Origin of the sequence: Guptibacillus spartinae, assembly GCF_028610625.1 — a bacterium.
Taxonomy (GTDB): Bacteria; Bacillota; Bacilli; order Bacillales; family Guptibacillaceae; genus Guptibacillus; species Guptibacillus spartinae.
The window spans coordinates 1-57671 of the sequence record NZ_JAQQWU010000013.1 but is presented as its reverse complement, the minus strand read 5'-3'; the positions used below and the strand labels follow the sequence as shown (position 1 = coordinate 57671).

The window sequence follows — 57671 nt, the reverse complement described above, 5'->3', positions numbered from 1 at the left end:
TTGTTGCTTAAGCTCTTCAGACTCTTCATCTAGAGGTGGCGTTTCGTCATTGCTGTACTGCTGGCTTTCTTTAAAAATCGCTTCCTTATCTTCAACGATCAGGAATGTGAGTAGATCGTCATTAATAGGGGAGAGGCGAACCATTTCCTTTGTATGAGGAAGCGGAATGGAAAGAAATTCTCCAGGCTTCACAGAAAATGTTTGATTTAAATAGGGGGCTAGTTCGTTCTCTTTTATCCTTAATATGCTTTCGTAAGACTGTATGAAATCCATCTGTTCATAAGATGAAAATCTAGAAATTGCGTATTCATTACGATGGACAATGCCGCCATTCCGATTAATGACGATGAGGGGCAAGGGAATCGCATCGTAATGAGCAAAAAAGGAAGCTGTCATCATAAAAGTACCCTCCAGATCTCCTGTACTATTTGTCTATTATAACAAACGAAAAGGAGAGGGGGGTCAGGTACGTACCTGACCCCCTCTCCTTTTTACAACTATTATAAAATCCACATTGCTGTTTCGCACATAATACTGTATGATACATAGTATAAATAGTGTACGACATACAGTATGAAGGTTGGTGAAGTTGTGACGCTGTTAAATTCATTGGTAACTGAGCTTAGAAGAGGGACGTTAACACTTGCGGTTCTCAGTCAGCTAAGGTCGCCTCAATATGGTTATTCTCTTGTTCAATCACTAGAGAAGTCAGGAATTTCCATTGAACAGAGCACGCTGTATCCCCTTCTACGTAGGCTAGAAAAGCAAGAGCTTGTTACGAGCAGTTGGGATACAACAGAAAACAGACCGCGAAAGTATTACGTTTTAAGCGAGTATGGCCGTGAGATCTTTGAACAGCTGAAAGCGGAGTGGGAGAAAACGACAAGCGAATTAGGTTCATTATTGAAAGGGGAGGAAGAGCGTGAATCTGATTGAGACATATATTGGGGAGGTAACAAGACGGCTTCCTGAATCCAATCGAGAGGATATCGCCCTCGAGTTAAGATCAACGATTGGGGATATGCTGCCAGAGAATCCATCCGAAGAGGACGTGAAAAGCGTACTTAATGAGCTAGGGAGTCCAGTACAGATGGCGAATGGCTTCCGAGATTGGCCGATGCACTTAATTGGGCCACAGTATTTTGAGCACTACGTGAAGTTATTGAAAATTGTCATGCCGATTGCCTTGACCGTCACCTTTATCCTGTTTATGACGGCTAACGTCATTGATTACACTGGCACAGAAACGATTGGAGCTGTCTTCTTTCATTTACTAGGGGATGCGATTAGCGGTTTGTGGAACACCTTCATCCAAACGCTATTCTGGATTACGCTTGTGTTTGCTGTCTTAGAGCGAACCAATTTGAAGGTAACGGAAAGTTGTTCTACGTGGTCAGCAGATGAATTATTGAAAATGACACCCCCGCCGAAGAAAAAGAAAATTTCCAAGTTTGAGCTGTTCAGCGATCTTCTCTTTGCGGCGGTATGGGCAACGCTTTATTATAATGCTGAGCATTTGCTTGGCATCATAAGAAATGGAACACTCGATGTGCCGTTTTTTAACAATGATGTGCTTCTTTCTTATTGGCCCCTTGTAAGTTTAGCTCTTCTAACTGCTGTATTGCTTGCACTGTATAAGATACTTGTCGGTTACTGGACGCAGCGGTTAGCTATCGCGAACGCAGTTCATCATGTATTCGCAACCGCTGTGGTTGTCATGATGCTTTTGAATGAACGCCTCATCCATGACGATTTCACGAAGTTCTTATCCCTCTCAGAAACGCTTCAAAATGCTCTATTAGCAGCGGTTGGACTCTTTTTTGTCATCAGTGCGGCGATCGATATTGGCAAAGGGTTTTGGAAAGCGAAATTGTAATAGAAGTGAAGGCTGCCCTAGTGGTAGTCTTTTTCTTTTGTTTAAAAATAGTTGAAAAACGACAATAGTGTCGTTATAATGAAGGTGACAAAACGACAGTGATGTCGATAAAGGAGTGAGCACTATGAACGCATTAGTGAAAAACAAAGGATACGTAACACTAATGATTGCTCAGACGATTTCAAGTATTGGGGATTGGTTAAGTATTGTGGCAGTGATTACGCTCGTCGGATTAAAATGGGACGCTTCCCCAATGGAAGTGTCATTGATCATCTTGTGCTTAGCCCTTCCGATGGCGTTATTTGGGCCAGTTGCTGGAACAGTAGCCGATCGCATGAGTCGAAAAGCACTCATGATTACCTCTGATCTTGTCCGGGCAGGGCTGATTCTCTTCCTAACGGTAGCCGATTCGCTTTTAATCGTATATGTGTGTTTATTTACTGTTGGTGCTTTTTCGGCTATCTTCATTCCAGCAAAGAACGGAAAGCTAAAAGAGCTTGTGACTGATTCGAATATGAAAAGTGCAATGGCTATCACATCGATGATCGATTCTAGTACGAAGGTAATTGGACCCTTACTTAGTGGTATCCTGGTTTCAATATTAGGATCACAATTAGTATTTATGATTGACTCTGGAACGTTTCTTCTGTCTGCCTTACTCATCGTTTTCCTGCCAAGTGCCCTTTCAACTACTAATCCAATGACTGGAGAAAATGATAAACCATCGTTTGTAAAAGAATTTTCGCAAGGTGTGACTTATGTTAAATCAAATGCCCAACTGCTCGTAGGGCTGTTTTTTCTAGGGATAAGTTTACTGATTGTCCAGCTCTCAGATTCGCAGCTCATTGTGCTGTTAAGGCAATTAACCGATGTTTCTCCAGATTTATTTGGTTATTTAGTAGCTTCATCCGGGATCGGGATGTTCTTATCGGGGATGATTTTAGCGAAAAAGACGAACTACCAGGCATTCTCATATATGATGTTAGGCGTTTGTGGAATTGGATTGAGCTTTGGTATGATGGCAGTACTTACGTATTATGATATTGGTTTTTCTATTGTTTGGGGTCCACTGTTCGGGGTTTTAGCTGGGTTTGCAGTAAGCTTTGTTTTTGTACCTTTTCAAGCTACTGTTCAGGTAGACACTCCTGTTCAAATGACGGGAAGAGTCTTCGGGGTGATCAATAGTGTGACAACTACGGCAACGATCATTGGCCCATTATTAGGAGGCTGGCTATCGACGATCATTGGAGTTATTCCAACGTTTATGATGACGGCATCACTGCTTGTTCTTTTATCAGTTGCCGGATTTTTGAAAAAAAGCAAAAGGAAGTGGAGGAAGAGAGATGTCTCCAAAAGTCAGCAAGGAACACATGGAGAAACGACGAGCGAACATACTTGAAGCAGCGAAACAGGTTTTTATCGAGATGGGTTATGAACGAACAACGATGAAACATGTGATGGAGGCAGCAGGGGTTAGTCGTGGTGGTTTGTATCAATACTTTTTAAACAAGGAAGATTTGTATGAAGCGATCCTTGAAGAAGGTTTGGAAAAAGCGGTGGATGATAATGGCCTGTTGCTTGAGAAAGAAGTTGATTCCTACTGGCCACTCTTGATGAAGCGAATGTTTGGGGAAAGCATGGAGCCTGATGATCGATTGGATCCGTTAGCACCTAGTAACCTGGAGTTTTTTATTACTGGTCGTCATGATGAACGCAGACGTCAGTATGGATTGAACCGATACCAACTTGGGTTGCAAGTGTATGAGGAATTAATCAAAGCAGGACAGGAATGCGGAGAATTTAGTAAGACGTATGACAGTAAGACGATGGCTAGGTCGATTGTCTCTTTTATAGATGGACTCGCTCTTGATCATGCTATTTTGCCTGAAGAGGAAATTCAAGTGAAAAAACAGTCGTTGTTATTTGTCGAATATTTGAAAATGGCCCTTGAAGTGGAAAGGGGAAATAGACTGAAAAAATAAATTTTAAAATAATATCAGATTTTGTGATTATTTTTTTCAATAGATAATTCCTTTCACATCAAGGGTTCTGGCATTTTCATGTTTGCTAGTTTACTAAGTTGACAATTATTCAGAAAATTTTTTTAAACGTTTTCATTGATTTATGAAATAATAATTCCTATAATAAAGGAAGTTGGAAGGGTTTTCAGTGATTCATTGAAAATCTCCTTTATTTTAGAAGAGGTGGGAGTTCACATGGAAATATATCTTTTAGCAATCACAGTCATTTCGATTGCCATTGTCATTGTCGGCGTTTCCGTATTTCAATGGCATGCGTTTATCGGTTTAACGGTAGCGGCTTTATTCCTCGCCGTCATGTCTGGCATGGAATGGGTCGATATTATAGGATCATATGAAACCGGTGTTGGTGGCGTACTCGGTCACTTAGTCGGGATTTTAGCACTTGGAACCATTCTTGGTAAACTATTGTCTGAATCCGGGGCAGGATTACAGATTGCCAATTTCTTTATTCGGGTCTTTGGCGAGAAGAAGTTGCCATGGGCGATGTTCTTCTCAGGATTCATTATCGGTATTCCGGTATTCTTTGAAGTTGGTATTTTAATCTTATTACCACTTGTTATTTCGATTCAAAAAGCAACGAAGAAAAACATCTTATTAATTGCGCTACCGGCAGTCGCTGGTTTGTCGATTGTGCACGGCTTGATTCCGCCACATCCAGGTGCGGTTGCAGCAATTGGGATTTATGAAGCAGATCTTGGTAAAGTTCTTTTATACTCCCTCATAATAGCGCTTCCAGCCGGTATTCTCGGTGGTCCGGTATTTGCAAAGTGGATTAACAAACGCGTTGTACCTGTAGGCGAGCCGGATTTGATTAAAGTCGAAGATCAGCAGGATCCATCGACGTTACCAGGAACAGGCATTTCGTTTACAACAATCATTATGCCGGTTTTCCTTCTTGTATTAGGAACGTTTGCACCGTTTCTACCTTTACCAGGTGGGGCTGAAGGTGTTCTAGAATTTATCGGTAGTCCACTTGTGGCATTGTTACTTTCTTGTTTCTTTGCTTTCTATTTCCTTGGTTTCCGTCAGGGCCTCGATAAAAAGCAAATTAAGAAGTACGTTGAAGAATGTATTCTACCTGTAGGATCAATCATCTTGATCATCGGTGCAGGTGGTGGGTTTAAACAAATCCTGATTGATAGCGGAATTGGTACAATCATTGGTAACCTTTCACAGGATCTTTCTTTATCCCCGCTCGTGCTAGCCTTTATGATCGCAGGTTTGATCCGAATCGCGACAGGTTCTGCAACGGTTGCCTTAACAACTGCGGCAGGAATTGTGTCACCGATTATCGCAACGATGTCAGGAGTTAACCTAGAATTGCTTGTTATTGTAACAGGTGCAGGTTCACTGATGTTCTCACATGTTAACGATGCTGGGTTCTGGATGGTGAAAGAATATCTAGGTTTAACGGTGAAGGAAACGTTCAAAACGTGGACTGTGCTTGAAACGGTACTTTCCTTTACAGCGTTTGCCGGAGCTTTAATTTTGAATATGTTTGTATAGAAAAAAAGAAAGGGGGTCAGGCACGTGCCTGACCCCCTTTCTTTTTTTAATTGCAGTTCTTTTCTTGATGCTTGATTTCGGATGTGTCACATTCCATTTGGACGGTGGTGTGACTTAGATCGAACTGGTCATGTAGTTTTTGATTTAAGAGTTGAAGGAGTTCATCACGGTCACAACCTTGTTTGACAACAAGATGACACGTGAATGCAGGGAAGTCAGAAGTGATGTTCCAAATATGAACGTCATGGATTGACTTTACACCATCTAAACCGGTTACCATTTCCTTCACTTCTTCTAGATCAATATTTGAAGGTGTTCCTTCCATTAAGACATGAAAGGAATCTTTTGTAACTCGAATCCCACTGAGTAAAACAAGAACAGCTACGATTGAGCTTGCGATCGGATCTGCATAATTCCAGCCGACGAACATGATGAGCAGGGCGGCGATAATAGCACCAATTGAACCTAATAAATCGCCAAGAACATGTAAAAAAGCGCTTCGTAAGTTTAAGTTCTCTGAAGTATCACCTTTCATTAAGATCCAAGCCACTAGAACGTTTACGATAAAACCAATCGTCGCAATAATCAACATGCCTGTACTAGCTACATCAGGAGGATCGATAAAGCGATTAACAGATTCCCATAGGATATAGAAAGAAATAGCAATAAGAGCAATACCGTTTAAGAAAGCAGCTAGAATTTCAAACCGTTTGTACCCATAGGTCTTGTCCTTATCGGATGCTTTCTCGCCAAGCTTAAATGCAAGCAAACTCATGCCTAGGGCTACCGTGTCGCTCAGCATATGTCCCGCATCGGATAAAAGCGCAAGACTATTTGTAACAAATCCCCCTATTACCTCAAGGATCATAAAAGAAGCGATAAGTAGAAAGCTAATGAAGAGCGCTTTTTTATTAGCTGAATGGTGATGATCATGATCGTGAGAATGATTGTGTGCCATGGTAATACCTCCAGTTAGTGTTCCTTGTGTGTATAATATGATTATGTGTTCATATATTGATTGTACCACATATTTGTGTGGTTTAAACAGGGTGGGGTCAAGTGGGGTCAGGCTCGAGCCTGACCCCTAATAAAGACAATTATCCATCTCCTGCGGACCCATCACATAAAAGGAATTGAATGATGTTACAAACGAATGTATTACAGTGCTATTTTCGGAAACAGTAATAGAATAGAGGAGGTGTGAGAATTGTCGAAGGATCGAGGTATCCTGTATGGTATCTGGCTAATCACTGCTGTATTGCTCGTTCGTTTTGTTCCGAAAAACAAAATAAGACATGTTATTGTCGTAATGTTTTTCAAACAATTTCTCACCTGGTTTTTAGGTTTGTGGGTGGTAGAGAAAGGATTAATCAAATATCCTGTAAGGTTTATGAGAAAATCGAATAAAAGTAGTTTTACATTTGAATATTTCATATATCCGTCTTTTTGTGCCATTTTCAATTTAAATTATCCAGAGAAACGAAATAAGGTCATTCAGTTCCTTTACTATCTTTTTCACGTCGGGTTAATCACGGGTGGAGAAGTATTAGCGGAACGTTATACGAACCTGATTAAGTATGTGAAATGGAAGTGGTATTATAGTTTCCTTTCATTAGGAATCACCAATTTTATTTCAAGACTTTTTTACAAATGGTTTTATAAAAATGAATTTGAGAACAGTGAAACAGAAGGGAACTAGCTTCCCTTCTCGGATTGTACACACTTATCTTCTAAATAACAGTCTACAATTCCCTTTCAGTGTTATGGTATTGTTCTACTGATGAGAGAACAAAGCGAAGGGTGTTTGGATGAGTCAAAAAGTGAAGGTCGATCGACCTAAAATTCCAAGAGTATTAGAAGAAGGAAGCTTTCGAGCGATTTTTAATGATGAAGATTACACCTTAATGAATTGTGAGATTACGGGAGAAACAGTCGAGGATGTGGAACTTGAAAGAGCCATTCTTTCAAATGTTGTTTTTCGAAATGTGACGTTTACGAATACGACGTTACCTCGAATTGATCTCACAGATGTGATTTTTGAGAATTGTAACCTTTCAAATGTGAATTTCAGTGAAGGGATTATCCACCGTGTAAAATTCCAGGACTGCAAACTAATGGGGACAGACTTTACTGAAGTGAATCTTGGTCATGTGACATTTGAAAATGGGATGGCCCATTTCAGTAGTTTTGTGGATGCGCGTTTGAAGCAAGTTCGGTTTCATGGCACTTCGTTACAAAATGCCAACTATCACGGGAGTCAGTTTATCAAAACAGTTTACGCTTTTTGTGATTTAAATGAAGCGAACTTTGTGCAAACCCGCTTAAAGGGAGTGGACATTAGCACGTGTACCTTTGAACGTCTTCATGTAGATTTTGAAACGTTAGAAGGATGTGAAGTTTCACCTAATCAGGCGATTGGGTTTGCCAAACTGCTAGGATTAACGGTAGTGGAATAAAAAAGGGAGGGGCCGGTATGTACCGGAACCCTCCTTTTTTTAGGCCTTATCATTAAGAAAATCACTTTTGCGAATGAGCAGTAAACTTAAAATCGCTCCAATCGCTAAAATAATTCCTGCAGCAATAAAGACTTGATCAAGACTGTTCACAAATGCAGTCTTTGCGATGTTCTGAATTTCAGAAAATCCAGGCATATTTTGATATTGCTCAGACCCGGGGCCTTGTAAACCTTGACTCCCTGCAATTGGACCGGCTGCTGAGACGCCGTCAATGATCTCTTGCCTGGCGTTCTCTGGAATCGCCTTGAGACCACTAATTTTATTTTGGATCGCATCAACGTATTGATTAGAAAGGATTGCTCCAAGAAAAGCCGTCCCAAAGGCAATGCCAATTTGTCGTGATACGTTGTTCACACCTGATGCCATCCCGACAATACGGTTTGGTACGGTGTCGACAGCTGTCGTGGAAATGGGTGGATTAACAAGGCCATTCCCGATTCCTGCTAGTAAGAACGCAGCAATTAATGCTGTCCAGGTGCTTTGCTCACTCGATACGACAGTCATCATGAATACCGCGACAGAAAGGATCGCGAGCGCTCCGCTAATGAGTGGCTTCGTGCCAATTTTATTGGAAAGGATGCCGGAGACGGGTCCGAGTATTAAAGCAAAGCCACTAATCGTTATAAATCGGATCCCGGTTTCGAGAGCCGTGTAGCCAAAATAGTTTTGAAGCAACAATGTTAAATAGAAAAATAAAGCATACACGCCTGCACTAAGACAGAATGCCGCAATACACGCACCTGAATAGCTTAGATTCTTAAAGATCCTTGGATTAACCATTGGAGATTTTAATCTTAGTTCAACTAGGATGAAAACAATAAAGCTCACAAGTGATCCACCGAGTAATGCTAGAATACGTGGTGATGTCCAATCAAGCTGTGGCTGGTTGACCTCGATGAGTCCAAACACTAAACAAAAAACGGCGGTGGTAATGAGAAGCACGCCCCACAAGTCGATGGATTTAGAAGCCTGGTTATCTTTCGATTCTTTGATAAAAAAGTAGGCCATTCCGAGAGCGATTAATCCGATGGGAAGGTTAATATAGAAGATGGATTCCCAATTGATTTTTTCGACTAGAATCCCGCCAACGAGCGGGCCAATCGCTGTTGCGAGTCCACTGACACTCCCCCAAACACCAAAAGCGATTCCGCGTTCTTTTCCTGTAAACGTTGTAGAAATGATCGCCATGGAAAGGGACATCATGGCGGATGCACCTAGGCCTTGAATGCCGCGAAAAATGTTCAGTGACATAATGTCTGGTGCAAGAGCACAAAGAAGCGAGCCAATGCTAAATACGATCAGTCCCAGCATAAAGAACAATTTTCTTCCGTAAATATCCCCTAGTCTGGCGACGGTAATAAGTGCCACAGCGAAAACAAGAGTGTATGCGTTTAGTACCCATTCTAGTTCACTGAAGTCTGACTGAAACTCTTCCTGGATTGTGGGTAAAGCGACGTTCACGATGGTGACGTCCAGTAATGCCATGAATAATCCGAAACAAACAGCTGCTAAAGCAAACCATCTTTTCGGATCTGGATGTTGGTTATGTAATGTCTGATTCATGATTGAGATCCTCCTTGATATGTTGTAATTCATCGTGAACCCAGTTCAATTCAGCATCCAGTTTCTTTCTTCGACGCTGAAGCACGCGTTGAATGCTTTGCTTTTCTTGCTTAGAAATGGAGGCATTATCCGTAATAATCGTATCGTTATCATCAATGTGCTTAAGAAGAAAATAAAGATAACCTTCAAACTGGTCGAGGATAACGAGCTGAACTTCCTTTCTGACATGGTGAAAATTACTTACCTTAATATCAAAGGTATCCTCTGCCGTTTGATCGTAGGGAATCGATTCTTCCATAAGCTGGTGAAAACGAAATCGACCTTTATCGGTGAGGCTAATCATTTTTTTAGGACGCCCGCGGCCGCCTTCTTCATCAATGGTTTGTTTGACATACCCTTCATCCGTCAATCGTTGGATCAGTGGATAAAGCACGCCCCAGCTTAATTTTCGATTAGGGCCAATCACTTTATCTAATACATACTGAAGGAGGTAGCCGTGCGTTGGTTTGTCCATTAGCTCACCAAGTATAAACAATTCGTACATTTCTTGACCGCTCTCCTTTAGTTTGGATTTTTATATCTTTAAGATATAAAACCTGACTGTCTTATCATATAGTTGGTAACTGGAATAGTCAATTGATGTGGAGTGGGGGTCAGGTACGTACCTGACCCCCTGTTGAAAGAAGTGATTGAGGAATAAGGAATAATTTGAAATAATTGTGAGTAAGACGAAAGTGGATACATACAGTACGAGTTACAATTTCAAACTTACACAAGGTCCGATTGGAGGGTTTTATGAACATACGTTACGTGAAGCAGTCAGACTACTATTCGATCTCTCCTCTTATTAATGAGTGGTGGGATGGGAGGCAGATGAGAGATATGCTCCCGAAGTTATTTTTTGATCATTTTTCGAATACAAGCTTTGTGGCAGAGGAGAATGGGCAGATTATCGGCTTTTTAATTGGGTTTCTTTCACAATCCCATCTTCACGAAGGGTATATCCATTTTGTTGGGGTTCATCCCTTACATAGAGGCAATCATATTGGTCGTCAACTCTATGAATCTTTCTTTCATACGATGAAGCTATACGGCAGAAGCCTGGTGCGCTGCGTGACCTCCCCAGTTAATAAAAATTCCATTGCCTACCACATTCGGATGGGATTTGAAATAGAAGGCGGTAATCGCGTTGTGAATGGCATTGCGGTTCACTCAAATTATGACGGTCCGGGGAAAGAGCGAGTCGTGTTCGTGAAGCGAATATAAATGTCCACTTTATGACAGACGAAGTAATCCAGCTGACAGATATTCTTAATCGCTACGCCTAATTCGTACTACGCTAATCGCACTGACCAAGTGCGATTTCTTTATTTTGAAACGTTTTCTCCTTTGGTTCGTAAGTTCTATTATAACCCCGGTTCATTTAGGGTACCTAGCGGAGGTGAGGGAGTTGGAGGAAGGATTTTTTTTACTCTTGATCGTCATCACTACCATTATCATCATTCGTAGAAAGAAAAGGTAATTCTTCGTCGTAAAAGGGAAACGACGCTGAAGGAATTTATTCCCTTTTATTGAAATGTATAGTGATACGTCACTATTTGAAATGGGGAATATGGATGCTTGAAAAAAATTGTTTTTTCTGTAAGAAGAAGTTCCAGGTGAAGCCGTCTGATCCACAGTTTCGAAAACTAAAGCAAAATCCAGAATCAAGCTACGTTTGTCAGGCATGCAATCAGTCCATGCAGCGTGAAGCCCAGCAAAGCACTGGCATTCATCCTGACCAAATCGACCAGTATGATAAATTTTTACGTTAAAAGGACTGGAGGAGATGAAACGGCTTGAGAAACTGGTTGAAAATCGTGCCATTGCTCTTCATTCTTTTAACTGGCTGCAGTGACGAGGAAAATGCGGGAGCTAAGCAGGTTGTTCAGAAGGAATCTGAATTAGCGGTTAGTGACACCTTTACATCAGGATCCTATACGATGATTGGAGAAAAAGGAAAACTTGGCTTTATTTACGATGATGCAACAACGTTTGAAGCAGGAGAGCCAAACAAGTACATGTGGCATTTATGGGGAGAAGAGAGTGAACTGGACGGGCCGTTTAAAGTCATCGGTCACAATCAGGAGACAAATGAAGAAATCGTTGCTTTCGAATCTAGCGAATTAGGTGGGCCGAACAATGGAGCAGATGCTCATACCCCTTCTTCCATGCAACTCCCTTCAAAGGGAAGATGGGAGCTGGATGCTTATGTGGACGGTGAATTATTTGGAACGGTCGTGGTGGAGGTAGAATAAGTGGCACAATCATTGAAAAGCAAAGATATTCACGAACTAATAGAAGCACTCGAGCGCATTCTAGCACTGAATCGTGCGATACCACATGCGCTCGAAGTGTTACAAAAGGAATTTGATCACGCTTATCTTGGAGCAGGATGCATTGTCCAAACGGTCTGGAATAATCAAACGAATCGTCCGATTGAATATGGCATTCATGACTTAGATATTGTGTATTACGATAAGATGAATCTAAGTGAAGAGAAAGAAATCGTCATTGAGAAGCGGATGCAGCGCTTGCTATCTCCCTTTAAAATTGATGCCAAAAATGAAGCGCGTGTTCACCTTTGGTATGAGAAGAAGTTTGGAAAGCGGATTGAACCTTATTCTTCACTTGAAGACGCCATTAACAGTTGGCCAACGACAGCAACGGCCATCGGTGCGAAAATCGACCAAAAAGGTGCCTTTAAGGTCTATGCGCCATATGGTTTGCATGATTTGTTCGGGTTAATCGTGCGTCCAAACAAGCGATTGATTTCACGAGAGGTATATGAAGCGAAAGTAGCAAAATGGTTAGCGCACTGGCCAGAGCTTAAAATTATTCCATGGGAGGAGAGAGAATGAAGCAAAAAAGCAAGCGGTATCCATACGTCGTGTTGTTTGCCGGAGCGCTCATTCTCCTTTGTATGCTCGATTTTTTTCAGAAGGGTGAACTTCAACTTGCTGACAATCTTCTATACGCCGTGATTCTCGTTATTGTACATAAATTCTTTTCTAGGTGCTGGGACTCAAAGGTTTATAAAAGAAAAATCTAAAAGATTAAACGAAAAAGTCGAGGGCATCGTGTTTATAGTTCTCGTTGTCCCAGCCTATTTTGGTGGTGTGACGATGTATGACAAGTTCATTGATAGCAGGCGATAAAATGAAAAGTGTTTGGAAAAAGAGTAGACTCGCGTTTTATTTGCTTAGCACGATTTATGTCCTCTTACGCTTAGTTATGTTATTCAGTAGCATCGATAACCACACGGTGTACTTCTATAAAGAGCCCCTTGCCCCATCCTTTTTCTATTGGGATCTTCTTTTTCTAATCATCTGGTCAGTGAGGATCCTTCGTTTACCAAAGCAACGCCTCTTCAAATTCTTCTTATTCATCGGTATCATGCTCACTCTAGCATTCTATGGAGCGCTTACGATCGTGAATAGTGTTTCGACTGGCGGAGAAGTAAAAGCTATTCAAACTGATCAAATGAGCGACGACTATTTGATTCGCCTTGGGAACTTACCAGGCATTCACCCGGGGAATGACAGCCATCGGGATCTTTTTGTGTACAAAAAGAACTTTCCCATGGTATATACGAAAATCTATGAAACGAATCTTTCATTTACTTGGGATGAGGTTGAAGCCTATCGAAAAGGCGAGGCACGACTAAGAATGCGAGATGGCAATAAAGTTCTTGTGCTAGCAAATAAAGAGATAATGATTTTGAAGGGAGAGTGATGAACATCGAAGCGACCCGATTCAGCTTGTCGGAGTTTGATCTAACTAAGTTATTACCGAAAAGCCCAATTATCCCCCCTTTTGTGTTAGGTGTAGATGGGTTAAGTCGTTCTGGGAAAACGACCTTTGTCTCCAAACTAGAGCATTTTTTTAAGTCATCAGGGTATTGTACGGTTATTTATCATTTGGATGATTACGTTGAACCACGAAATCGAAGGTACAACACGGGGCATCAAGAGTGGATGGAATATTACTTTTTACAGTGGGATCTCGAGAAGGTGAAGAAAGAGCTTTTGGAGCAAAAGAGTGATGCTGACGTGATCGTGATTGAAGGAGTCTTTCTGCAAAGAAGTGAGTGGCGACAGGCGTTTGATCAGGTTGTCTACCTGGATTGTGCACAAGAAGTACGGTTTCAGCGAGAATCAACAGCTACTCAGCAAAACGTAAAGAAATTTGAGGAACGGTATTGGAAGGCTGAGAGGTTTTATTTGGAGCAGGTTCGGCCAGTAGAGAAGGCGGATTATGTGATTGAGACATGACTACAAACAAAGGTGCTAGCAACATTCTTCCATTCATAGGCTTATCGTTGCAAGTTATCCTCCTCCTATTCGTTACTGTTCTAAACGGTATTCGAACTTCATGGATGATACATGGTTCGCTACTTCCGGTCGCAATAGGAGAATTCGCTATTGGAGTTTGTAGCTTCGTATTTGGAATTCTCGGTTACTATCAAACGAAGCATACTACTCTATCCATACTCGTTGTGTTGATAGGGCTATTCATAAGTTTATTATTTGTGTTTGTTTATTTGCTTCCAGAGGCAGGTGATCCTCCGATTATTCAATGACTTGCTTAATAATGCCCTAACGAAAGGAGTGATGGATAGGATGACAATCGTTCATTGGGGTCAAGATAAAGTAAAACTGCATTGGAATAGTAAAGCACTATTGCCTTCTGACGGGGTGGTTACGAGCGTTCATGGGTTTTGCTTTTATCAAAATCAGCTTCTTTTAGTTGATTTAAAGAAGAGAGGATGGGACTTTCCAGGCGGACACGTGGAAAAAGGAGAGTTACCAAAAGATTGTTTCGCACGTGAAGTAATGGAAGAAGGGTATGTAAAAGGTGCTAGTCAATTCATTGGTTCGTTAACAGTTGATCATCGAGATAATCCGAATTGGAGTCAACATCGTTCCTATCCGGAAGTAGGTTATCAACTTTTTTATCATATGAAAATTACTGAGGTGCTCCCCTTCAAAGCGAGACACGAATCAGGAGATCGTAGGTTTGTTAATCCTGCCCATGTAAAGCTCTATTACAAAGAGTGGAATGAGGTCTATCAGGCGATTCTTGATGCAGCGCTTAAATTGGAGGAGAAGAAGTGAGGAAAAGATGGACCCTTTTCGTTGTCATGGCGACCCTTTTGCTAGCAGGCTGTGCGAATCAAAATCCAGCGGCTGAAATTGAACCTGTACCAGAATCCGATTATGTGAAAACATTTGAGGATCTCTCTTTGGGAAGGTTGTTTGATTTTCAATTCGAACTGAAACAAGCAGATAAGAGAAGGGTAAAGCTTTGGGTGGAGCATTATCAAAATGGAAAGAAAGAAGGCGAACCAGTCGATTTAATTTATGGTGAAGATCCAAACAATGGAACAGTGGAAGGCCATTTAGGATTTGGGATGATGACACCAACGAATCAAGAACCTTTGTATTTCCTTTATGCTCCAGGTGTGAGTCTAGAGCCGCAAAACCAGAGTGGGGTCCCAATGCTCGAAAGTTCGATGGCAACCTGGGACTACGCCTTCAAAGATAAAAAAGTCGACATCTCTTTAGATGAAGAAAAAGTACTGGCAGTCTATCGGAGTACAACATCGAACGAGATGGGGCAGTTTGATTTGAATCATCCGGATGATGTAGAGAAAATGATTCAAGAGGACAGCGATGTTTTACTATTAAAGATCCTTATCACTGAAAAGAAAAAAGAGATGCAGTAAATGCTAGCTTAGTAAGGCGTTTATTGGCCAAAATCTCAGGATATTGGCTAAAAATGAAATATATTGTCCAAAATCAACATATATTGGCCAAAACGAAAAGCTGCCGGAAATCCGGTGGCTTTTTCTCCGTGCAGCGCACTTTTTATTTTCCAAATTGTAGTTGCTTTATATATCATTACCTGATATATTACATTTATTGATATATCATTAAACGATATAAAGTAGGAGGAACCAAATGCCAAGAAATGATTCTCTTGATGTAGGGGAGTTAACGGATACGTCTTACTATATTCTCCTCTCCCTTATGGAGCCGAAACACGGCTATTTAATTATGAAAACGATTGAAGAATTAACAAATCAAGCGATAACCATCGGGCCAGCATCTATGTATACGACGATTAAAAAGCTTCTTGGAGCAGATTTAATTGAGCTTCACGATAAGAGCGATAAGAAAAAAGTATACGTAACGACCGAAAAAGGGATACAGCTTGTAAAAAATGAAATTCAACGAAAGCGGATGATGATTCAGCATGGAGAAGAGATCCTGACGAATAAAGGAGAGTGGGAGAATTGAAGCAGAAAAAGTATCTCATGAGTAGTGGGCTCGCATTCTCCGAAAAGAAAGAGATGGAGAAACTCAGTGACCATGCTCAAAAAGGCTGGATGTTAGAAAAGTTTGCCTTCCTCGGTTTTGTTTTACGGAAAAGAGAGCCCGAAAGTGTAATCTACTCACTAGACTATCAAAAGGAAGCAGATGAAGAGTATTTTAGCTATTTTCAAGAAGCGGGATGGACTCACGTTTGTTCCGCAGGAGAAATGCATATCTTTAAAGCTGCCCCGGGCACAAATCCGATCTATTCTGACAAGCAATCTGAGATGGAGAAATATGAGCGAGAAAGTAAATCGATGAAAAAAGTTGCCGTCTCCGCCCTTCTTGTTGCCCTATTTTTAATAGTAGTCTCGGTCAGTAGTAAAAATGGACTTCTTCCTAATGGAATAGGCGTCATTAGTGAAGCGATTAGTTATCCTACTATTATTGTGTTGATTTTTACTGGAATGCCTTATCTCGCTTATCGTTATAAATTAAAAAAGTTAGAGAAACACAATTTTTAATAGTGGAAGGTGAAAAGAGATGGCAGTCGTGTTAGAGGTTAAAGGACTTGGCAAGCGCTTTAAACAAGAGACGATCGTTGATAATCTTTCCTTTCAAGTGAAAAAGGGAGAGATTATGGCCATTCTCGGACCGAATGGGGCTGGGAAGTCAACGACGATTCGATCGATTCTAGGAATTTTTTATCCTGATGAAGGAGAAGTGCTTTATCAGGGTAAGCGTGTACAAAAAGTCCCGCCGGAACGAATTGGTTATTTGCCTGAAGAACGTGGTCTTTATAAAAATATGAAAGTGATGGATGTTCTCTTATACTTTGCCGATTTAAGGAATTATCCCATCCATAACGCAAAAAAGCGGGCGAAGGTACTACTAAAAAGATTTGGTTTAGCAGGCAAAGAAAAAGCAAAAATGGAAGAATTGTCAAAAGGAATGGGGCAGAAAGTTCAATTTATTGCTTCCATCATTCATGAACCAGAAATTCTTATTCTCGACGAACCATTTTCAGGTCTGGATCCGGTTAGTCAGGAACTTTTCCATCGAGAGATTAAAGCTTTGGCAACACAAGGTACTGCGATTTTACTTTCGTCTCACCAGATGAATCTTGTTGAAACGCTAGGAGATCGACTCTTATTAATTCATAAGGGAAAAGAAGTTGTGACGGGAAACATCCATGACGTGAAAGCCCGGTTTTCAAATTATAAATGCACCATCCGAGGGGAAAATAGCTGTGCACAGCTTAAAAAGATTCCAATGGTGGAGCGGGTTGAGCAAGATGACAATACGTCTATTCTATATCTAGCAAAGGATATAAACGTTGCTAGTTGGTTGAAAATACTTCCCAATCAACTCGATATTCAAGCGCTTCGTCTTGACCGAAATTCTCTCCATGACATTTTTGTTAGCATTGCAAGTGACAGAAAGGAACTGTCTTATGAAAAATAGTTTGAAAGTTGCGAAATGGGAATTGAAGCAAAACATGACCAATCAGTCTTTTCTTATTTCTGTTTTCATGACCCCGGCTCTTCTTATTGGATTTAGCTTGTTACCTCCAATCATTTCAGGAGATTGGGACAGTAGTGGAGTACTGTCATTGTTAAATGCCGGTTTGTTGCCGGGTATTGTTTCTGGGAGTATCTTTCTGTCTGTTCTATTAACGGGGATGTTGATTTTTCAGAGTGCTTCTAAGGAGAAGAAAGAAAAAGTTGCCGAAATGATTTTATCTTCCATGGATCCACACGAATTAATGCATGGGAAAATTATCGGCTATTTTGCCCTTGGCGTAACACAGGTCTTCATTTGGCTTTTCTGTGCTCTTCCACTTGTTGTGTGGAAATTTGGGTTGGGGAGCTTAAAGTATTTGTTTGTACCGAAAACATTCGTATTGGTTTTCATCGCTCTTCTCGGTTACTTTTTATTTGCTGCCTTACTAGTTGGTCTTGGGGCAACGGTGGAAGATGTGACCACATCAAGTAACTTTCAAGGAATGATTATGATGCTACCTTTCTCCTTTTCACTCTTTATTCTTCCTGTCTTGGAAAATCCGAATGGAGTTGTCGCAACGATCGGTTCTTATCTACCATTTACCGCATCAGGAACTTTGATTTTCCGTCTCTCTTTACTGGAAGTATGGCCCTGGAGCGAGATCATCGTATCAATCGGTCTGTTGCTACTAACTTCCTGGGTCTGTATGAAGATGGCAGGTAAAATTTTTAAAGTTGGCATATTGATGTATGGAAAAAACGCCAGCCCTCGAGAGATTTGGAAGTGGATGTGGGCTTAATTGGGAAGGGGTCTGAGGTTTATTGGCCAAAATCTCAGGATATTGGCTATAAATGAAAGATATTGTCCAAATTCAACATATATTGGCCAAATCTCAATTTTATTGGCCAAAACGAAAAGCTGCCGGAAATCAGGCAGCTTTTTTACACTACAGTCCACGTGAGAAGGACAGCTGTTTGTAAAGGGGGTCAGGTACGAACCTGACCCCCTCCCTTCTTACTTATCAACCGCGACACCTGCGCCATCGTAAAAGGAAGTGAGGATTTCTTTCGATAGGCGAGGTATTTGCGTTCCCATGTGTGAGCGTATTTTCCTTTGAACTTCCGTAAGCCCTGGAAGTGGTAGAAGATGTGGCCATGTAGAAAGATTTGAGCCGCAATTCGTTCACTAAGGAAAGAGAATTTTGATTGACCCACATTTGCGAGTGGTGCCATGCCAAGGTTAAAAGATTGATAGCCTTCTGCTTTTGCCCATTCAAATAACGAAAGAAACATCACGTCCATAGTGCCTGAGGGGGCTTCGTTTCTAAAGCGCATTAAATCGACAGAAATGGTTTTCTGCCCGTCGTAGACTGGCATAAGACTGGTAAAAGCGATCATCGTATCCTTTTCTCGCAAAATAGCGATCTCTGATTTATTCAAATAATCCACGTCAAAGAATCCTAACGAGAACCCCTTTTCATTCCTCCCATGTAGCCATTCATCTGACACTTCCTTTAACTGATTCAGCAGCGCATCGCTGTGAGGGGGTGATGCAATTTCAAGCAAGTAATTTTCACGTGCAAATTTGTTTTTCACTGCCCGCAGCGCTTTCATCTTTTTACCGGATAAGGTGAATTGATCCAACTCAACAAATGCTTCTTCACCAAGCTTGAAAAAGCCAAACCCTTTTTCGTGTAATAGGGGAAGCATGCCATTGCTTACTTCATAAAAGACCGGTGTAAAGCCTTGAATATCTGCCAGCTGTTGAAATTCATCGATCGTATCTGAAAAATCCTTTTCCTCTCCAACGGGATCCCCGAGAACGACGAGTTTATCAGATGATTTCTGAAAGCAAAGGAAGACCGTGCGTTTGGAATTCCAAAAGAGTGCTTTATCATGAAGAAATACCAAATGTGTTAGCGTGTTCCCATGATACGTGTTCAAATGCTCCAATATGGTTGGATCATCTTTTTGATTTGTATTTTGAATCGGTTCTTTTGGTTTAATGACAGCATTCCCAATCACAAAAACGAGTAGCGCGATGATTAACCCGATCAGTGCACTGTAAAATAAAGTATGGTAATCCGTGATGAGATAAGGCAAGACCTGCGGTGGTATCGTTTTTGTGGAAGTCGGCAAACTGAAGTATCCGATTAACACATACATCGACGTTATCAACACGATGACAAATCCATCAATCAGGGTTTTGCTCCATGTTAGAACATAACTTTCACGATAAAACCGTGTTCTTGACAGGTAAAGAATCAGGGCAACAACGATTAGAAAAATGGCTTCCTCATAATCGATTCCTTTTGAAAAGGTAAAGGCGGCTGCACAGAAGAGAACGACAATCGTCAGGTAGTAGGCGCGTTTTACTTTGTATTCAATTCCTCGAGATAACCCCAGTAAAGCAAAGCCAGCTCCGACGGATAGCTGGTGGGAGAGGTTGACGAAAAATGGGATGGAGTGCATTTCTTCTAAAATTTTTAGTCGATCAATAATTCCTGGTAAAGCAGCAGATAAAAGCAAGATTAAACCTGAGATGAAAACCAGCAACGTGATGATGGCGTGACTGAGTCTCTGCATCAATGCAAGCGGGAGGTTATCCCAGTTGGCATTCCACTTTTCCCAATAGTCTCTTATGAATAGAATCAGAGCTAGTAAAAATGGAAAAAAGAAATAGCCGATTCGAAACAAGATCAGTAGAAAAAGCACTTTTTCACTTTGTAAACCAATGAGCTGGCTGCCCCAAATAAAGGTGAGATCGAATGAACCGATTCCACCAGGTATCATACTTACAACCCCAACGCATGAAGCGATCACAAAAAGGGGGAGAAGCTCATGGAATGAAATATTTATGTTAAGGATGGTTGCGACAAGCCAGATTGCTAAAAACGCAGAAGTCCACTCAAGAAATGATACGGCTATGAGCTGAAGCCTGGTTTTGGAGGCAAAAGATCGCCCTTTGTTGTTCCACATAAAAGAAAAAATGAGGACGGGTAAATAAAGAGCAACCGCGATCACCACGATATAAAGTAAGGGGATTTCCATTAGTAAGAAACGCTCTCTGTAAACGATCAATGTGATCACTGCAAGGAAAGAGAGACCCGTAATATAAAAGTAGGCCATGTTTCCAAGGCGATCCGATAGTTGACGCTGGTCGTCATGCTTTGTTTGGTAAAAATATTTGCGAAGCATGCTGCTAATAATGCCGCCAAATCCCATAGCGTTTGAAAAAGCATTGACGATAAATGACTGCTTTAATCGTTGCTTGATCGGAAACGTTCTTTGTACGGATTTCAAAATGAGTGTGTCATATAAAAACATTGGGCTGACCGCTGCCATTGTGATGAGTAAGACAAGGATTAGTTTACCGATGTTAAATCGTTTTATTTCTATCAGTAGAAGATTTGCATCGATCGTTGATAAAAATAACGGGATTTCCATTACTGAGAGTATGAAGACAACAACTGGTAAAATGATTTTTAAATAGCGAAGTACGTTTTTGTGAATCATTGGTTTCAACCATCACTCCTTTCATATGATTTTACAATAATCTTTGTGTGATCATGAGATAAAATTTAAAAGATAAATGAACGGGTTTATATTAAGAGAGTGTGTGGTGAAACAATTATGAGTCAAATAACATCTTGCCATTAAAAAAGCGTTCAGAGAATTACATCTCTGAACGCTTTTTGATTTACATGTCTTCTTGTGTTTTCTTCTTCCCTCTAAATCGGTAGAAAACAAGGTACAGCATTGGTACCATGATCAGCGTTAAGACAGCTGAGAAGAGGATACCGGAAATGATCGTAACCGCAAGTGGAGTGAAGAGCGCATCGCCACTTACAGCTACTGGAATTAAGGCAACGATTGATGTGATGGCTGTTAAGATGATTGGGCGTAATCGGACACGTCCAGATTCAATCACAGCTTCTTTTACATCCATGCCTTTCTTCAGTGCCTGCTCAATAAATTCAATGAGCACGACCGAGTTCCGTACAACAATACCTGTGAGGGATACCATACCCATTACACCAAGGAAGCTGATTGGTGTTTGTGTGACGAATAGGCCAAGGATCGCACCTGCAATCGCGAGGTATACCGCAACGAGTACAAGGAATGGTAGAGATAGTGAATTAAATTGTAGCGCGATTAATAGATACACTAAGAACAGGACGATAATGAAGAGAACGGTAATTTCTGCAAAGAAATCATTTTGTGCTTCATTTTCACCACCGATTGTAATGCTGTAATCGGGATCGTCTAGCTGGTCACGCTGGTCTTCCACAATCTTTGTTACATCTTCTTTATAATTTTCCTCATCTTTCGGGAATGCTCGTAGTGTGATGGAACGTTCTCCGTCGATATGAGGAATTTTTTGGATTTGCTCGCTTTCTTCTGTCGTGACAAGCTGATCTAATGAGATTAGTTCAGGCGGTCCCGGTTGTCCACCAGTAGATGCTGCTGGAAGCTCAAGGCTTGAAAGATCAACTTCATCTTCGCTTCCTTCGAGAACGATGTTCATGTCACGTTTGACAACACCGTTATCAAATGCTTTTAATGGAATGCCTTCTGTGGCGAGACGAATTTGCTGACTAATTTGGTTGACGGTAATGCCGTTTTCTTCAAGTGCATCGCGATCAGGGACGTATTCAACAGAAGGTTCAAAGTCACCAACATCATCAACAACGAGATCTGTTTTAAGTCCTTCAATGTCACTTTTCAGCGTATCACGAAGATCGATTAATTGATCAATTTCAGGACCTGAGATGGTGACGGTCACAGGTGCTCCTGCTGGCGGTCCCTGTTGGATGGTTTCCATAAAGATTTCTGCATCCGGGTATTCGTTTCTTAATTTATCGGTCCAATCATCAATTAACCCTTGTGTTGTTTGATTTTCTCGATCAACGCGAGCGACAATTTGGCCAGTATTTTCTCCAGTACTTGTTAGAGAGCTATTGAATAGCCCAGGAGTTCCTGTTCCGGTAAAGACGCTCGTTTCATAAACGCCATCATCAGTTTTTAATCGATCTTCAATTTCTTGAAGCGTATCGTGTGTTTCTTCAATCGGCGTTCCAATTGGTAATGTTACATCCACTGTTACTTCTTCCTTATCTGCTGCTGGGAAGAACTCAAATGGTGTTAACACGACTAAGCCAAAAATCGCAGTCGTCAGAACAAGTCCAAGAATGGAAACAAGAATCGGTTTCTTTGAAAAATTCTTTAGGAGCTTATCTGCGTATACATCAGCAAGCTTGTTTAACGGTTTTCCTAATAAACCTGGTGCATCGGACATTGGCTTCTTCGAGCGTTTGCTGAAGAAATAGCGCAAAATAGGTACAAAAATTAAAGCAACGAGCGTGGATGCAATAATGGTTGTAATAAGAACCGTAGGCAATGCGCGAATAAAGGCGCCGTTTCCACCTGATAAGAAAATAAGTGGCAGGAACGTAAACACAATCGCAAGAGAAGAGGTGACGATCGAAACCCAAATCTCTTTAACGCCATTGACTGCTCCCATCATACCTTTGTCACCAAGCTTGTATCTACGCTGAATGTTATCGTTAATGACAATCGAGTCATCGACGATAATACCGAGTGCGATGATTAATCCGATGACGGAAATTTGGTTAAGATCAACATCTGCGAAAGGTAGTGGAATAAAGCCCATTAGGACGGAAATTGGAACCGCTAGTGCAACAACAAGGGCACCAGATCCAGAAAGTCCAAGCGACGTAGCTACAATAACCGCAATCACCGAAATAGCTAGTGATAAGAATAAGCCATCAAAAATATCCGTTACGATGGAAGCTTGGGAATAGTAAGGCTCGAGTTCCACGTTAGAAGGGAGTCCTTCTGAGAGCTCATCTATTTTGTCACTCACACGTTCGTCTACGGTTGGGATATCTTCTCCTGATTTTACATAAGCCGTGAAGGAAACGGAGGGTTTGCCTTCAAATGTAATGATATCTTTCAATTCTTTTGGTTGAACTTCGACTGTAGCGATGTCTTTTAAATAAACGGCATCGCCTTCAGGGTTTTTCCCAACAAATAACTCTTCCATCTCATCTAGAGAATCGTAGTTTTCAACAGAAAGCTGAACGACTTCATCGTCCATTTCCTGTTTACCTAGCGGAGTTGGATAGTATTCATTGTTAATCGCACCTTGTACATCTGTTACATTTAGTCCAGAATCTTTTAATTCATCCTGCTTTAATTCAATTAAAATTTGTTCTTCAGGTAGTCCTTTGATCGTTACGCCTGACACACCTGATAATTCTTCAACTTCATCACTCCAGCGATTTAATTCTTCCTGAAGAGATAAGAGGTCTTCTCGGTTGTCACTCGTAAGATGATAGGAAACAATCGGCATTTTCGCCGTTGATTCGTTTACATCTGGTTCAAAGGCCTCATCTGGGAATGAAGTAGTGGCATCTGATACAGCCTGGCGAACATCGCCAAAGACTTCTTTTTTGCTTTCACCTTCCGCGACTTCCACAACAATATTGGAAAAGCCGGCGGCAGAGGATGAGGTTACTTCAGCAATTCCATCAATCGAACTTAGTGATGACTCGATTGGGTTCGTGATCGATCGTTCAACGGTATCCACCGTGGCGCCAGGGTAAACGGTACTGATTGTTCCGATATTTACCGTTGTTTCTGGAATCTCACGTTGTGGAAGTTGAATAAAAGTAAACACTCCAACAATGACAAATAATAGAATAAAGATCATGAACAGCTTGGAGCGTTGTAGAATCCATTTCAGCATAGAAGAGCCTCCTCGGTTTGTTTTCGACTGGTCGGTCATTCTGATGTCATTTATACCCCAAATCTATTGAAATATAAAGTTTGAATGTGCTTGACTCAATAGTCATTTTTACGGACTTCGGTCAGGATGTCAAGAAATGAGTGTGCCCATAGGAATTATTTGTGTGACGAAAATTTGTCAGAGGAGTGAATGGTGAGGGCTGGTCCATGTTTCACACACTAGAACTATCATTTTAATGATGATCTAGTGTATTCTGATGAAAGAAGACATCGAGGTGATCGTTATGGATAAACGAAAGGCAATATTAGAAGCGGCTGTTGAGCTAATCGCAGAAAAAGGCTACACGCATACGTCGATGCAACAAATTGCAGATAGTGTGGGTGTGTCGAAAGGTTCGCTCTACACATTCTTCCCATCAAAAGAAGATCTCATTATATCGATCTACGAGCATTACCAACAGCTCGTGTTTGAACGAGCTTTTGTCGTAGGGCTAGATGGAAATCTTCCACCGTACGAGCGGTTTGCGAAACAATTCCAAGTCCAATTTGAGGGGATATTAGAATACAAATCATATATGAAAATGCATATGCGCGGAGAATCTGCCCAAAGTAGCGAAAAGCTTGAAGGAATGGGGCACAGGATGAGAGGGCGATTGTTTAGCTGGCTTGAGCGGAATTTAATCGGTTTATATGGTGAAGAGATCACGCCTTATAAATGGGATTTAATGTGGATGACCCAATCCATTTACACCTCTTATACTGGCTTGATGATTACTTCTGAAAGTGACCTTGCACCTGATCAGTTAGGCAAACATCTTGTTAGGCAAATCGATATTTTAGCAAAAGATTATCTATCTGGGAATAGCTCTCCTCTTTTGGACGATGAGATGATGCGTCCTTTTTCGGTTGGCATGGATCGAGAAGGCGCATTCACTTCGTTTGCAAAAAGAGAAAATGCATGGAAGAGCCTTTATGAAAGCATACATCAACATAAGCAGTCGAACTACTATCTAGAAGTGACAGACCGCATTTCAGAAGAGTCGCGAAAGTCAACCCCCGATGAAATCGTGATGCGCGGTCTCTTTCACCTATTAAAATCAGAAGAAACGTTAAGCGAAAAAGCACAGTTATTGGAAGAACAGCTTCTTCCCCCATCAAACTAGTCGAATGGATTATCTCTTGAGGATTTCGGGTAAATACTGGTTATTCGTTATCACCAAAGGAGAGAGACATCATGACAAAACAACCGACATCGATGAATGGTAGCAGTACCTTTATTTCGATTGTTTCTATTGCAGCAGGATGCCTTGCGGCGATTATTGCAGGAAGCTTCCTCTCATTTTTCCAGTTTTCTTTCCAATTCTTATCTGTGCTGTTGGTCTATTACTAGGTGTTGTCGCCTATCGCTTTTCGAAGAGAAAATTAGCGGTAGCCGGTATTGTCGTAAATGCTGTTGTGCTATTGTTGCCAATCACATTTATTGTGGTGGAATGGTAAAAGTAGACTAAATGTGAGAGAAAAATAGATATGTAGCATGAACCCATCAAATTTATCTTTTGTTGGGTTTTTGATTTTTTTTGCTGGAAATTTAAGGTTTGAAAAGTCTATACTAAGACAATCATCATGAAGAGTGGGAGACTTTTATGAATATCAAAAGTGGTAAATTCGTTTTTTCGATCAGTCTTTTCATTGTGATTGGGCTCCTTTTCGTAGTCTATTTGTGGCTTCAAGGAATGTTTATTCCCAATGACGGTCGTGCAGAGCAGTATCCAATAAAAGGGGTGGATGTCTCCTCTTATCAAGGAAAAATTGACTGGCCAATACTTCAAAAAGAACTTCAGTTTGCGTTTATAAAAGCAACTGAAGGAAGTGGATTTGTTGATCCGTATTTTAAAGAGAATTGGAATGAGGCGAATGAAACAAAGTTGCGCGTAGGTGCCTACCATTTTTTTAGCTTTGATAGTAGTGGAGCTACCCAGGCAGACAACTTTATCAAAGCAGTGCCTGTTAAAAATACGTCTTTACCTCCAGTGATTGATGTTGAATTTTATGCTGATAAGGAAAAGAATCCTCCCGATCCCGCAAACGTAAAAAAAGAGCTTCAAGCAATGATAGGGAAACTTAAAGCACACTATGGAAAACGCGTTATTTTGTATACAACGTTAGAAGCGTATGAGTTATACTTACAGAACGATTTTGAACAGTGTGATATTTGGATTCGTGATGTTTTTTCAAAACCGAACTTGCCTGATCAAAGAGAATGGACGTTTTGGCAGTATACCGATCGCGAGACGTTAGAGGGATACCTTGGAGAAGAAAAGTTTATTGATGTAAATGTGTTTCAGGGTAGTAAACGAGAATTTGAGTTATATGGAAAGTAATCGTCCCCCTCAAGCAGCTTTTGTATGACGGTAACTTTTCCGTAAGTCATCTCGTCTAGTAAGAAAAGGGTGTAAAAATGAAAGGGGAAGACTCCATGAAATTTGAGAAGCTCTTGTTCATTCTTTTCCTAAGTATGTGTCTATCCGGATGTGGGAATTCAGAAGAAAAAGGTGAACCAACAAACCAAAATGTGGAGCCAGAAACATCTGAAACTGACCTTTCACCTCAAGCAGAAATGATGGCCAATGATGAAAAAATCATTGAAATGCTAAAGGAAACGGGTAAAATTCCAGAGGATGCTAGTCCAACTGAAATTCAGAACGCATTAGAAAATTATTTGCAGAAGAAAGCGAAAAATGTCAAAGAAAATGAGAAGTCTAGTCAGAAATATATGGAGGATTTGAAAAAGGAAATTCAGAAAGATCTCCAAAATAAGAATGAATAATATACCTCAATAATAAATCCAAAAACCAGCCTCAGAGAAAATATCTGAGGCTGGTTTTTGTGTATTTAACGTGTTGAAGCGTTATTGCAGGTTAATGTTCATCTTCACGCCTTGATAGACTTTAGTCCTAAGTCATTTAGTTGATTATTGGCATTTTACTAGTTAATTTTATTTATTTTTTCGTTAATTGCCGAACATTGTGACTTTCGGATCATTCAAATTTTTCTGAAAAAAGATTATAGTGAGATCGTTGTAAAACTATTGTAAAAAACATTTTTAGGGGGACTGAGAAAGTGAAGGGGAAAAATGTATTGTCGATGGCGATGGTTGCGGCATTAGCACTAAGCGCCTTTTCGGCTCCAAGTGCAAGCGCAGCAGTTCAATCAGACATCACTCCAGTTAAGCAAGAAGTGAAGAAAGAATCAGTACATAAGAAAGGACCGTTTGATCTCGCGATTGCGAATGAAGAGAAGCTGATCGAGATGCTGAAAGAATCTGGGAAGATCTCCAAGAATGCTTCAGCTGAAGAGGCAGAAGCCACGTTAGAAGATTTCTTGAAAGAAAAATCGGAATCCCTTCAAGAAAAGGATTCTAGCGGTGAATTAGAGGATGAAAAGCTAGAAGTGGAAGAAAGCGTGAAAAAGAAGCTAAAGAATGATCATCACAAAGGAAATGATAAAGGAAAAAAAGGCGGTAAAAAGTTAGATAAAGTCGTAGAAGAAGACTATCATGGCAGCGTCCGTTCTGATAATGTTCTCGTTCTTCTTGTAGAATTCCCGGATTTTCCTCATAACAGCATTCAACCAGGAGAATCGGATATGTACTATGAGGATTATGTGAAAGAACACTATCAAAATATGATTTTCGGTGAGGATGGTTACAAAGGTCCAAACGGTGAGAACCTTGTATCCATGAAGCAGTTCTATGAAGAGCAAACAGATGGCGCCTATACAGTGAATGGTAAGGTTGCTGGATGGTATATGGCTTCGAAGAATGCAGCTGAATACGGTGGGAATTATCCTACAGAAGATGATAGTGATGTGAATGCACGTGGACTCGTGAAGGAAGCTCTAAATGCGGCAGCTGCCGATCCTACCATTAATCTTGCAGACTATGATCAGGAAGATCGCTACGATCTTGATGGAGACGGAAACTTCCGTGAGCCAGATGGTCTCGTTGATCACCTTATGGTTGTTCACTCAGCTGTGGGGGAAGAAGCTGGTGGTGGCCAACTTGGAACAGATGCAATCTGGTCTCATCGCTGGAACCTTGGTAGTATCTTCCCAATCAAAGGGTCACCTGAGCCTGAAAAGGATTACTTCGGTGCAGGATCAATGTATGCTTATGACTATACAATCGAGCCAGCTGATGGTGCAGCGGGAGTGTTTGCACATGAATATGGTCATGATTTAGGTTTACCAGATGAGTACGATACCCAATATTCTGGTGCTGGTGAAGCAGTATCTTATTGGTCCATCATGGCGAGTGGAAGCTGGGCAGGTAAGATTCCCGGAACAGAACCAACTGGTTTTAGTGCCTGGTCAAAAGAGTTTCTTCAAGCCGCTCATGGAGGAAACTGGTTACGCTACAATGAAGTGGATTTAGATGAAATTGATAAAAAAGGTCTAGAGGTTTTACTTGATCAAGCGAACACTAAAGGGACAAATCTAGATGCCCTTCGCATTAACTTGCCAGATAAAGAAACAGAAATTAACAAGCCATTTAGTGGCGACTATGAGTACTTCAGTGGAAGTGACAATGATCTCGACAATTCAGCTGTCATGAACGTTGACCTTTCAAATGCAGCTTCTGCAGAACTAACGTTTAAAACATGGTACGACATTGAAGAAGACTGGGATTATGGTTCCGTTCAAGTTAGTGAAGATGGAAAAGAATGGACCTCCATTCCTGGTAATATCACAACAGATACAGATCCACATGATGGTAACCCAGGTCACGGAATTACCGGTAAATCGGATGGATGGGTTGATGGAACTTTTGATTTAAGCGCATATGCTGGTAAGGATGTGCAAGTGAAAATCAACTACTGGACAGACGGTGGAGCGATTAACCCTGGTTTCTATGTAGACGATATTCGCGTAACAGCGGACGGCAATGAGCTTTTCTTTGATAATGCTGAAGGAGAGCCAAAAGTTGATCTACAAGGATTTACGGTAGAGAATGGGATTAAAGTATCCGAACACTACTACCTTCTTGAATGGAGAAACCACCAGGGTGTTGACAAAGGGTTGGATCACATTTCTCGCGGTGCAAGTCTGATGTCTTATGATCCAGGTTTAATTGTTTGGTATGCAGATAATAAATACTCGGATAACTGGACAGGCATTCACCCGGGAGAAGGCTACCTTGGCGTAGTTGATGCTGACCAACATGAATTGTTCTGGAGCGATGGCACTGTCGCGCAAACGCGTTACCAAATCCATGATGCAGCGTTCAGTCTGCGTAAAGATGAAAAAATGTTCATTGATTACAAAGAGCTTCTTGGTCGCACTCTAACAGACAAGAAGAACCAATTTGTGAAAGAATTCAATGATAAGAAGAGCTATTTAAACGAAGCGATTCCAGATGCTGGCCGTAATGTGCCACAGTATGGATTGAAGTTTAAAGTAACAGGTGAAGCAAAGGATCGTTCTGTAGGACGAGTTCTTATTACGCAAAAATAATAGGAAAGAAGGAGTGCAAAATTGCGCTCCTTCTTTTTTAGTTAAACCTAGGATTATCAAGGAATATATTTACACTGTCGACAGCTAGATTTCTTCTTCTGACACTTCTTACAACGCCCGATATAGTTCACTGGTACATTTGGAATCGGCGGAATCGGTGATTGAACGAGGACGTCCACTTGATTACTAATACTAACCCCTTGAAACACTGGCCCTCCGGGAGTGCTCTCAAATTGGAAAAACAGTTCAGTTGCATCGGATAAGAGGGAAGCCTCTGGTTGAGAGGTCACTTGAATTTGAAATGAAATGTCGACTGATTGACCGGGTTCGATGGTACCCAGTGATATAGGGGATACCGTCGGATCGCCTGGATTTGGTTCGCCATCAACTATGAGCGTGCCCGGGACAAACGTTCCCCCCGGTGTAATGAACACATCATCAAATAACACGACTTCTGCAGGAACTAGTCCTGTATTCACAATACCGACAGTGTACGTAATGATATCGCCAATATTTGCAGTAGTAGGAGTTGCTGTTTTAACAGATTCAAAAACCGGTGCATTTACATCAAATTGAACACCTAAAGCATTTACGGCATAACCATCTCCTGCGGTTCTTAATTGCACAACAGCAGAATTTTGGTTATTGATGAGGGCAAAAGAGACATCAACATTCGTAATATCCCATCCTTGTCGACCTGCATTGATGTTGGTTGCAGTAAAAGGATTGGCGTTCCGATCGCCAAACGTTCCTGAAGTGTCTAAGTTACCGGCATCATTATTAATTTGAGACCCAAAAAAGTTGTTTACAGGGTTATTCGGTCCAGAAATTGTCGTTAATGTAGGAACAGTTGGACCAAACAGTAGCTGATCACCCGTAATGGAAGCATCTCCTTCACCAGCACTGACTAACAGTCGGCCGCTAAGGGGACCGGAAACTGGCGTGTTAAAGCCTGTAATCGTAATGTTTACAGGAGTACCGGTAGAAATAATCGCTTCAAGGCCAACATAAAGAGTCATAAATCTTGGGGGCTGTGTCGGGTCTTCATAAATGACAGCAAGCGTCCAGCCAGCATGATTCGAGTTCGAAGCGGGATCTAATAATGCGGGCACTGCTCCTGCAGAATAAGTGCCTTCTAATTGAGCAGCCACAATACTCGTGACTTCACGAGACCTTACATAATAACCTACTGTTTCAGAGCCATTATTAAAGACTTGCTCAAACGAGGTCGCAGGATCAGGGGGAATGCTGTAAACATTGCCGGAAGGATCGATGAATTGAATGGGGTTATCAATCAACCCAGAGATGTCCTGGCTATTTGTGAGATACTGTCCCTCCCATATTAATTCCGCATAGAGAACTTTACTTAATCCTCCAACGTTGTTTATATGCAACATGGCAGACGATAAACTCTCTAAATAATTTTGTGTCGTCCCAGGAGGGGGAGTAGGATAAGTAGGGACACCTGTGTTTTGCAAGGTAATATAAGAACCAATTGAGCCTTGTGTTCCTGCAGCTAATGTATTATTCTGCTTACTTAACCCTAGTGTGTTTCCAGTAAATGTAATAGCGCCGTCGGTTGTCGTTGTAAAACGTTGTAGATAGGGCATTACACATTTCCTTTCTATAGACTTTATTTCTAGGCAGCTTGTACATAAATTGTTCAAAGCTTTGTTTGTACTAATGTATGCTACACGATTATTTTTGTGAGAAATCAATCGGTTGTTTTTTAAAAGAAACATTGCGGGGAGCTTATCGATAGATAGAATTAGAAAAACCGTCCCAGGAATTGGACGGTTTTTCTAATAACATATAGAGTCTTCTATTGTTTTATTGAAACGTTAGGTAGATTACACGCTTCTGCCACTCGCGCAAAATAATCCTTAATTAGTTCATCAAGTGAAGCAACGGTTTGTTGATCTAGATTCTTGTCAGCCTTTAACGAACAAAGGACGCTCTCAATCAAAAACTCCCTTGATTTCTTGGAATGAAGAAATTCATCCTGAATGAAATCTAGAAGTTCAATCGATCTAATCTCGGATTCGTTCAGTCCGTTCTTTAACATGGCGATTGATTGGTAGAGCTTTTCCTTGAAAATTTCTTCGGTTTGCGAAACATCCGGTAGCCAGGTTTTCATCTGTTCCGGTTTGTTCAGTTGCTCGCCGGTATTAGCTGCGTCATTCACGAGCGTTACGATGCGATGAACGCTATAGTGAACAACAGGTGAGATGTCGACGCTTGACCCATTCGCAATGGAATAGTACTTCACGTTATGATGGAGAATCCCAAGAAACATTATGGCTCCATCAAGCAAGTATGGTCGCTTTTCCTCTCCAAACAGCTCCAGGAAACGAGTGAAGACCCACTGAATCATCCTCTTCTGTCCTTGTTTAAGAAATTGCTTCAGATCCTCATCATTGGAAACAAAAACTTCTTCAAAAAGGGTAATCAGTTTATTTTTCTTATTCGTATTCATTTGCAGTTCAATTTGTTTAATAAAAATCGTGAGATCAGCGCGATCCTGACCAATCAGCAGTTCATCTCGGCTTGTTTCCATTGATCCATATAAGGCTTTGAAAAGAGCGATTAACAATTCGTTCTTTGAGGAGAAGTAGTTATAAAACGTTCCTTTTGAGATACCGCTATATTCTAAAATGTCTTGGATGGAAGTCGCTTGAAAGCCTCTTTCTATAAAAAGCTGATGCGCCATTTTAATAACATGCTGCTTGCGATCGTTCATCGTATCACCTTTTACTTCTTTATAGTTATGACTACTTTTGTACTGCCGGTATAAAACTGATCATACCTTAATTTTATCATTGAAACAAATCCTTTTAAATTGGGAAGAAATAATGATTGCAAAAGTTGAACTCATGGTATATGATATGAGAGATTTGAACCGATGGTATAAATAATTGAACTAAAGGTATATGGGGGTATAACGATGAGTCAATCAGGTAAAGAGACGCCTCGTCCAAAGTATGGAATTCTTGCGATTTTGATTGTTGGTGCGTTTATTGCGTTTCTTAATAATACACTACTAAATATTGCACTACCGTCCATAATGGCGGATTTACAAATTGAAACGGCGACAGTTCAGTGGCTTACGACAGGGTTTATGTTAGTGAACGGAATTATGATTCCGGCAACAGCATTTCTTATTGAGAAATATTCCGTCCGTCGCTTGTTCCTTGTGGCGATCGGGCTATTTACATTAGGTACCGTTATCGCTGGAATGGCAGAGATTTTTCCGGTGCTACTAGGAGGACGGATGCTACAAGCTTCAGGTTCGGCTATTATGATGCCGCTCTTAATGAACGTGATGCTTATTAGTTTTCCAATTGAAAAAAGAGGAGCAGCGATGGGCGTTTTTGGGCTCATTCTTATGGCAGCTCCGGCGATTGGTCCAACGTTATCTGGTTGGATTATCGAGCACTATGATTGGCGCATGCTTTTCCACTTCGTTACGCCAATCGCGATTACCATCTTCTTACTTGGGTTCTTCTTACTGAAAGATAAGAAAGAAAAAGTGAATATTCGACTTGATTTGTTTTCACTTATTTTATCAAGCGTGGGATTTGGCGGTATTCTTTACGGCTTTAGTTCTGCGGGAAATAAAGGGTGGGATAGCCCACATGTTTATTTAACGATCGGGGTTGGGGTTATTTCACTCATCTCCTTCATTATTCGCCAGTCCAAACAAGAGCGACCAATGTTAAACTTTACGATCTTTAAGTACCCCATGTTCGCTCTTTCTTCTTCGATTACGATGGTTGTGAACATGGCGATGTTTTCAGGGATGCTATTGCTCCCAATCTACGTACAAACGATTCGCGGTATCTCACCTCTTGATGCCGGTTTGATGATGCTGCCAGGTGCACTTGTGATGGCATTTATGTCACCGATCACAGGTCGTTTGTTTGATAAAATTGGTGGGCGTATTCTTGCCACAACTGGTCTTGCGATTACGGTCGTGACAACGTATCTGTTCAGTACACTGTCGATGGAGACAACGTATAACTACATTATGATTCTTCATGCTGTACGTATGTTTGGGATGTCGATGGTAATGATGCCTGTTTCAACAAATGGATTAAATCAACTGCCAGCTCGTTTTTATCCGCACGGAACAGCGATGAACAATACGCTAAACCAGGTAGCTGGTGCGATTGGAACAGCGCTTCTCGTAACGATTATGTCTAACCGAACAGAATCTGCTGCAACCGATCTTGCGAAGGAAGCGGTGGCGGGTGGCGTTGATCCGGCTACGCTGCAACAGCAAATTATGATGCAGGCGATGCTGGAAGGCATAAACTTCGCATTCTTCATCGCTACCTTTATCGCAGGTTTAGCCTTTGTGCTTGCCTTCTTCATTAAGCGAGCTGGACGCGAAGAAGAAGTGAAGAAGCCGATTGTCCCAGAGTCGAAGCCTGTTGATCTTGTCACTAATGCATAGCATGAGAAAAAGGATGAAGCCATGTGCTTTCATCCTTTTTTCTTCTTTTGCACTTAATTGATATCTTGTGTTCCATAACCCGTTAACGTGAAATCGACATCAATTGTTACGGGCAATTGCGAGAAAATTCGTTCCCATTCTTTGTGGTGTTTTTTCCAATAGGCCGGTTGTTTAATGCTTGTCCACGTACTAAATTCTAAGTAATCAAGTTGTTGTTCCTGAGCGATCGTGATGACGTGCTCGATTTCTTCTTTGACAACTTTTTCACCCTGTTTTTTTAGATCCTCTTCCCAGCCTTCACTAAAAACGTCTCGCTTGATTTCCCAGTCTTCTGCAAGTCTAAGAGCGCTTTTCACTTTTAAGTGAACCGTCAGCTGACCGTCCTTCATTTCCGGTTCAATCGTGGTGCTTGCTTTCATAATCTCAAGTACCGCTTGATCTTCTTCGGAATTTTTTTCTTTAATGGCGACTAGTCCACCACTCACTTCATCTGTTACCCATTTTAATCCAGCAATTTCCTCAGGCGTGAGCCAACCGACGATTTTCTCCGTTTTATTCGAAATGATGCCAGCTCCAAGCAGACGAATGCGTCCGTTATTAATTCCGATTTCAGGGATAACGAAGCTTGCTCCTTCCGTAATTTTTTTCGACACTTCTCCAAACTTAAGCGTATCTTGAACGTAAAGGCTTCGATTATGGTTTTGGGTGAGCTCTTTCATCTGAACAGCCGGAAACATTTCTTTCGTCGGTTCAATGGCAAGAATCTCAGCTGCGGACTCTTTCGTGATAAAAATCGCTACCGTTCTCCTAAATTCATGATCGCGAAGAAAGAAGCTAATTAACTGTTTCAAAGGCTCCTGTTGTAATAGACGTTCTGTAAAAACGACGGATTTTAAGTGAGTATAATTTGGTGGGCGATCCGTTTCAAGCGAGTTCTCACGGATAATTTGAAAGAAATTGCTCCCGTTTAATGTAATGTTCTGATAAGGAATTCCTCCTGAACTTCCAGTCTGTGTGCCTTCAATGTTATTTGGAACAACGTACTGGTTTGTCATGGAAAAGACGTCTTTCTCTTCTCCATTGTAATCCAAGCCAATTCCCATAATCATTCCAAGATCTTCGATTTCATTGCTATCCCAGCATGATGTTAGAAAGAGGAGTTGAAGAGAAAGGAAAACAAGCAAACCTTTCTTCATTTCACCGCCCCCTTTTTAAATGAAAAAAGGAATAGCAAGAGAGGAATGGCAATTAGCGCCACATAAGACAAATAATTTAAGTACGTTCCATAAGAAAATAGCTCTGTAATTCCTGAGGGTAGCAATGAAAGCATCAGGATCAGCAAACCGATTAACGCATTCATAAAGAACGTTTTTTTACAGTTAACGGTTTTACAAACCCCGAGCATTGCAGAATAATAATAGGCGGTTAGGGTGGTGAAAATGGTAATGATCCATCCAAACAAAAAAAGAAGCTCAAATCTCTCGAAGAAAAATCCCTGAAATTCAATCGCTTTCGCCATTTCAATTGTAGGGAAAGTGATGACCTTTAACTCTTCAATACTTAGAACGCCAATGTTTAAGATGAAGAACAGAACGTAGATGACGCATACACTTCCAATGCTAATTCCTAGAATGAAGGTAACAGGTTTCCAACGTGTAAGACGGTGTTCTCCTGATAGAACCATTAGAAGCTCGTATCCAACAAACGAGAAAAAGGTGGAATTGACTCCTTTTAGTAAATCACTTCCATCAAGATATAAAATCGGTCGTAAGTGAGTCGGTTCAATATTCTTAATGCTAAGTAAGGTTAGGAGAAGAAACATTAACAAAATAATTGGAAAGTACAGTTGAAGAAAAAGCAGGATATTCGGAAGTCCGGTTGAGACAAGGTACATACAAGAGAGTACGAGAACAAGTAAGACAACGAATTTTGGCGTTTTATCTAGTAGATAATAATTCACAATTTCAGCCATTGTTCGAATGATAAAGGCAGAAATCGCAATCGTATAGCAAACGAAAATCAGATTAAGTAGCTTTCCAATCCATTTGCCCACTAATTCTGGCGCAATATCATAAACGGTTTTAAGCGGATATTTCTTCATTAGCATAAAAATGAATAGCGCATTGATGAAGGCGACGAATGCGCCGAGAATCACGCTAATCCACATATTGGGCTGTCCAACGATTGTCGCTGTTTCACGTGGTAGCGTCACGATTCCAACACCTATAATGGTTGAAATAAAGAAGATGATAATGGGAAGAGAGTGCTGGTTAGTTTGCAATTAAATCCCCGTCCTTTTTCCCACACGGTAATAGAGCCGTATAAAGGAGTCTTTCCATCGTTTGATATGAATGGGGGCAAATGGTTCCATATACGGTGTCGAGAAGCTTCTTAGCTTAATGAGATGCGTTGTAACAATAAAGATCGCAATGAGCATCCCGTATACCCCGAGAAGTGCGGCTGAAAATAAAATAAAAAAACGGATCGTTCTGAGCGCAAGGCTTAGCTGGTAATTCGGTATAGCAAAAGAACAGATGGCGGTAAATGAGATCACCATTACCATCATAGGACTGACAATTCCAGAACTTACGGCTGTTTCTCCGATCACAATGGCTCCGACGATACTTACGGTTGAACCTATTGGTTTTGGTAGTCGTACGCCAGCTTCACGAAGAATTTCAATCGTTAGCTCCATGATAAATGCTTCAATAACGGAGGGGAACGGGACGCCTTCCCTTGTTTTTGATAGAGAAACCGCAAGACTCGTCGGGATCAGTCCATGATGAAAGGATATGAGTGAAATATAAGCTCCGGGCAAAAGAACTGAGATCAGTGCTGTGAAATAGCTCAACAGTCGAATAAGTGAAGCGGGAATCCATTTGAAATAGTAGTCGTCAGGTGTTTGAAGAAGCATATTGAGCGTTGTTGGTGCAATTAATACTGTTGGTGAGCCATCGGTCATCAGAGCAACGCGCCCTTCAAGCAGCGCATTCGCAACTTTCGTTGGATGTTGGGTTGAGGTTAATTCAGGAAAGACAGAGAGAGGATTGCGTTCAAGCAGCTGCTCGAGTACTCCTGCATCTGTAATATAATCGGCCTCAATTTGATTGACTCGCTCTCGCACTTCATTTATTAATGTCTCGCTCGCTTTTCCGTGTAAATAAGTAATGGAAATCGATGTTACGACATCTTTTCCAATAAGATGTTGTTCAAATAAAAGATCGCTTGATTTTAAGTGGGCACGCAATAATGCTTTGTTATCTTGAATGCACTCAATAAATCCGTCTCTTGGTCCACTGATCGTCGGTTCATTTACCGGTTCATCTGGGGATCTCTTAACGGAATAGGTTGTTTTAATAGAGTAAACGTGATGATCGTTCGATTCTCTTGCAATTAGTACTGTACACCCTTCCATGAGATGTCTGGAAATAGTGCTGTGATCCTCTATGTTATTGACCGCTGCCAATGGTATAAGGTCAGGAATATCACTTGGACTAATCACCGTGTCTTCATTTGCGATCGTAAGAAGGGGACTAAGAATGGTCTTTTGAATCACCATGCGATCCGAAATGTCATCGAGATACAATAGGGTAAGGGTGAGGCCATCCAGTTTGATGGTTTTGTGTTTTAAGTCTTCACTATTATGGAATTCTAGTTTTATTTGTTCTTCTAATAAGGAAGAAGTACGGACAAATCGTCTTCTATTCATATCATCATCACTCCGAAAATGATCTCTCATTATCATTTGCTGAAATCATAAAACTATCCAAATGGGGATCATGATTTCGAAACCCTGTTAGGATTTATAACCAATTTGTTATTTTAAATTTTCAAACATGGTACGATTTTGCATAATATATAGCCCAGAAAGAAGGGGATTCTGTGAAACGCCTTGTGGTAATTGGAAACGGAGTTGCCGGCATTCAATTTATTGAACGCTTGCTTTCGATGAATTCTTCTCGCTTTGATATAACGATTATTGGAAATGAACCTGCCTACAAACGATATCTGCTTTCCCGAATTCTGCAACATGATATGGCTGTTGAAAAAGCAAAAGTAGAGGATGACGATTGGTATAATCAGCGAGGGATTCGACTCATTGAGAATGAGACGGCGGTGATGATTGATTCACTCAGTCGTCAAGTGAAAACAGATAGGGGACGAAAGATCGCTTATGACACACTGGTTCTTGCGACAGGTGCTAACCCGCACATTCTTCCAGTAAAAGGAGCTGGAAAGACAGGTGTTATGACGTTTCGATCTATGGAGGATTGCAAAGCCTTAATGGAGGCATCAAAACGTTATCGAAAAGCAGCTGTGATAGGGGCGGGCATTCTGGGTTTAGAGACAGCGATGGGTCTTGTTCAACAAGGGATTGATACAACAGTCGTTCATCATCAACCAAATGTGATGAATCGACAGCTTGATCGACTGGCATCTGAAATGCTTCAAGAAGATTTAGAAACATTAGGTGTGAAATTCGCTTTATGCAAACGGACGAAAGAAATTAACGGGGAAGCTAACGTCCAGTCGCTTACTTTTTCAGATGGGACATTGCTCGAAATCGATTTGGTTCTTATGGCTGTTGGAGTGAAGCCAAATGTGGAGTTAGCGAAAAAGAGTGGATTGGAGGTTCATCGTGGCATCCTTGTGGATGACTATTTGCAAACAAGTGATCCATCTATTTATGCGATCGGTGAATGTGCCGAGCATCGCGGCGTAACGTACGGTGTCATCGATCCGATTCTTGATCAAGCGGAACATTTAGCTCAAACACTTGCAGGGTCTCCGAAGCAATACCATGGGTCCACACCCTCCACTACGTTAAATATATCAGGAATCAGTTTGTTCTCTGCGGGACAAGTGCTTGAAACAGAAGATACGAGAACGTACCAATGGATTGATCCCATTCGTCACATTTACAAAAAAATAGTCACTTTACATGGTTATGTGATTGGGGCCATTCTTTACGGAGATACTTCAGAAGCTGTCATCTTAGCGAAGCTCGTCAGTCGTTTGGCACCGGTTTCAGACATTCCTTCTAATCAACTTTTTCCTGAGGAACGAAAACGAAAAACCAATTTAACGCTTGTTCCAAGAAGTGATCAAGTCAATCGAACGGCACAAAGCTAGTGAATAGACTATAGGAGTTTTTAGGAGGATTGATAGGATGCCGGTTCAAGCAGTCAAAATCAATGTCGGTAGAACACGTGATCATGTTCCTGGTTCTGGTCGTGCCATTGATTTACTCCAGCTATCCATTGCGATTTTTTGTCTTCCAGATGGCACGTTTCGAGCGCTTCATAACCGATGTCCAAAAGGCGGGGCGATCGTCCATGGGAAAATGTCTGGGCGATTAATTACGTGCCTAGACCATCAGTGTTGCATTGATCTCTTTACGGGGAGTGTCCATTCAATTTTGAACAGCAAGGTCGAAACGTTTCCTGTGGAGGTCGAGGATGGCTTTATTTACGTCACACTAGAATAACGTTTAGTTGAACAAATGAAGATGGTGCTGTACCCTCTATTTAAGATGAGGCTTAAGGAGATGGTAGAGACATGGGACTACAAGGGAAAAGGATTGCTGTAACAGGGGGGCGAAAAGGAGAAGAGATTCGGACCCTTATTGAAAAGCAGGGGGGAACCGCGTTGATTCGCCCTGCTCAAGGAACGGTCTTTACGAATGAAGAACAGGTTGTTCAATCAATACAAGAAATTATTGAAAATCCTCCACAATTACTAATCTTCACGACAGGTATGGGGGAAAAGAGAATGGCTGAACTAGCGGAAGTAAACGGTCTAGGAAAGCCCTATGAACAATTGCTTCGAAGCGTTCCGATTGCTGTTCGAGGAACGAAAACCCTCCAGCATTTTATGAAAAAAGGCATCACCCCAGCAACAGTAGCCGATCGTGGAACGATGAATCAACTGGAGCATTCGCTTACGATCGAGAATCAGTCCATTGCTCTCCAAATGCATGGGGAAAACGTGCCAGCGTTTATTGAGACGCTTGAACGAGCGAATAATGTTGTTCAAACGATTTATCCTTACGAGCATACTCCGCCAGAAGAAGAAGTGCTCGAACGATTGATTGAGGAGATTGCAAGTGGGCTTTTTGATGCGGTAGCATTTACAAGCGCCATCCAGGTACGGTATTTTTTTGACTATGTTGAAAGAGTAGGAAAGAAAAACGTGATTTTAGAAGCGTTTACTAAAGACATTCTTCCCGTAGCGGTGGGGGAAGTTACGGAGGAAAAATTGAAAGAACAAGGGATTAAGCGAGTATTAACGCCAGCCACACCACGTATGGGCGCGATGGTGATCGAGATGGCTAATTATTATCGTGCATAAAGTGAAGCAGAAAGCCGTCTTCCCCCTTTGGATGACGGCTTTTTGCTTCACTTTAATTTGTTTGTCCTGCCAGTTTTACAAGGACGTGAGCCATATGTTGACGCTCTTCTTCGTTCGCAGCGTTCCATAATTCATTTAAAACCTTTTCTTCACGATTTCGCGGTTCTTCATGCTTCGCTAGATAGTCTGCAACGCGCTTCGCACCTTTTGAAAGACCTTCTTCCCCAAGACCAAGTTTCTCACCTTTGTGGACCTGATCCCCAAGATAATCTTTAAATGATTTGAAGTTGTTCATGATGTCATCTTTCTTATCTTCACTCATATGGGCAACTGCCTGTTTTGGATCTTTCTCTGCCATTTTCATTCATCTCCTTTGCTAGTGTTCATTCGCTTGCCTTTTCGAAATTATGCTTTTTTCCAATAAGCTGATTCTTTGCTTGATCGAAGAGGAGGAAAGGTTTCTCCGCTTTGAAGGCTAATGTGCTTCTCGTCTTCGGTGGGGTTGCTGTTGCTTCCATTTGTTAAACCATCAAATTCATACTTGCCGTTTTCTGGAGCTTTTTCACCTGTTTTGTAACGATCTTCCATTTCACTCATCTCCTTTAGTTTTGTTAAGTACATAAGGTATGTAACCGGAAAGGCAAGGGAGTAAACCCAATATATGGATTGTTAGCACATTGTAATAGACTGTTATGGTTTTGTGATGTTTAAGTGCGGATGAAAGAAGAGAGGAGAACCCAATCGGGTTCTCCTCTCTAATCTTCCACGTATTCCAACAAGTCTCCTGGCTGACAATCGAGTGCCTGACAGAGCGCATTTAATGTTGTGAAACGAACAGCTTTTCCTTTTTCATTTTTTAATATGGATAAATTCGCCGGCGTAATTCCTACGAGTTCAGATAGTCGATTAAGCGACATTTTCCTCTTAGCCATCATCACATCTAATTTAATTCGAATCATCTTCCATCGCCTTTGCTGTTAGATTGTTTGTTCATTTTCTTCAACGGCGTTGACAGCGTACTTTAAGGCAGAGGCGATAAGGATAAGTACAATGCCGCCTATTATCGTATCAATATAGTTTAATGTTGAATATTGGATCGTAGCATTCGTGATTTTTAGCAATTCAAGCGTTCGAGATGTGATCTGTTCATCTATGTAAGTTGATACCGTTCCTAATACGATGGTTATGACGCCAAGCTTCCAAATGATCGCTACGTTCTGCTGGAGAAAAAGGCTTTTCAAATATATATTTTTTAATAACTTCCGCATCAACCATAAAAATAGCATCATAAAGAGGACGCTAGTAGATATTGAAATAAACGATAAAATCAAAAAAGATTTTTCGTCATAAAGATCCGGCTGATTTTGGAACGATAGCTGAATGTAACTGAAAATGGGTTCATAAGGACGGAAAGATTTTGCCAGGGCACTATCAGCAAACCAAATAAGTGACACGTGTTCTAGTGTTGTAAAAACAAATAGTAAACCTATGATATAAAACAGGATCAAGCAAATTTTCGATAAAAGATTAAACCCAAATTTCCATTTCATTCGTAAACTCCTTTTTAACAGTGATGTTTGATTAACATTATTTTACTACAAATCTCTTCCTGTATCGATACTTTTTTATTGAAAAACAATAATTTTATATTGAATAAAATAATTTTTACTGATATCTTAAATATTAGGAAATATTGGAATTGGTGATGAGAATAGGAGGCTAGAGTATGGTGGGGGGGGAAAGAAACGGTCTAGTAGATGCACTGCGAGGCTGGAGTTTATTTGGGATCCTAATCGCAAACCTTTTAATCTTTCAATATGGTATTTTCGGGAAAGATGAGATTTCATTTTTTCAGTTATCGTCTTTGGATTATGGGGGATATGTAGCGATTAAAATGTTGATTGAAAACTCGTTTATGCCGATTTTTACATTTTTATTTGGGTATTCATTGATTTTGATGAGCAATCGGTTAAAAGAAAAAAACCGTCGCGTCAAGTGGCATCTTTTTCGAAGATTCCTCGTTTTAATCGCATTCGGTGTGCTGCATGCTACCTTCCTTTGGGAGGGAGATATTTTACTTCTTTATGGCGCAATGGGCATGCTCCTTCTGTTTTTTACCAATCGAAAGCGAAAGACCATTCTCGTATGGTGTGTGGTGCTGTTTTCCATCATAACCCTTATTAGTTTCATAGGGGGTGAAGAAGAGGCGCTCATAAGTGAAGATAACATCGATGTTTACCTAAAAGATACGATGACAATTTATGGATCGGGCTCTTATGAAATGATAAAAAACCACCGAAACGATGTGGATCCCATGGAAATGAGTGGAGGGGAAGCGTTTATTGTTGTCTTGTTTATGCCCATTCTTATTCTTCCGATGATGCTTCTTGGGATGTACGGAGCGCATGTTGGCTGGCTTCAAGTCTCGAGACAAAAGCTTTTTCAATACATAGCGAGTAGTTGTGTTCCGATCGGACTGTTCTTGAAAGCATCCTTCTACCTATCAAAAGAGATTATTTGGTTACCAGATATGAGCTTAATCGGTGGAAGTGTTTTATCCATCGGCTACATAGGTTTATTTAGCTACTTATATAGCAACTCACGTCATGGTCAAGTTTTTTACGGATTTGAAAGCTTAGGCAAACTCTCGTTAACAAACTACATCTTACAAACGGTTGTATGTACTTCGGTTTTCTATGGCTATGGATTCGGTTTGTTTGGACGAATGGGTGTGCTTCTTTCCATTCTCTTTGGAGTTGGACTTTTCACTCTTCAGGTTGTAGGAAGTGTGTTCTTCTTAAAACGGTTTAGACAGGGTCCGCTTGAAAAGGTGATGCGGACGGTTGTTTACTTAGAAAATCCATTTCAAAGCAGGAAAAAAAGACAATTAAAAGATGAAATGAAAGTCAGTTAGAGGAGTGGCAGCATGGCAGTAGAAATTAGTAATCCAAATCTTAGATTATCCAAGGACGTCGTAAAGGTATGGACAATAAATGAAATCATTGGAAACGGTATAGGCTTTCTAGTTCTAGGTGTTCTCTTCTACCTGGACCATCGTTTTTTATGGTGGGAATGGGTCGGATGGCTTCTTCTTGTTGCCACCGGGATTTCAGTCATAACGGCTATTTGGGATATATTCTTTCACCCAAAACTGAAATACAAACACTGGCGGTACGAAATAGACGAAGAATATTTGAAACTGCGGCACGGAGCAATCAACGAACAACACCAGCTTGTACCAATGAGCAAAGTTCAATCCGTTGCGACAAAACAGGGTCCGATTTTAAGACGTTATCGGTTGTATGCTTTAAGCATCGAAACAATGGGCTCGTCCCATCTCATCCCTGCCTTATCGAAAGATGAAGCCTTTCAATTACGTGATACTATTGCACGCTATGCAAAGGTAACAGAGGAGGGAGAATGATGGGTTATCACAGATACTCGCTCTGGATCATTGCTTTTGATAGTTGGAAGCTTGGAAAGAGTGCGATCTTCTTTCTTGTGTACTTTTTCCTTATTAAAAGAGGGTCGGATTCTTTTTTGTTTGTCTATGGTCGTCCGGCTGTTCTTCTTCTTCTCGGACTTTCCGTCATTCGCATTGTTTTAAAGTGGTTCACCCATAAGTACAGGCTGGATGAGGATGCCTTTCATTTAAAGGAAGGGATCTTCACCAAATCAAAACGAACCATTCCATTTAACAAAATTGAAAACATCAATGAACATACGTCTTTTTTCCACCGCTTAACTGGAACAACTTCCATTATTTTTGAAACAGGAATGAAGGGAGACGAGGCGGCGGTTGAATTTAACATCCTGTCTCGCGCCAAGGCAAATGAACTGAAGGAGCGTGTAGGTACAAAAAAAGAGACGGAAGAATCGGTGGTAACAGTAGAAACAAAGGAGGAAGCAGAAAGAGAAGTACATTTTAGGGCTGAAAAAAAGGATCTCTTGAAAGCATCGTTTACTTCCCTAAGCTTTCTCTTCCTTCTTCCTTTGATTGCTAGTTTTTATTCCAAACTAGATGACATTTTTGAAGTTGAAGAAGATGCGGAGGGATTGGTTTCTCAGCTATTACAGTCTGGCTGGCTTATTGCAACGATTGTCGTTCTCGTGATTCTCATATCGATTGCGTTTGGGATTAGTCGAACGTTTCTAAAGTACGGAGGGTTTGAAATTGCATCGGATTCCGATCGCATTTACATACAAAAAGGGGTGCTGGATGCGACAAAGTTTTCGATATCAAAACATCGCGTTCAGGCAATCGAAATTCATCAAACGATGCTGAAGCGCTTATTGGGTCTAGCAGAGGTCAAACTAACGAGTGTTGGCGAAGCGCGATCTGATGAACAAAAGCTTGAAAGTAATTCCCTGTACCCTTTTTTACCTGTTCATCGAGCCTATGACATGATTGAAGAAATCTTGCCATCCTATCAAATCACAAGAAAGATGGATCGCCTGCCACGAATCTCCTTGCTCATTCGACTACTGAAACCAAGCTTTATCTGGATCATTGGAACTGGGGTCCTATGGTATTTCAAGCCGAATGTCTTACCTATTCCATGGTGGATTCTTTCGGTGGTCCTCCTTCTGATTGTTAGTGTGATCCGATATTTGGATTACAAGCATACGAAATACACGTTGAATGCCTCTTTTGTTCAATTCAAAACAGGAGGGTTATCTACCTCATTGTTTCTAACAAAGCGAAGCAAGGTAATTGAAATCAGCGTGAAGCGAAACTTTGTTCAAAAGTGGTTCGGATTGGCTTCCGTTGATCTGGTGAATCGTTCAAAACCGATCCATCATTCAGCGATTGAAGATGTTCCTCATGAACTCGCTGGTTCCTTTTATCACTGGTATCAAGGTAGAGGAAAGGAAGTTGAATTCATAAAAAGATAGAAGGGATTGGTACGCAGTGGAAAAAGAAAATGAGAAGAAAAGGGGTTTATCATGGTAACAATTGGTTTAAGAGAGTTTCAAAATCTATTTAAAAGCATTCGTTCAGTTATTATTATTCTATTTATTTTTAGTGTAACGCTAGGAATGGCACAATTAATAAGTAAATATAAAGATGTTCTCGGTGCAGTTGGTGGATTAGACGGGGATGTTTACATGGGCGGTTTGCTATTCCTTATGATCGCGGCCGGGCCGTTATTCGTTGCTAGCCTTTCTCACAGTGCGATTAACCAGGAAATTCATTCACGAACCATCCGTTTTCTAGCGACAAAGGTTTCGAGGGAGAAAATTGTTCTTGGTAAATTTCTTGGAACCGCCCTGTATTGGTTCGTGTGTCTTTTTGTTGCTACGCTCTTAATTCTTCCGTTTACAAAAGGGTTTTATTTCAATCAGTTTATGGAAGCTCTTATTTTTATCCTTTATTTTGTAGGACTTGCTATATTTCTTTCTACCTTGATTCCAAAGCCTGGGATGACTATGTTTCTCGGAATCCTTCTCGCCATCCTATTCCCAATTATTGGCTTGTGGAGTCTGGGGTCAGATAATTTCTTCATTGATCTAGTAAGCTATGTAACGCCTTATTATTATTATAGTTTAGGTGACCATTTCTACACATACGTTGTGTTGATCTTCCCTATTTTGTTCGTGTTAGCGAGCCTATTACTCATTAGAAAGAAGGACTTTTAATGTACGCTTTAGAAACAAAAGGATTAACCAAAATCTACGGGAGTAAGAAAGTAGTCAATGAAATTGATCTAAAGGTAGGACAAGGGAGCGTCTTTGGTTTTTTGGGTAAAAATGGAGCTGGTAAGTCGACATTTATTAACATGCTAGCGGGATTAATCCATCCTAGTTCTGGCTCGTTTACCATTCTTGGAAAACAACATCATCAGAATCAAAAAATCGGCGTTCTACCAGACTACTCAACGTTTTATGATGATTTAACAGCTTTGCAACACCTTAAATATTTTAGCAAACTTTTGAATGTGAAATTAACAAAATCAGAACTTCTTGACCTTTTACAAAGAGTTGAATTAGAGGATGCCGCAAACGTAAAAGCAAAGAAATTTTCTTTTGGTATGAAAAAGAAGCTGGGAATCGCGCAGGCTCTACTCAACAAACCGGACATTCTTTTTCTTGATGAACCGACCTCAGGAGTAGATGCGAACGCCGTATTAACGATTCATCGGTTAATTCAAGACATTTCTAAAGAGGGTACAACCATTTTCTTAACCTCTCATAATCTAGATGAGGTTGAGAAGCTGTGCGATGATATTGCGATCATGAACCAGGGTGTTATAACAGTGCGAGGAAGTATGCAGCAATTAAGAGATAAGCATCAAAACAAATTAATCGTGTCTCTTAAGCATACGCAGGTGAATGCTACGCAAATGAGTTCGCTAAGACCTCAATTAGAAGACCTAGCTAGCGCTATTGAGTGGGGGGAGAATTTAACAACTCTCACGGTTGATGGTGAATGGCTTATTCCAGAGATTAATCGAAGCTTTTTGCATGCGAATGTGGATGTTTTTCGGATCGTAGTGGATGAACCATCCCTTGAAGAAATTTTTATTAAGATCGGTGAAAATCAGCGGTCAGCCTCATGAAACTCGATGATGGGTCGAGAAGAAACGGCGTAACAGAGTAAATAAATTCCTATTCTTTTCTTCCAATGATAGGATAGCAGTATCAACAAAATGAGGTGATTTAGATGAAAAGGATGAAATTAGGGACTAGTGAGTTAGAAGTTGGGGAAATTTCATTAGGCTGTATGCGCATGAGTGAGCTTAGTGAAAAGGATGCTGCATATGTGATTGAAAATGCTATCGACAATGGAGTTGATTTATTTGATCATGCTGACATCTACGGCGGTGGGAAATCGGAGGAAGTATTCGCAAACGCCATTTCTGCAAACGATGATGTACGTGAGAAAATGAAAATTCAAACGAAATGTGGTATTCGAAAAGGGTTTTTCGATTTCTCAAAAGATCATATTTTGGAATCTGTTGATGGGAGTCTAAGTCGGTTAAAAACAGACTATGTTGACACGTTACTCTTACATCGTCCTGATGCTTTGTTCGAGCCTGAAGAAGTAGCGGAAGCCTTTTCACGTTTAAAGGAAAGTGGGAAAGTACGTCACTTTGGGGTAAGCAATCAGAATCCGATGCAAATGGAATTGTTGAAAAAGTATATCAAGGACGATCTTATTATCAATCAGCTTCAATTAAGTGTTGTACATACGCCGATGATTGATGCAGGTTTTAATGTGAACATGCAAAATGAACCAGCGATCGTGCGCGACAGTAATGTTCTTGAGTATTGTCGTTTGAATGACATTACGATTCAAGCCTGGTCACCTTTCCAGCATGGGATGATTGAAGGGCCTTTTGTTGGAAATGATGCTTTTCCAGAAGTGAATGCAAAGCTTCAGGAGCTAGCTGAGAAATACAATGTCACAGACTCAACCATTGCGATTGCATGGATTTTGCGTCACCCAGCGAATATTCAGCCGGTTGTCGGCACAATGAATCCTGAGCGATTAAAGGATATTTCTAAAGCATCAGATATGGAGTTAACAAGAGAAGAATGGTATGAGCTTTACCGTGCTGCAGGTAATAAGCTTCCTTAATATAGCTCACAAAAAGCGTCGTTTTTCCTAAAAGGAATGACGCTTTTTTTATTGAATTCCCATGAACTAGAGGCGATCCACCGATTCTGACAATCGATCACCAACGTAGACAATTTACCTATGAACTTTGCGCTGTTTTAGTAGAATACCTGACGATTTAACTAGATAATTTTTCCATAAATAAGCATTTGGATGCAAGGGAAGTGGGATTTAAAGCAAGAACTCCTTAGATGAGATAAATTAAGGAGGGATTTGTGTGAATTGGAAAAGATGGATGAAGCCACTAATACAAGGAGTAGCGGCTAGTAGTTTACTCATTGGACTCGCATTACCTGCTTCAGCAGCAGAGCCCAGTCAGAAGGAAAGGTCACTTGAGGGGAATGGGGCATATGTTCCGGCGGAAGCGCCAAGTGTCGCATTACCTGAAAAGCCCTTTCAGTTACAAAAGCCTTCGAAAAAGGAAGGCGTACTTGGGCCAGCAAAGCCATCATATGTAATGGATGTGACTTACAATTCGACTACTCACGAGGTTAAGGGAAAACTAGAGGTTACGTTTAAGAACAACATTAAAAACAATCTCAGTGAGCTGTATTTCAATCTTTGGGGAAATGCCGAAACGTTTGAAGAAAACGGAGGAAGCATGGATGTCTCCAAAATTAAGGTGAATGGAAAGAAAGCAAAATTTGAGGTGAATGAAACGGCGTTACATATCCAAAATCTTTCACTTGAGAAAAATAAGAAATCCACGGTAACGATGAACTTTAATGTTAGCTTGCCAGAACAGCAGGATCGATTTGGGTGGTATGGGGAGACGGTCTCTCTAGGAAACTGGTTCCCGATCTTAAGCGTCTACGATGATGAAGGGTGGAATGTCGATCCATATTATCCGTATGGGGAAGCGTTCTATTCGCTCTCTGGAAAGTATGATGTAACCGTGAAAACCGATAAGGATCAAGTCATCGCAGCAACAGGAGAAGAAGTTGGAAAACCTGTTATTAAAGGAAATCAAGCGACGCATCGCTATAAGGCGAAAGATGTTCGTGACTTTGCGATGGAAATGAATCCGAATTATCGTGTCATTTCTTCGAAAGTAAAGGGTATAAAAGTGAATGTCTACTATTCTAGTGATCACGCGAAGTATGCTGCGTCGCTACTAGAATCGGGAGTAGATAGCCTTGAACTATTTAGTGAGAAATTTGGAAAATACCCGTGGCCCGAACTGGATATTGTGACGATGGAAGGTTGGTTTGGCGGGATGGAATATCCTCAGCTTGTGATGATTAGTCTTGCTGGAGATCGCCCGCTTGAGTGGGCAAAGTCCGTTAACGCACATGAAATTGGTCACCAGTGGTTCTATGGCATTATTGGAAACAATGAGTATGATGAGCCGTGGCTCGATGAATCATTCGCAAGCTTTGCCGCAGCTCTGTACGATGACGAATTGGATGAGCTTGACGTAGCGCCACATCCTGATCAAGATTACCATTTATCAAGTCAAATTGCTGACTTCACAGCGAGAGCAGATGAAGGAGGCATTAATGCTTACTATTATATGATCTACGACTATGGCTCAAGTACGATCAACGACCTTCGTCAGGAGCTTGGAAACAAAGTTTTTTACGATGCTATGCAGCGTTATTTCAAACAACAAAAGTTTGGTGTATCGACTACGAAAGATTTTATTTCTTCAATGGAAAAATCAACAGATCGTGATTTAATGCCGTTTTTCAGAGAGCACCGCGTCTATTTGTCGGATCAGGAATAGACTGAAGAACAGAGCGATCATACCTCATCGGTGTGATCGCTTTTCTGATGATGTAAGCAGGCGCTATTTAAAATGGTATGATAGAAATAATAGCTTCACTAAACGTAACGGAGGGTCTATCATGCAGCAATTGAAACAAATTGGGAATCGCTTTTATTATCAAACGCCGGTTTCAGAAACAGACCGACCGATTCTAGGGATGGTAGTCGGAGATGAAAAGTCATTCATGATTGACGCAGGAAATTCAGAAGCTCATGCGAGTTATTTTCTAGAGGAGCTTTCACACCGCGGGCTTAAAAGACCTGATATGGTAGCACTTACCCACTGGCATTGGGATCATATATTTGGGTTATCCGCGCTAAGAGATACGGTTTCGATTTCTTCTTTTCAAACGAAAGAAGAAATGGCAAAGCTTCTTCCCTTATCATGGTCTGATGCAGCTCTTGATCAGCGTGTAGAAGAAGGAACGGAAATTGAATTTTGTGCAACCGCCATTAAGAAGGAATTTATGAATCATCGTGATATAACGGTTACGCTTCCGACGGTAACCTTTGAAGAAAAGCTAGAAATCGATTTAGGTGGCGTGACGTGTGTCCTTCAACATGTTGGCGGAGACCATGCGGCTGACTCGGTTGTCGTTTACATAAAAGAAGAAAAAATTCTATTTTTGGGCGACTGCTTTTATCCTGATATTTTTTCTAGTAAAACGAACTACACGGTGAAGACGACAAACCGACTGCTTGATGTACTAGAAGGCTTTGAGGCCGAATGGGTCATTCTCTCACACGGTGAAGCCATGACAATCGAAGCGTTTGCGAAAGAAGTGAAACTTCTACGAAAGGTTTCTTCCCTTACGGATGTGTGGAGCGGGAATCAGCAAAAGATGCAAGTAGCTTTTGAGAAAAGCGTTGGAAGAAAGCTAGATGAAGAAGAACTTGAAGTGATTCAAGAATTCGTAAACGGGTATCATCTCTAAAAGCTTTGCAAAAGGAGGGAAGGCAGTTGGCCATTGTTCATGTTGAAAACGCGTATTATCAGCGACAGAATCAAATGATCTTATCTGATATTTCTTTTACGATTGAGCACGGCCAGCACCAGGCGATCATAGGGTTAAATGGCTCAGGTAAAACGACGCTGCTTCAATTAATTTATGGTGGGATCTGGCCGCTGCTTCGGTATTCCCCGGTTATCGAAGTGTTTGGTCAACGACTAGGACAAACCGATTTGAATAAACTGAGAAGATCGATTGGATGGGTTAGCAGTGCTTTTACTGAACGAATCTCACCCATGCAAGAGGTAACAGAAGTTGTGATGAGTGGGAAATTTGCTTCCGCTGGTCTTTATGAGCATGTGACAGAAGAGGATAAAGTGCAGGCGGAGAAACTCATGAAAGAGTGGGGATTGCAGCATTTGCATCATAAGCCCTTTCAGATCTGCTCTCAAGGAGAAAAGCAAAAAATTCTGATTACGCGAGCCTTAATGGCTTCACCAAAGCTACTTATTCTAGATGAACCGTGTACGGGTCTTGATTTGTATTCACGTGAAAAGCTCTTAGGTCAAGTGGAGCGACTTGCAAAACAGGAAAATAGTCCAACAATGATCTACATTACGCACCATATTGAAGAAATTCCTCCTGCCTTCACTCATGCGATGTTAATGGAAAATGGAACGATTGCGGCAAAAGGAAACAAAGAGGATGTCATCACATCCGGAAATCTAAGTAAAAGCATGAATCTACCGCTCAACGTGACGTGGAACAAAGGGCGTGCGTGGGTTCAAGTTATACCAAATGAGGAGGAGTCAACAGTTAGATAAAAGTTATCGATAAGGAGGTTTCATGAAACGATTTAATAAACTAATGTACGGTTGGTTTTATATTATAAGCCCACTAGGATTTGTAATAGGAAGTATTCTGTGGAAGTACTATTTGTCGGATTTTCCTCTTATTGAAAGTGTTACAGATACCCTTTCCATTCTTGGAATCTATTATTTCTTCATGAGCATTCTCTGGTTTTTCAACATGAATAAGGTTGAACGTGTTTCCCGTGAGATGGAAAATACGCCTGAACCACAGCAAAAGATGGATCAAAATGAAAAATTTTAACTCACTCACTTATAAAGAAATCACTATTCGATATGTGGTACTGACGATTTTGCTATCGACTACAATCTTGATGGTAAAGTACAATCTACCGCTTTGGGCCTATTCCGCTTGTATGGGCATTGCCATCACGGGCGTTGGGTTGAACCTTCAGAAGTGGCTGCAAGGGAAGCCGAGAACAACTTCCCTCAAGGGAGTTGTAACACGAACCGCTACACTTTCTCTCATGGCTATTCTCTTACTAGTCGTCCCCTTTCATTACTCGATCGAGATCAATGTGGGATTGATTCTCCTTTTCATTATCGTCAATGTGATTGAATTCATTCAACTCAAAAAGAAGCATCAGCTGTCGCGAAAATAGACCTAAATCATTTGACTCATTTTTCTTAATGACTGTTTGCTATCACCATGTTTCATTTAATTGAATGGTGATAATTTTCTAATAATACGTTGACATTTTATGAAACAAAAGATATGATTTGAAACAATCATTGTTATCAAAACTTTATAGCAACATTTCTTATCAAGAGAGGTGGAGGGACTGGCCCTTTGAAGCCTCGGCAACCGATGAGTTGAATCGTCAACTCATACTGTGCCAAATCCAGCAGGGGAATCCTGAAAGATAAGGAGATTGGCGCTGTTCTTACAAACCTTTCTTCTTATGCTTAAAGAAGAGAGGTTTTTTAGTGTTCATTATACAAGAAAGGAGCATGCTTTGAATTCATACGGCTATAAATCCGGGTAAACAACTTGTATTACATTGAATTAAATAGGTGAGGTGGATTGTATTGCATTTGCAGGTTATGAATAGTCCTTTTGATCAAGAACAAACCGAACTTTTAAATCGTCTATTACCAACGTTAAATGAAACGCAAAAAATTTGGCTGAGCGGGTACCTTTCAGTTCCGGGAGCCGAAGCAGCAGCGGCTACTGAAACACCTTCAGCGGAAGAGGCGTTCTCAGTGAAGGAACCGAAAACGCGTGAAATCACGATTCTATATGGCTCTCATACGGGAAATTGCCAGGCGCTGGCAGAATCTTTTTTTGAGCGTCTTGAGAATGATAAGTATCAGGTCAAACTTTCATCCCTTGATGATTTTAAACCAAAGTCACTTAAGAAAGTAGAAGACCTTTTATTGATTACAAGTACGCACGGAGACGGGGATCCTCCTGATAACGCCTTAAGCTTTTATGACTTTATCCAAAGTAAGCGCGCTCCAGAATTAGGAGAACTTAGATTTTCTATCCTATCACTTGGAGATAGCTCGTATGAATTTTTCTGTCAAACTGGGAAAGATTTTGACAGACGTCTGGAAGAATTAGGAGCTACTCGACTATATCCTCGTGTCGATTGTGACCTTGATTTTGAAGAGCCTGCAGAGGAATGGTTTGAAGGCGTAATGGGCGTGCTGAACGAATCTCAGATAACAAGTGAAGCGCCGACTAAAGAAGGAGTGACGAAAACGAGTCAGTCCTATTCTAGAACGAATCCGTTTAAAGCAGAGATCTTAGAGAATATCAATTTGAACGGACGAGGATCAAATAAAGAAACGCGTCATCTTGAGCTTGATCTTGAAGGATCCAATCTCGTATACGAACCAGGCGACAGTCTTGGGATTTATCCTGAAAATGATACCGCGCTTGTGCTTCAACTGATGGAAGAAATGAATTGGGACCAAGACAGCGAGGTGGTGATAAACAAGCAAGGAGACGTGCAGTCTCTTCAGGAAGCGTTGACGAAGACGTATGAGATTACAAGTCTCACAAAACCATTACTTAAAAAGATTGCGGAGCTTACGAAGAGCGCAGAGCTTCTTAAGATGGTGAAGGCCGAAGGAGAAGAGCTTAAGACATATATTTATGGAAGAGATCTTATTGATCTTGTGAAAGATTACGGACCTTGGAAAATCACTGCAGAGGAATTTGTGAAGGTATTACGTAAAATACCAGTCCGTCTTTACTCGATTGCAAGCAGTCCGAAAGCAAGTGAAGACGAAGTTCACCTTACAATTGGAGCGCTACGATATGACGCACACGGTCGCGCTCGGACGGGTGTTTGTTCAGGACAATGCGCTGAGCGCTCACAGCCAGGAGATCAATTGCCGATTTTTGTTCAGCGGAACGAGAATTTTAGGTTGCCAAACAATCCAGATACACCTGTCATCATGATCGGAGCAGGTACTGGAGTAGCACCGTATCGTGCTTTTCTACAGGAGCGAGAAGAAACTGGCGCAAGTGGCAATACGTGGTTGTTCTTTGGTGAACAGCACTTTGTCACCGATTTTCTGTACCAGGTCGAATGGCAAAAGTGGTTAAAAGAGGGGGTGCTGACACGTATGGATGTGGCTTTTTCACGTGATACGGAGGAAAAAGTGTATGTGCAGCATCGCATGCGTGAGCGAAGTAAAGAACTATACGAGTGGCTTCAGAAAGGAGCACACATTTACGTATGTGGGGATGAGAAATATATGGCAAAAGATGTTCATATTGCACTTGTCAACATTCTTGAGGAGCAAGGCAACTTGAGTGAGTCTGAAGCAGAGGCTTATTTAGCGGATCTGCGAAACGCGAAACGCTATCAGCGTGATGTGTACTAAGCGTGATGGAAGGAGTTTGATTATGACGAATAAATCGGTAACGAAAGACGGAAACCCGAGTGAAATGGAAAAAATCAAAGATGAAAGCCGCTATTTACGAGGTTCTCTTGTGGAAAGCTTTGCAGATCCGATAACAGCCTCCATTCCCGATGCGGATACAAAGTTATTAAAGTTCCATGGAAGTTATATGCAGGACGATCGTGATATTCGTCAGGAGCGGAAGCAGCAGAAGCTTGAACCAGCTTATCAGTTTATGGTTCGCGTCCGATTGCCCGGGGGCGTTGCGACTCCGGAGCAGTGGTTAGTGATGGATGATCTGGCGAATCGATATGGAAACGGTACGTTAAAGCTTACAACCCGTCAAACCTTTCAAATGCATGGAATTTTAAAATGGAATATGAAGAAGAGCATTCAGGCAATGGATTCTGTCCTAATGGATTCCCTTGCAGCTTGTGGCGACGTGAATCGTAACGTGATGTGTAACGCCAATCCGTATCAATCCGATATTCATGCAGAAGTGCACGGATGGGCTAGGAAACTAAGCGATGATCTGTTACCGAGAACGCGCGCCTACCATGAAATTTGGTTAGATGAAGAAAAGGTACTTGATCGAAAAGAAGAAGAGATTGAGCCAATGTATGGACCACACTATTTACCACGAAAATTTAAGATTGGCGTAGCGGTTCCACCATCAAACGACGTGGACATTTACTCCCAGGATCTCGGCTTTATTGCGATTCTTGAAGATGGCAAACTTCAAGGGTTCAATGTCGCCGTAGGAGGTGGAATGGGCATGACGCATGGTGATACAAGTACGTATCCGCAGCTGTCGCGAATCATTGGTTTTTGTTCACCTGAACAAATTGTAGACGTTGCAGAAAAGATCATTACGATTCAGCGTGACTATGGTAATCGATCAGAACGAAAAAATGCTCGCTTTAAATATACAATTGATCGAAGAGGACTTGATTGGGTTCGTAACGAATTGCATAGTAGACTCGGGTATGAATTAGAAGAGTCCCGCTCCTACCATTTCGATCATAATGGCGATCGCTATGGGTGGGTTAAAGGTGATGGCAAATGGCACTTAACCTTGTTTATTCAAAATGGTCGCATTGTCGATCTAGAAGATTATCAGATTATGACCGGACTACGTGAAATTGCGAAAGTTCATACAGGTGATTTTAGACTAACACCAAATCAAAATCTTATCATAGCGAATGTCTCAGAAGAAAAGAAAGCGGAAATTGATGAGCTTGTCGCTGCATACGGTCTGACAGACGGGAAACAAAATTCCGCACTGCGCCGTAATTCCATGGCCTGCGTGGCTTTCCCGACATGCGGTTTAGCAATGGCTGAAGCTGAGCGTTATTTGCCTTCTCTCATTGATAAAATCGAAGAGATCGTGGATGAAGCGGGACTTAGAGAAGAAGAGATTGTGATTCGCATGTCAGGCTGTCCGAATAGCTGTTCACGTCCCACATTAGGGGAGATTGCTTTTATTGGAAAAGCGCCTGGTAAGTACAACATGTATATGGGTGCTGGATTTGTAGGCGATCGATTAAGCAAGCTTTATAAAGAAAACATTGGTGAAGAAGAAATCCTTGCTTCGCTAAAACCGATTCTATTTAACTATGCAAAAGAAAAAGAGGAAAATGAGCATTTCGGTGATTATGTGATTCGAGCTGGATATGTTGAAGCAGTGCGATCAGGCCTTGATTTTCATAGTTAAGGCATTCACAAAAAAGAACCCAAAGATCACGCGTGTGAACTTTGGGTTTCACTTTTTTTATAAAAAAACGGAGGTGCGAGTATGACTTATAGCTTAGTATCCCATTTAACTTGTCCAAAGTGTAGTGAAACATATGATGTCGATACGATCCAACAACTCTGTGTTTGTGGATCGCCACTTCTCGTTGAGTATAAGCTTGATGAAGTGAAGAAGCACGTTACAAAGGAAATGATCGCAGAACGGGAGCAGTCCCTGTGGCGCTACCATGAGCTGCTTCCTATAAGAAAGATAGAAAATAAAGTGAGTTTTGAAGAAGGCATGACGCCGTTTCTCTTCCTCCCTAGGCTTGGTGAGGAGATAGGGATTCCAAACTTGTACATAAAAGATGAAGGTATGGTGCCGACTGGCTCGTTTAAAGCAAGAGGAGCGGCAGTTGGGGTTTCAAAAGCAAAAGAACTTGGTGTTCAGAACTTAGCGATGCCGACAAATGGGAACGCGGGTGCTGCCTGGTCGCTTTATGCTGCAAAGGCTGGATTAGAAGCTCATATTGTGATGCCGGTTGATGCTCCTGAAATGACGAGAAAAGAAGTAAGTATTTCCGGTGCTCATCTTTATCTTGTGAACGGTTTGATTAGTGACGCAGGCAAAATCGTAGGTGATCTTGTGAAAGAGCGAGGATATTATGATGCGTCTACGCTAAAAGAGCCCTATCGTATTGAAGGTAAAAAGACAATGGGGTATGAAATAGCGGAACAGCTAAATTGGGAACTTCCTGATGTGATTCTTTATCCGACAGGAGGAGGAGTTGGCCTAATTGGCATTTATAAAGCGTTTCTTGAGCTTCAGAAGCTCGGTTGGATCAAAGAAGAGAAGCTTCCAAAATTAGTTGCAGTTCAAGCAGAAGGCTGTGCGCCCATCGTGAAAGCGTTCGATGAAGGGAAAACAGAATCGGAGTTCTGGGAGAATTCAACCACACTTGCGTTTGGGATTAATGTTCCAAAAGCCATTGGCGATTTTCTTGTTCTGGACGCAATCTACCAAACGAATGGCTGTGCGATTGCCGTTTCAGAAGAAGAGATCCGTGCATCGCAAAGGGAGGTTGCTCGTCTAGAGGGGCAATTTATATGTCCGGAAGGTGCCGCTACGTTTGCAGCAGCCGAAACTCTCAAAAAACATGGTTGGATAAAAGAAGAGGAACAGGTCGTTTGTTTGAATACGGGTCTCGGGATAAAATATCCGGAGGCGTTTGAAGTAGATGTGAAAACGATGGAGCCTTTTGAACGTATCAAATCATAACGATAGGAGCCCCGTCCTTATTGAACTGTAACCTATAATTTGGACAGTTTATAAAAAGGACCTATGCTGCTAGTAAGTGACCTCGGTATTGAACCGGGGTCATTTTATTTAATCCCCATTGATATCTTCTATGGTTGTAACGCTTTAT

General features: G+C 41.2%; 60 protein-coding genes and 1 riboswitch (1 of these 61 running past the window's edge). Of the genes, 45 read left to right on the top strand and 15 right to left on the bottom strand.

All coding sequences use genetic code 11. From position 1 onward, the window contains the following. Nucleotides 1–399: the 5' portion of a PAS domain-containing sensor histidine kinase gene (locus PQ511_RS18705; protein WP_273853458.1), read on the bottom strand. The gene continues 1773 nt to the left of window position 1, outside the view; only the first 399 of its 2172 coding nucleotides appear in the window; the start codon lies at nt 397–399; its stop codon lies off the left edge, out of view. A 192-nt stretch (nt 400–591) separates the two neighbouring features. Here PQ511_RS18705 and PQ511_RS18700 point away from each other — a divergent pair, with 192 nt between their 5' ends. The 5 genes from PQ511_RS18700 to PQ511_RS18680 all read left to right on the top strand — a co-directional run bounded on the left by PQ511_RS18700 (nt 592) and on the right by PQ511_RS18680 (nt 5424). After that, the gene (locus PQ511_RS18700) at nt 592–936 is read left to right on the top strand and encodes a PadR family transcriptional regulator (RefSeq protein WP_420541737.1); all 345 of its coding nucleotides are present in this window, start codon (nt 592–594) and stop codon (nt 934–936) included. Further along, entirely contained in the window at nt 923–1876 is a 954-nt protein-coding gene (locus PQ511_RS18695; RefSeq protein ID WP_273853455.1) for an HAAS signaling domain-containing protein, read from the top strand. Before PQ511_RS18700 ends, PQ511_RS18695 begins: the two co-directional genes overlap by 14 nt. Before the next feature lie 124 nt (nt 1877–2000). Then, nucleotides 2001–3275: an MFS transporter gene (locus PQ511_RS18690; protein WP_273853454.1), complete on the top strand. Its 1275-nt coding sequence runs from the start codon at nt 2001–2003 to the stop codon at nt 3273–3275. Continuing rightward, nucleotides 3220–3858: a TetR/AcrR family transcriptional regulator gene (locus tag PQ511_RS18685; protein ID WP_273853453.1), complete on the top strand. Its 639-nt coding sequence runs from the start codon at nt 3220–3222 to the stop codon at nt 3856–3858. Before PQ511_RS18690 ends, PQ511_RS18685 begins: the two co-directional genes overlap by 56 nt. 234 nt (nt 3859–4092) lie before the next feature. After that, nucleotides 4093–5424 (top strand): GntP family permease, encoded by a 1332-nt coding sequence (locus tag PQ511_RS18680; protein WP_273853452.1) that lies wholly within the window; start codon nt 4093–4095, stop codon nt 5422–5424. A 46-nt stretch (nt 5425–5470) separates the two neighbouring features. On the opposite strand, the gene PQ511_RS18675 is transcribed toward PQ511_RS18680, so the two are convergent. Further along, entirely contained in the window at nt 5471–6382 is a 912-nt protein-coding gene (locus tag PQ511_RS18675) for a cation diffusion facilitator family transporter (protein ID WP_273853451.1), read from the bottom strand. A gap of 249 nt (nt 6383–6631) precedes the next feature. Between PQ511_RS18675 and PQ511_RS18670 the strand changes: the two genes are divergently transcribed. Both PQ511_RS18670 and PQ511_RS18665 read left to right on the top strand, forming a co-directional pair. Further along, a complete protein-coding gene (locus PQ511_RS18670; RefSeq protein ID WP_273853450.1) occupies nt 6632–7123 on the top strand; it encodes a CBO0543 family protein in 492 nt (163 codons plus the stop codon). Nucleotides 7124–7232: 109 nt separating this feature from the next. Next, nucleotides 7233–7880: a pentapeptide repeat-containing protein gene (locus PQ511_RS18665; protein ID WP_273853449.1), complete on the top strand. Its 648-nt coding sequence runs from the start codon at nt 7233–7235 to the stop codon at nt 7878–7880. A gap of 39 nt (nt 7881–7919) precedes the next feature. Here PQ511_RS18665 and PQ511_RS18660 read toward each other — a convergent pair whose 3' ends face one another. Next, the gene (locus PQ511_RS18660; RefSeq protein ID WP_273853448.1) at nt 7920–9503 is read right to left on the bottom strand and encodes an MFS transporter; all 1584 of its coding nucleotides are present in this window, start codon (nt 9501–9503) and stop codon (nt 7920–7922) included. Next, on the bottom strand, nt 9484–10047 hold the full coding sequence (locus PQ511_RS18655; protein WP_273853447.1) for a PadR family transcriptional regulator: 564 nt from the start codon (nt 10045–10047) through the stop codon (nt 9484–9486). The genes PQ511_RS18660 and PQ511_RS18655 overlap by 20 nt, the downstream gene beginning before the upstream one ends. 251 nt (nt 10048–10298) lie before the next feature. Between PQ511_RS18655 and PQ511_RS18650 the strand changes: the two genes are divergently transcribed. The 14 genes from PQ511_RS18650 to PQ511_RS18585 all read left to right on the top strand — a co-directional run bounded on the left by PQ511_RS18650 (nt 10299) and on the right by PQ511_RS18585 (nt 18161). Beyond that, on the top strand, nt 10299–10769 hold the full coding sequence (locus PQ511_RS18650; protein WP_273853446.1) for a GNAT family N-acetyltransferase: 471 nt from the start codon (nt 10299–10301) through the stop codon (nt 10767–10769). 350 nt (nt 10770–11119) lie between these two features. After that, the gene (locus PQ511_RS18645) at nt 11120–11317 is read left to right on the top strand and encodes a DUF2197 domain-containing protein (RefSeq protein ID WP_273853445.1); all 198 of its coding nucleotides are present in this window, start codon (nt 11120–11122) and stop codon (nt 11315–11317) included. A 24-nt stretch (nt 11318–11341) separates the two neighbouring features. Continuing rightward, on the top strand, nt 11342–11800 hold the full coding sequence (locus PQ511_RS18640) for a DUF4871 domain-containing protein (protein WP_273853444.1): 459 nt from the start codon (nt 11342–11344) through the stop codon (nt 11798–11800). Further along, complete coding sequence (locus PQ511_RS18635; protein WP_273853443.1) at nt 11801–12403, top strand: nucleotidyltransferase family protein; 603 nt, start codon at nt 11801–11803, stop codon at nt 12401–12403. Next, entirely contained in the window at nt 12400–12594 is a 195-nt protein-coding gene (locus PQ511_RS18630; protein ID WP_273853442.1) for a hypothetical protein, read from the top strand. The genes PQ511_RS18635 and PQ511_RS18630 overlap by 4 nt, the downstream gene beginning before the upstream one ends. A gap of 77 nt (nt 12595–12671) precedes the next feature. Beyond that, nucleotides 12672–13277 (top strand): hypothetical protein, encoded by a 606-nt coding sequence (locus PQ511_RS18625; RefSeq protein ID WP_273853441.1) that lies wholly within the window; start codon nt 12672–12674, stop codon nt 13275–13277. Beyond that, nucleotides 13277–13816, top strand: a complete 540-nt coding sequence (locus PQ511_RS18620; protein WP_273853440.1) for an AAA family ATPase — start codon at nt 13277–13279, stop codon at nt 13814–13816. The genes PQ511_RS18625 and PQ511_RS18620 overlap by 1 nt, the downstream gene beginning before the upstream one ends. Further along, on the top strand, nt 13813–14124 hold the full coding sequence (locus PQ511_RS18615; RefSeq protein ID WP_273853439.1) for a hypothetical protein: 312 nt from the start codon (nt 13813–13815) through the stop codon (nt 14122–14124). Before PQ511_RS18620 ends, PQ511_RS18615 begins: the two co-directional genes overlap by 4 nt. A 40-nt stretch (nt 14125–14164) precedes the next feature. After that, nucleotides 14165–14659, top strand: a complete 495-nt coding sequence (locus PQ511_RS18610) for an NUDIX hydrolase (RefSeq protein ID WP_273853438.1) — start codon at nt 14165–14167, stop codon at nt 14657–14659. Continuing rightward, complete coding sequence (locus tag PQ511_RS18605) at nt 14656–15270, top strand: hypothetical protein (RefSeq protein ID WP_273853437.1); 615 nt, start codon at nt 14656–14658, stop codon at nt 15268–15270. Before PQ511_RS18610 ends, PQ511_RS18605 begins: the two co-directional genes overlap by 4 nt. Nucleotides 15271–15505: 235 nt before the next feature. Continuing rightward, complete coding sequence (locus tag PQ511_RS18600; RefSeq protein ID WP_273853436.1) at nt 15506–15844, top strand: PadR family transcriptional regulator; 339 nt, start codon at nt 15506–15508, stop codon at nt 15842–15844. Next, nucleotides 15841–16383, top strand: a complete 543-nt coding sequence (locus tag PQ511_RS18595; protein ID WP_273853435.1) for a DUF2812 domain-containing protein — start codon at nt 15841–15843, stop codon at nt 16381–16383. The genes PQ511_RS18600 and PQ511_RS18595 overlap by 4 nt, the downstream gene beginning before the upstream one ends. Before the next feature lie 19 nt (nt 16384–16402). Next, nucleotides 16403–17323, top strand: a complete 921-nt coding sequence (locus PQ511_RS18590; RefSeq protein ID WP_273853434.1) for an ABC transporter ATP-binding protein — start codon at nt 16403–16405, stop codon at nt 17321–17323. After that, the gene (locus tag PQ511_RS18585; RefSeq protein ID WP_273853433.1) at nt 17313–18161 is read left to right on the top strand and encodes an ABC transporter permease; all 849 of its coding nucleotides are present in this window, start codon (nt 17313–17315) and stop codon (nt 18159–18161) included. Before PQ511_RS18590 ends, PQ511_RS18585 begins: the two co-directional genes overlap by 11 nt. Nucleotides 18162–18348: 187 nt before the next feature. Here the strand turns inward: PQ511_RS18585 and mprF are convergent, their stop codons facing one another. Then, complete coding sequence (mprF, locus tag PQ511_RS18580) at nt 18349–20877, bottom strand: bifunctional lysylphosphatidylglycerol flippase/synthetase MprF (RefSeq protein ID WP_273853549.1); 2529 nt, start codon at nt 20875–20877, stop codon at nt 18349–18351. A 184-nt stretch (nt 20878–21061) separates the two neighbouring features. Further along, the gene (locus PQ511_RS18575) at nt 21062–24133 is read right to left on the bottom strand and encodes an efflux RND transporter permease subunit (RefSeq protein ID WP_273853432.1); all 3072 of its coding nucleotides are present in this window, start codon (nt 24131–24133) and stop codon (nt 21062–21064) included. Between the two features lie 283 nt (nt 24134–24416). Between PQ511_RS18575 and PQ511_RS18570 the strand changes: the two genes are divergently transcribed. From PQ511_RS18570 to PQ511_RS18550, 6 genes are all read left to right on the top strand, one after another. Beyond that, entirely contained in the window at nt 24417–25295 is an 879-nt protein-coding gene (locus PQ511_RS18570; protein WP_273853431.1) for a TetR/AcrR family transcriptional regulator, read from the top strand. A gap of 71 nt (nt 25296–25366) precedes the next feature. Further along, complete coding sequence (locus PQ511_RS18565; protein WP_273853430.1) at nt 25367–25522, top strand: hypothetical protein; 156 nt, start codon at nt 25367–25369, stop codon at nt 25520–25522. Continuing rightward, complete coding sequence (locus PQ511_RS23825; protein ID WP_489753154.1) at nt 25471–25629, top strand: hypothetical protein; 159 nt, start codon at nt 25471–25473, stop codon at nt 25627–25629. The genes PQ511_RS18565 and PQ511_RS23825 overlap by 52 nt, the downstream gene beginning before the upstream one ends. 146 nt (nt 25630–25775) lie before the next feature. After that, on the top strand, nt 25776–26513 hold the full coding sequence (locus PQ511_RS18560) for a glycoside hydrolase family 25 protein (protein ID WP_420541736.1): 738 nt from the start codon (nt 25776–25778) through the stop codon (nt 26511–26513). Between the two features lie 95 nt (nt 26514–26608). Continuing rightward, the gene (locus tag PQ511_RS18555; protein WP_273853429.1) at nt 26609–26959 is read left to right on the top strand and encodes a hypothetical protein; all 351 of its coding nucleotides are present in this window, start codon (nt 26609–26611) and stop codon (nt 26957–26959) included. Between the two features lie 293 nt (nt 26960–27252). Beyond that, nucleotides 27253–29643 (top strand): immune inhibitor A domain-containing protein, encoded by a 2391-nt coding sequence (locus tag PQ511_RS18550; protein WP_420541735.1) that lies wholly within the window; start codon nt 27253–27255, stop codon nt 29641–29643. A 56-nt stretch (nt 29644–29699) separates the two neighbouring features. Here the strand turns inward: PQ511_RS18550 and PQ511_RS18545 are convergent, their stop codons facing one another. Then, a complete protein-coding gene (locus PQ511_RS18545) occupies nt 29700–31253 on the bottom strand; it encodes a DUF11 domain-containing protein (RefSeq protein WP_273853427.1) in 1554 nt (517 codons plus the stop codon). 212 nt (nt 31254–31465) lie between these two features. Continuing rightward, nucleotides 31466–32383 (bottom strand): TetR/AcrR family transcriptional regulator, encoded by a 918-nt coding sequence (locus tag PQ511_RS18540; RefSeq protein WP_273853425.1) that lies wholly within the window; start codon nt 32381–32383, stop codon nt 31466–31468. 204 nt (nt 32384–32587) lie between these two features. Between PQ511_RS18540 and PQ511_RS18535 the strand changes: the two genes are divergently transcribed. Beyond that, nucleotides 32588–34099: a DHA2 family efflux MFS transporter permease subunit gene (locus PQ511_RS18535; protein ID WP_273853424.1), complete on the top strand. Its 1512-nt coding sequence runs from the start codon at nt 32588–32590 to the stop codon at nt 34097–34099. A gap of 53 nt (nt 34100–34152) precedes the next feature. On the opposite strand, the gene PQ511_RS18530 is transcribed toward PQ511_RS18535, so the two are convergent. The 3 genes from PQ511_RS18530 to PQ511_RS18520 are packed head-to-tail and all read right to left on the bottom strand — an operon-like array spanning nt 34153 to nt 37808. Then, a complete protein-coding gene (locus PQ511_RS18530) occupies nt 34153–35295 on the bottom strand; it encodes a Ger(x)C family spore germination protein (protein ID WP_273853423.1) in 1143 nt (380 codons plus the stop codon). Next, nucleotides 35292–36380: a GerAB/ArcD/ProY family transporter gene (locus tag PQ511_RS18525; protein ID WP_273853422.1), complete on the bottom strand. Its 1089-nt coding sequence runs from the start codon at nt 36378–36380 to the stop codon at nt 35292–35294. Before PQ511_RS18525 ends, PQ511_RS18530 begins: the two co-directional genes overlap by 4 nt. Next, complete coding sequence (locus PQ511_RS18520) at nt 36381–37808, bottom strand: spore germination protein (protein WP_273853421.1); 1428 nt, start codon at nt 37806–37808, stop codon at nt 36381–36383. Nucleotides 37809–37981: 173 nt separating this feature from the next. Here PQ511_RS18520 and PQ511_RS18515 point away from each other — a divergent pair, with 173 nt between their 5' ends. From PQ511_RS18515 to PQ511_RS18505, 3 genes are all read left to right on the top strand, one after another. After that, nucleotides 37982–39232: an NAD(P)/FAD-dependent oxidoreductase gene (locus PQ511_RS18515; RefSeq protein WP_273853420.1), complete on the top strand. Its 1251-nt coding sequence runs from the start codon at nt 37982–37984 to the stop codon at nt 39230–39232. 37 nt (nt 39233–39269) lie between these two features. Beyond that, entirely contained in the window at nt 39270–39587 is a 318-nt protein-coding gene (locus PQ511_RS18510; protein WP_273853419.1) for a Rieske 2Fe-2S domain-containing protein, read from the top strand. A 71-nt stretch (nt 39588–39658) separates the two neighbouring features. Next, nucleotides 39659–40450 (top strand): uroporphyrinogen-III synthase, encoded by a 792-nt coding sequence (locus PQ511_RS18505; RefSeq protein WP_273853418.1) that lies wholly within the window; start codon nt 39659–39661, stop codon nt 40448–40450. 52 nt (nt 40451–40502) lie between these two features. Here the strand turns inward: PQ511_RS18505 and PQ511_RS18500 are convergent, their stop codons facing one another. The 4 genes from PQ511_RS18500 to PQ511_RS18485 all read right to left on the bottom strand — a co-directional run bounded on the left by PQ511_RS18500 (nt 40503) and on the right by PQ511_RS18485 (nt 42000). Further along, nucleotides 40503–40808 (bottom strand): DUF3243 domain-containing protein, encoded by a 306-nt coding sequence (locus PQ511_RS18500; protein ID WP_224595843.1) that lies wholly within the window; start codon nt 40806–40808, stop codon nt 40503–40505. 47 nt (nt 40809–40855) lie between these two features. Beyond that, entirely contained in the window at nt 40856–41038 is a 183-nt protein-coding gene (locus PQ511_RS18495) for a YjzC family protein (RefSeq protein ID WP_273853417.1), read from the bottom strand. A gap of 167 nt (nt 41039–41205) precedes the next feature. Further along, complete coding sequence (locus PQ511_RS18490) at nt 41206–41409, bottom strand: helix-turn-helix domain-containing protein (protein ID WP_273853416.1); 204 nt, start codon at nt 41407–41409, stop codon at nt 41206–41208. An 18-nt stretch (nt 41410–41427) separates the two neighbouring features. Beyond that, complete coding sequence (locus PQ511_RS18485) at nt 41428–42000, bottom strand: hypothetical protein (protein ID WP_273853415.1); 573 nt, start codon at nt 41998–42000, stop codon at nt 41428–41430. A gap of 176 nt (nt 42001–42176) precedes the next feature. Between PQ511_RS18485 and PQ511_RS18480 the strand changes: the two genes are divergently transcribed. From PQ511_RS18480 to PQ511_RS18415, 14 genes are all read left to right on the top strand, one after another. Next, nucleotides 42177–43364 (top strand): DUF418 domain-containing protein, encoded by a 1188-nt coding sequence (locus PQ511_RS18480; RefSeq protein ID WP_273853414.1) that lies wholly within the window; start codon nt 42177–42179, stop codon nt 43362–43364. A gap of 12 nt (nt 43365–43376) precedes the next feature. Beyond that, nucleotides 43377–43874 (top strand): PH domain-containing protein, encoded by a 498-nt coding sequence (locus PQ511_RS18475; protein ID WP_273853413.1) that lies wholly within the window; start codon nt 43377–43379, stop codon nt 43872–43874. Beyond that, entirely contained in the window at nt 43874–45346 is a 1473-nt protein-coding gene (locus PQ511_RS18470; protein WP_273853411.1) for a PH domain-containing protein, read from the top strand. Before PQ511_RS18475 ends, PQ511_RS18470 begins: the two co-directional genes overlap by 1 nt. A gap of 51 nt (nt 45347–45397) precedes the next feature. Further along, complete coding sequence (locus PQ511_RS18465) at nt 45398–46090, top strand: ABC transporter permease (RefSeq protein ID WP_273853410.1); 693 nt, start codon at nt 45398–45400, stop codon at nt 46088–46090. After that, nucleotides 46090–47010, top strand: coding sequence for an ABC transporter ATP-binding protein (locus tag PQ511_RS18460; protein WP_273853408.1), 921 nt, complete (start codon nt 46090–46092; stop codon nt 47008–47010). Before PQ511_RS18465 ends, PQ511_RS18460 begins: the two co-directional genes overlap by 1 nt. A gap of 104 nt (nt 47011–47114) precedes the next feature. Further along, nucleotides 47115–48032: an aldo/keto reductase gene (locus tag PQ511_RS18455; protein WP_273853407.1), complete on the top strand. Its 918-nt coding sequence runs from the start codon at nt 47115–47117 to the stop codon at nt 48030–48032. Between the two features lie 256 nt (nt 48033–48288). Beyond that, nucleotides 48289–49797 carry a M1 family metallopeptidase gene (locus PQ511_RS18450; protein ID WP_273853406.1) on the top strand — a complete coding sequence of 503 codons (1509 nt, stop codon included), beginning with the start codon at nt 48289–48291 and terminating at the stop codon, nt 49795–49797. A gap of 121 nt (nt 49798–49918) precedes the next feature. Next, complete coding sequence (locus PQ511_RS18445) at nt 49919–50773, top strand: MBL fold metallo-hydrolase (RefSeq protein WP_273853405.1); 855 nt, start codon at nt 49919–49921, stop codon at nt 50771–50773. A gap of 26 nt (nt 50774–50799) precedes the next feature. Continuing rightward, nucleotides 50800–51612, top strand: a complete 813-nt coding sequence (locus tag PQ511_RS18440) for an ABC transporter ATP-binding protein (RefSeq protein ID WP_273853404.1) — start codon at nt 50800–50802, stop codon at nt 51610–51612. A 22-nt stretch (nt 51613–51634) separates the two neighbouring features. Continuing rightward, nucleotides 51635–51901, top strand: a complete 267-nt coding sequence (locus PQ511_RS18435; RefSeq protein ID WP_273853403.1) for an Asp23/Gls24 family envelope stress response protein — start codon at nt 51635–51637, stop codon at nt 51899–51901. Then, nucleotides 51888–52259 carry a hypothetical protein gene (locus PQ511_RS18430; protein WP_273853402.1) on the top strand — a complete coding sequence of 124 codons (372 nt, stop codon included), beginning with the start codon at nt 51888–51890 and terminating at the stop codon, nt 52257–52259. The genes PQ511_RS18435 and PQ511_RS18430 overlap by 14 nt, the downstream gene beginning before the upstream one ends. Before the next feature lie 156 nt (nt 52260–52415). Then, nucleotides 52416–52527: riboswitch (SAM riboswitch) on the top strand. Nucleotides 52528–52686: 159 nt separating this feature from the next. After that, entirely contained in the window at nt 52687–54495 is a 1809-nt protein-coding gene (locus PQ511_RS18425) for an assimilatory sulfite reductase (NADPH) flavoprotein subunit (protein WP_273853401.1), read from the top strand. A gap of 22 nt (nt 54496–54517) precedes the next feature. Then, complete coding sequence (cysI, locus tag PQ511_RS18420; protein ID WP_273853400.1) at nt 54518–56227, top strand: assimilatory sulfite reductase (NADPH) hemoprotein subunit; 1710 nt, start codon at nt 54518–54520, stop codon at nt 56225–56227. An 81-nt stretch (nt 56228–56308) separates the two neighbouring features. Then, entirely contained in the window at nt 56309–57523 is a 1215-nt protein-coding gene (locus PQ511_RS18415; RefSeq protein ID WP_273853399.1) for a threonine synthase, read from the top strand. Nucleotides 57524–57671: the final 148 nt, after the last annotated feature.

Excerpts from the sequence above, each read along its gene's own strand:
- PQ511_RS18585 (WP_273853433.1), top strand. The coding sequence starts at position 17,313 with ATGAAAAATAGTTTGAAAGTTGCGAAATGGGAATTGAAGCAAAACATG.
- PQ511_RS18575 (WP_273853432.1), bottom strand. The coding sequence starts at position 24,133 with ATGCTGAAATGGATTCTACAACGCTCCAAGCTGTTCATGATCTTTATT.
- PQ511_RS18590 (WP_273853434.1), top strand. The coding sequence starts at position 16,403 with ATGGCAGTCGTGTTAGAGGTTAAAGGACTTGGCAAGCGCTTTAAACAA.
- PQ511_RS18460 (WP_273853408.1), top strand. The coding sequence starts at position 46,090 with ATGTACGCTTTAGAAACAAAAGGATTAACCAAAATCTACGGGAGTAAG.
- PQ511_RS18520 (WP_273853421.1), bottom strand. The coding sequence starts at position 37,808 with ATGAATAGAAGACGATTTGTCCGTACTTCTTCCTTATTAGAAGAACAA.
- PQ511_RS18485 (WP_273853415.1), bottom strand. The coding sequence starts at position 42,000 with ATGAAATGGAAATTTGGGTTTAATCTTTTATCGAAAATTTGCTTGATC.
- PQ511_RS18480 (WP_273853414.1), top strand. The coding sequence starts at position 42,177 with ATGGTGGGGGGGGAAAGAAACGGTCTAGTAGATGCACTGCGAGGCTGG.
- PQ511_RS18650 (WP_273853446.1), top strand. The coding sequence starts at position 10,299 with ATGAACATACGTTACGTGAAGCAGTCAGACTACTATTCGATCTCTCCT.
- PQ511_RS18535 (WP_273853424.1), top strand. The coding sequence starts at position 32,588 with ATGAGTCAATCAGGTAAAGAGACGCCTCGTCCAAAGTATGGAATTCTT.
- PQ511_RS18685 (WP_273853453.1), top strand. The coding sequence starts at position 3,220 with ATGTCTCCAAAAGTCAGCAAGGAACACATGGAGAAACGACGAGCGAAC.
- PQ511_RS18675 (WP_273853451.1), bottom strand. The coding sequence starts at position 6,382 with ATGGCACACAATCATTCTCACGATCATGATCATCACCATTCAGCTAAT.
- PQ511_RS18430 (WP_273853402.1), top strand. The coding sequence starts at position 51,888 with ATGAAAAATTTTAACTCACTCACTTATAAAGAAATCACTATTCGATAT.
- PQ511_RS18620 (WP_273853440.1), top strand. The coding sequence starts at position 13,277 with ATGAACATCGAAGCGACCCGATTCAGCTTGTCGGAGTTTGATCTAACT.
- PQ511_RS18680 (WP_273853452.1), top strand. The coding sequence starts at position 4,093 with ATGGAAATATATCTTTTAGCAATCACAGTCATTTCGATTGCCATTGTC.
- PQ511_RS18610 (WP_273853438.1), top strand. The coding sequence starts at position 14,165 with ATGACAATCGTTCATTGGGGTCAAGATAAAGTAAAACTGCATTGGAAT.
- PQ511_RS18495 (WP_273853417.1), bottom strand. The coding sequence starts at position 41,038 with ATGGAAGATCGTTACAAAACAGGTGAAAAAGCTCCAGAAAACGGCAAG.
- PQ511_RS18470 (WP_273853411.1), top strand. The coding sequence starts at position 43,874 with ATGGGTTATCACAGATACTCGCTCTGGATCATTGCTTTTGATAGTTGG.
- PQ511_RS18445 (WP_273853405.1), top strand. The coding sequence starts at position 49,919 with ATGCAGCAATTGAAACAAATTGGGAATCGCTTTTATTATCAAACGCCG.
- cysI (WP_273853400.1), top strand. The coding sequence starts at position 54,518 with ATGACGAATAAATCGGTAACGAAAGACGGAAACCCGAGTGAAATGGAA.
- PQ511_RS18530 (WP_273853423.1), bottom strand. The coding sequence starts at position 35,295 with ATGAAGAAAGGTTTGCTTGTTTTCCTTTCTCTTCAACTCCTCTTTCTA.
- PQ511_RS18600 (WP_273853436.1), top strand. The coding sequence starts at position 15,506 with ATGCCAAGAAATGATTCTCTTGATGTAGGGGAGTTAACGGATACGTCT.
- PQ511_RS18615 (WP_273853439.1), top strand. The coding sequence starts at position 13,813 with ATGACTACAAACAAAGGTGCTAGCAACATTCTTCCATTCATAGGCTTA.
- PQ511_RS18560 (WP_420541736.1), top strand. The coding sequence starts at position 25,776 with ATGAATATCAAAAGTGGTAAATTCGTTTTTTCGATCAGTCTTTTCATT.
- PQ511_RS18555 (WP_273853429.1), top strand. The coding sequence starts at position 26,609 with ATGAAATTTGAGAAGCTCTTGTTCATTCTTTTCCTAAGTATGTGTCTA.
- PQ511_RS18540 (WP_273853425.1), bottom strand. The coding sequence starts at position 32,383 with ATGAACGATCGCAAGCAGCATGTTATTAAAATGGCGCATCAGCTTTTT.
- PQ511_RS18475 (WP_273853413.1), top strand. The coding sequence starts at position 43,377 with ATGGCAGTAGAAATTAGTAATCCAAATCTTAGATTATCCAAGGACGTC.
- PQ511_RS18500 (WP_224595843.1), bottom strand. The coding sequence starts at position 40,808 with ATGGCAGAGAAAGATCCAAAACAGGCAGTTGCCCATATGAGTGAAGAT.
- PQ511_RS18435 (WP_273853403.1), top strand. The coding sequence starts at position 51,635 with ATGAAACGATTTAATAAACTAATGTACGGTTGGTTTTATATTATAAGC.
- PQ511_RS18625 (WP_273853441.1), top strand. The coding sequence starts at position 12,672 with ATGACAAGTTCATTGATAGCAGGCGATAAAATGAAAAGTGTTTGGAAA.
- PQ511_RS18690 (WP_273853454.1), top strand. The coding sequence starts at position 2,001 with ATGAACGCATTAGTGAAAAACAAAGGATACGTAACACTAATGATTGCT.
- PQ511_RS18505 (WP_273853418.1), top strand. The coding sequence starts at position 39,659 with ATGGGACTACAAGGGAAAAGGATTGCTGTAACAGGGGGGCGAAAAGGA.
- PQ511_RS18655 (WP_273853447.1), bottom strand. The coding sequence starts at position 10,047 with ATGTACGAATTGTTTATACTTGGTGAGCTAATGGACAAACCAACGCAC.
- PQ511_RS18465 (WP_273853410.1), top strand. The coding sequence starts at position 45,398 with ATGGTAACAATTGGTTTAAGAGAGTTTCAAAATCTATTTAAAAGCATT.
- PQ511_RS18455 (WP_273853407.1), top strand. The coding sequence starts at position 47,115 with ATGAAAAGGATGAAATTAGGGACTAGTGAGTTAGAAGTTGGGGAAATT.
- PQ511_RS18645 (WP_273853445.1), top strand. The coding sequence starts at position 11,120 with ATGCTTGAAAAAAATTGTTTTTTCTGTAAGAAGAAGTTCCAGGTGAAG.
- PQ511_RS18415 (WP_273853399.1), top strand. The coding sequence starts at position 56,309 with ATGACTTATAGCTTAGTATCCCATTTAACTTGTCCAAAGTGTAGTGAA.
- PQ511_RS18570 (WP_273853431.1), top strand. The coding sequence starts at position 24,417 with ATGGATAAACGAAAGGCAATATTAGAAGCGGCTGTTGAGCTAATCGCA.
- PQ511_RS18665 (WP_273853449.1), top strand. The coding sequence starts at position 7,233 with ATGAGTCAAAAAGTGAAGGTCGATCGACCTAAAATTCCAAGAGTATTA.
- PQ511_RS18660 (WP_273853448.1), bottom strand. The coding sequence starts at position 9,503 with ATGAATCAGACATTACATAACCAACATCCAGATCCGAAAAGATGGTTT.
- PQ511_RS18565 (WP_273853430.1), top strand. The coding sequence starts at position 25,367 with ATGACAAAACAACCGACATCGATGAATGGTAGCAGTACCTTTATTTCG.
- PQ511_RS18630 (WP_273853442.1), top strand. The coding sequence starts at position 12,400 with ATGAAGCAAAAAAGCAAGCGGTATCCATACGTCGTGTTGTTTGCCGGA.
- PQ511_RS18545 (WP_273853427.1), bottom strand. The coding sequence starts at position 31,253 with ATGCCCTATCTACAACGTTTTACAACGACAACCGACGGCGCTATTACA.
- PQ511_RS18490 (WP_273853416.1), bottom strand. The coding sequence starts at position 41,409 with ATGATTCGAATTAAATTAGATGTGATGATGGCTAAGAGGAAAATGTCG.
- PQ511_RS18510 (WP_273853419.1), top strand. The coding sequence starts at position 39,270 with ATGCCGGTTCAAGCAGTCAAAATCAATGTCGGTAGAACACGTGATCAT.
- mprF (WP_273853549.1), bottom strand. The coding sequence starts at position 20,877 with ATGATTCACAAAAACGTACTTCGCTATTTAAAAATCATTTTACCAGTT.